At 43.4% G+C, this 57671-nt stretch carries 55 protein-coding genes (1 of these 55 cut by a window edge); 23 read left to right on the top strand and 32 right to left on the bottom strand.

The annotated features are described in order from the left end of the window. The first annotated feature begins 361 nt into the window (after positions 1-361). From ACEN82_RS20410 to ACEN82_RS20395, 4 genes are all read left to right on the top strand, one after another. Entirely contained in the window at positions 362-541 is a 180-nt protein-coding gene (locus tag ACEN82_RS20410; protein WP_413323060.1) for a hypothetical protein, read from the top strand. 146 nt (positions 542-687) lie between these two features. After that, a complete protein-coding gene (locus tag ACEN82_RS20405) occupies positions 688-915 on the top strand; it encodes a hypothetical protein (protein WP_413323059.1) in 228 nt (75 codons plus the stop codon). A gap of 77 nt (positions 916-992) precedes the next feature. Further along, positions 993-1160 carry a hypothetical protein gene (locus tag ACEN82_RS20400; RefSeq protein ID WP_413323058.1) on the top strand — a complete coding sequence of 56 codons (168 nt, stop codon included), beginning with the start codon at positions 993-995 and terminating at the stop codon, positions 1158-1160. A 54-nt stretch (positions 1161-1214) separates the two neighbouring features. Beyond that, positions 1215-2195: an acyl-ACP desaturase gene (locus tag ACEN82_RS20395; protein WP_091172035.1), complete on the top strand. Its 981-nt coding sequence runs from the start codon at positions 1215-1217 to the stop codon at positions 2193-2195. 209 nt (positions 2196-2404) lie between these two features. On the opposite strand, the gene ACEN82_RS20390 is transcribed toward ACEN82_RS20395, so the two are convergent. The 4 genes from ACEN82_RS20390 to ACEN82_RS20375 all read right to left on the bottom strand — a co-directional run bounded on the left by ACEN82_RS20390 (position 2405) and on the right by ACEN82_RS20375 (position 5924). After that, positions 2405-3310 carry an IS3 family transposase gene (locus ACEN82_RS20390; protein ID WP_495644148.1) on the bottom strand — a complete coding sequence of 302 codons (906 nt, stop codon included), beginning with the start codon at positions 3308-3310 and terminating at the stop codon, positions 2405-2407. Next, positions 3310-3690, bottom strand: a complete 381-nt coding sequence (locus tag ACEN82_RS20385) for a hypothetical protein (protein WP_413323135.1) — start codon at positions 3688-3690, stop codon at positions 3310-3312. Before ACEN82_RS20385 ends, ACEN82_RS20390 begins: the two co-directional genes overlap by 1 nt. A gap of 230 nt (positions 3691-3920) precedes the next feature. Continuing rightward, complete coding sequence (locus ACEN82_RS20380) at positions 3921-5531, bottom strand: mechanosensitive ion channel family protein (protein WP_413323134.1); 1611 nt, start codon at positions 5529-5531, stop codon at positions 3921-3923. A gap of 66 nt (positions 5532-5597) precedes the next feature. Next, a complete protein-coding gene (locus ACEN82_RS20375; protein WP_413323133.1) occupies positions 5598-5924 on the bottom strand; it encodes a hypothetical protein in 327 nt (108 codons plus the stop codon). A gap of 416 nt (positions 5925-6340) precedes the next feature. Here ACEN82_RS20375 and ACEN82_RS20370 point away from each other — a divergent pair, with 416 nt between their 5' ends. After that, a complete protein-coding gene (locus tag ACEN82_RS20370) occupies positions 6341-7360 on the top strand; it encodes an aldo/keto reductase (protein ID WP_413323132.1) in 1020 nt (339 codons plus the stop codon). Positions 7361-7615: 255 nt separating this feature from the next. Here ACEN82_RS20370 and ACEN82_RS20365 read toward each other — a convergent pair whose 3' ends face one another. Both ACEN82_RS20365 and ACEN82_RS20360 read right to left on the bottom strand, forming a co-directional pair. Then, a complete protein-coding gene (locus ACEN82_RS20365; protein ID WP_413323131.1) occupies positions 7616-8374 on the bottom strand; it encodes a DUF4846 domain-containing protein in 759 nt (252 codons plus the stop codon). After that, the gene (locus ACEN82_RS20360; protein WP_413323130.1) at positions 8371-9096 is read right to left on the bottom strand and encodes a M23 family metallopeptidase; all 726 of its coding nucleotides are present in this window, start codon (positions 9094-9096) and stop codon (positions 8371-8373) included. The genes ACEN82_RS20365 and ACEN82_RS20360 overlap by 4 nt, the downstream gene beginning before the upstream one ends. 554 nt (positions 9097-9650) lie before the next feature. On the opposite strand from ACEN82_RS20360, the gene ACEN82_RS20355 reads away from it, so the two are divergent. Next, positions 9651-10691 (top strand): IS110 family RNA-guided transposase, encoded by a 1041-nt coding sequence (locus tag ACEN82_RS20355; protein WP_413323217.1) that lies wholly within the window; start codon positions 9651-9653, stop codon positions 10689-10691. A 235-nt stretch (positions 10692-10926) separates the two neighbouring features. On the opposite strand, the gene ACEN82_RS20350 is transcribed toward ACEN82_RS20355, so the two are convergent. The 4 genes from ACEN82_RS20350 to ACEN82_RS20335 form a co-directional block, all read right to left on the bottom strand. Next, positions 10927-11493, bottom strand: a complete 567-nt coding sequence (locus tag ACEN82_RS20350; protein WP_413323154.1) for a pentapeptide repeat-containing protein — start codon at positions 11491-11493, stop codon at positions 10927-10929. A 164-nt stretch (positions 11494-11657) separates the two neighbouring features. Continuing rightward, complete coding sequence (locus ACEN82_RS20345; protein WP_413323153.1) at positions 11658-12008, bottom strand: VOC family protein; 351 nt, start codon at positions 12006-12008, stop codon at positions 11658-11660. Between the two features lie 4 nt (positions 12009-12012). Next, positions 12013-12393: a DUF1801 domain-containing protein gene (locus ACEN82_RS20340; protein ID WP_413323152.1), complete on the bottom strand. Its 381-nt coding sequence runs from the start codon at positions 12391-12393 to the stop codon at positions 12013-12015. 33 nt (positions 12394-12426) lie between these two features. Next, positions 12427-12678, bottom strand: a complete 252-nt coding sequence (locus ACEN82_RS20335) for a hypothetical protein (RefSeq protein ID WP_413323151.1) — start codon at positions 12676-12678, stop codon at positions 12427-12429. Between the two features lie 125 nt (positions 12679-12803). On the opposite strand from ACEN82_RS20335, the gene pruA reads away from it, so the two are divergent. Beyond that, positions 12804-14441, top strand: a complete 1638-nt coding sequence (gene pruA / locus ACEN82_RS20330) for an L-glutamate gamma-semialdehyde dehydrogenase (RefSeq protein ID WP_413323150.1) — start codon at positions 12804-12806, stop codon at positions 14439-14441. Between the two features lie 197 nt (positions 14442-14638). Here the strand turns inward: pruA and can (ACEN82_RS20325) are convergent, their stop codons facing one another. The 5 genes from can (ACEN82_RS20325) to ACEN82_RS20305 all read right to left on the bottom strand — a co-directional run bounded on the left by can (ACEN82_RS20325) (position 14639) and on the right by ACEN82_RS20305 (position 19088). Beyond that, positions 14639-15295, bottom strand: a complete 657-nt coding sequence (gene can / locus ACEN82_RS20325) for a carbonate dehydratase (protein ID WP_373615039.1) — start codon at positions 15293-15295, stop codon at positions 14639-14641. 20 nt (positions 15296-15315) lie between these two features. After that, positions 15316-16068: a YoaK family protein gene (locus ACEN82_RS20320; protein WP_413323149.1), complete on the bottom strand. Its 753-nt coding sequence runs from the start codon at positions 16066-16068 to the stop codon at positions 15316-15318. Between the two features lie 271 nt (positions 16069-16339). Further along, positions 16340-17056: a carbonate dehydratase gene (can, locus tag ACEN82_RS20315; protein ID WP_090534255.1), complete on the bottom strand. Its 717-nt coding sequence runs from the start codon at positions 17054-17056 to the stop codon at positions 16340-16342. A gap of 14 nt (positions 17057-17070) precedes the next feature. After that, entirely contained in the window at positions 17071-18675 is a 1605-nt protein-coding gene (locus ACEN82_RS20310) for a SulP family inorganic anion transporter (RefSeq protein WP_223266110.1), read from the bottom strand. Between the two features lie 80 nt (positions 18676-18755). Continuing rightward, positions 18756-19088 (bottom strand): hypothetical protein, encoded by a 333-nt coding sequence (locus ACEN82_RS20305; RefSeq protein ID WP_176622231.1) that lies wholly within the window; start codon positions 19086-19088, stop codon positions 18756-18758. Positions 19089-19194: 106 nt separating this feature from the next. Here ACEN82_RS20305 and ACEN82_RS20300 point away from each other — a divergent pair, with 106 nt between their 5' ends. Both ACEN82_RS20300 and ACEN82_RS20295 read left to right on the top strand, forming a co-directional pair. Continuing rightward, entirely contained in the window at positions 19195-20736 is a 1542-nt protein-coding gene (locus tag ACEN82_RS20300) for an acyl-CoA carboxylase subunit beta (RefSeq protein WP_217633227.1), read from the top strand. Between the two features lie 195 nt (positions 20737-20931). Further along, a complete protein-coding gene (locus ACEN82_RS20295; RefSeq protein ID WP_090534315.1) occupies positions 20932-21366 on the top strand; it encodes a GNAT family N-acetyltransferase in 435 nt (144 codons plus the stop codon). A 67-nt stretch (positions 21367-21433) separates the two neighbouring features. Here the strand turns inward: ACEN82_RS20295 and ACEN82_RS20290 are convergent, their stop codons facing one another. After that, the gene (locus ACEN82_RS20290; protein ID WP_413320799.1) at positions 21434-22330 is read right to left on the bottom strand and encodes a DUF6340 family protein; all 897 of its coding nucleotides are present in this window, start codon (positions 22328-22330) and stop codon (positions 21434-21436) included. Between the two features lie 243 nt (positions 22331-22573). Here ACEN82_RS20290 and ACEN82_RS20285 point away from each other — a divergent pair, with 243 nt between their 5' ends. Together ACEN82_RS20285 and ACEN82_RS20280 are read left to right on the top strand one after the other, a co-directional pair. Beyond that, positions 22574-23689 carry a M42 family metallopeptidase gene (locus ACEN82_RS20285; RefSeq protein ID WP_090534250.1) on the top strand — a complete coding sequence of 372 codons (1116 nt, stop codon included), beginning with the start codon at positions 22574-22576 and terminating at the stop codon, positions 23687-23689. 96 nt (positions 23690-23785) lie between these two features. Beyond that, a complete protein-coding gene (locus ACEN82_RS20280; protein WP_090534248.1) occupies positions 23786-24688 on the top strand; it encodes a nucleotidyltransferase family protein in 903 nt (300 codons plus the stop codon). A gap of 76 nt (positions 24689-24764) precedes the next feature. Here ACEN82_RS20280 and ACEN82_RS20275 read toward each other — a convergent pair whose 3' ends face one another. Continuing rightward, the gene (locus tag ACEN82_RS20275; RefSeq protein WP_413320797.1) at positions 24765-25151 is read right to left on the bottom strand and encodes a hypothetical protein; all 387 of its coding nucleotides are present in this window, start codon (positions 25149-25151) and stop codon (positions 24765-24767) included. A 344-nt stretch (positions 25152-25495) separates the two neighbouring features. Between ACEN82_RS20275 and ACEN82_RS20270 the strand changes: the two genes are divergently transcribed. From ACEN82_RS20270 to ACEN82_RS20240, 7 genes are all read left to right on the top strand, one after another. Further along, positions 25496-27760: a glycoside hydrolase family 31 protein gene (locus ACEN82_RS20270; RefSeq protein WP_413320795.1), complete on the top strand. Its 2265-nt coding sequence runs from the start codon at positions 25496-25498 to the stop codon at positions 27758-27760. A 317-nt stretch (positions 27761-28077) separates the two neighbouring features. Continuing rightward, a complete protein-coding gene (locus ACEN82_RS20265; RefSeq protein ID WP_176622239.1) occupies positions 28078-28878 on the top strand; it encodes a hypothetical protein in 801 nt (266 codons plus the stop codon). 336 nt (positions 28879-29214) lie between these two features. After that, positions 29215-29991, top strand: a complete 777-nt coding sequence (locus ACEN82_RS20260) for a hypothetical protein (RefSeq protein WP_188834762.1) — start codon at positions 29215-29217, stop codon at positions 29989-29991. 132 nt (positions 29992-30123) lie between these two features. Beyond that, complete coding sequence (dctA, locus tag ACEN82_RS20255; protein ID WP_413320793.1) at positions 30124-31371, top strand: C4-dicarboxylate transporter DctA; 1248 nt, start codon at positions 30124-30126, stop codon at positions 31369-31371. Beyond that, complete coding sequence (locus ACEN82_RS20250) at positions 31364-31567, top strand: hypothetical protein (protein WP_413320791.1); 204 nt, start codon at positions 31364-31366, stop codon at positions 31565-31567. The genes dctA and ACEN82_RS20250 overlap by 8 nt, the downstream gene beginning before the upstream one ends. A 358-nt stretch (positions 31568-31925) precedes the next feature. Beyond that, positions 31926-32804, top strand: coding sequence for a succinate--CoA ligase subunit alpha (sucD, locus tag ACEN82_RS20245; RefSeq protein WP_090534235.1), 879 nt, complete (start codon positions 31926-31928; stop codon positions 32802-32804). A gap of 119 nt (positions 32805-32923) precedes the next feature. Further along, positions 32924-34462 (top strand): serine hydrolase domain-containing protein, encoded by a 1539-nt coding sequence (locus tag ACEN82_RS20240; RefSeq protein WP_413320789.1) that lies wholly within the window; start codon positions 32924-32926, stop codon positions 34460-34462. A gap of 14 nt (positions 34463-34476) precedes the next feature. Here the strand turns inward: ACEN82_RS20240 and ACEN82_RS20235 are convergent, their stop codons facing one another. Both ACEN82_RS20235 and ACEN82_RS20230 read right to left on the bottom strand, forming a co-directional pair. After that, positions 34477-35607 (bottom strand): redoxin domain-containing protein, encoded by a 1131-nt coding sequence (locus ACEN82_RS20235; protein ID WP_413320787.1) that lies wholly within the window; start codon positions 35605-35607, stop codon positions 34477-34479. A 109-nt stretch (positions 35608-35716) separates the two neighbouring features. After that, positions 35717-36898, bottom strand: a complete 1182-nt coding sequence (locus ACEN82_RS20230) for an asparagine synthetase B (RefSeq protein ID WP_413320785.1) — start codon at positions 36896-36898, stop codon at positions 35717-35719. A 275-nt stretch (positions 36899-37173) separates the two neighbouring features. Here ACEN82_RS20230 and ACEN82_RS20225 point away from each other — a divergent pair, with 275 nt between their 5' ends. The 3 genes from ACEN82_RS20225 to ACEN82_RS20215 all read left to right on the top strand — a co-directional run bounded on the left by ACEN82_RS20225 (position 37174) and on the right by ACEN82_RS20215 (position 38805). Next, entirely contained in the window at positions 37174-37677 is a 504-nt protein-coding gene (locus tag ACEN82_RS20225; protein ID WP_413320783.1) for a hypothetical protein, read from the top strand. Positions 37678-37782: 105 nt separating this feature from the next. Further along, complete coding sequence (locus ACEN82_RS20220; protein WP_413320781.1) at positions 37783-38220, top strand: peptidylprolyl isomerase; 438 nt, start codon at positions 37783-37785, stop codon at positions 38218-38220. 78 nt (positions 38221-38298) lie between these two features. Beyond that, complete coding sequence (locus ACEN82_RS20215) at positions 38299-38805, top strand: DUF5606 family protein (protein ID WP_176622247.1); 507 nt, start codon at positions 38299-38301, stop codon at positions 38803-38805. Positions 38806-39042: 237 nt separating this feature from the next. Here the strand turns inward: ACEN82_RS20215 and ACEN82_RS20210 are convergent, their stop codons facing one another. The 5 genes from ACEN82_RS20210 to rlmH all read right to left on the bottom strand — a co-directional run bounded on the left by ACEN82_RS20210 (position 39043) and on the right by rlmH (position 42471). Continuing rightward, positions 39043-39762 carry a hypothetical protein gene (locus ACEN82_RS20210; RefSeq protein ID WP_413320779.1) on the bottom strand — a complete coding sequence of 240 codons (720 nt, stop codon included), beginning with the start codon at positions 39760-39762 and terminating at the stop codon, positions 39043-39045. Between the two features lie 320 nt (positions 39763-40082). Next, positions 40083-40490 carry a Dabb family protein gene (locus ACEN82_RS20205; RefSeq protein WP_091172094.1) on the bottom strand — a complete coding sequence of 136 codons (408 nt, stop codon included), beginning with the start codon at positions 40488-40490 and terminating at the stop codon, positions 40083-40085. A gap of 64 nt (positions 40491-40554) precedes the next feature. Further along, the gene (locus tag ACEN82_RS20200) at positions 40555-40836 is read right to left on the bottom strand and encodes a hypothetical protein (protein WP_413320777.1); all 282 of its coding nucleotides are present in this window, start codon (positions 40834-40836) and stop codon (positions 40555-40557) included. 66 nt (positions 40837-40902) lie between these two features. Continuing rightward, a complete protein-coding gene (locus tag ACEN82_RS20195; protein WP_413320775.1) occupies positions 40903-41841 on the bottom strand; it encodes a cation diffusion facilitator family transporter in 939 nt (312 codons plus the stop codon). 156 nt (positions 41842-41997) lie between these two features. Further along, on the bottom strand, positions 41998-42471 hold the full coding sequence (rlmH, locus tag ACEN82_RS20190; RefSeq protein WP_129568404.1) for a 23S rRNA (pseudouridine(1915)-N(3))-methyltransferase RlmH: 474 nt from the start codon (positions 42469-42471) through the stop codon (positions 41998-42000). Positions 42472-42534: 63 nt separating this feature from the next. On the opposite strand from rlmH, the gene ACEN82_RS20185 reads away from it, so the two are divergent. Continuing rightward, complete coding sequence (locus ACEN82_RS20185) at positions 42535-44343, top strand: MutS-related protein (protein WP_413320773.1); 1809 nt, start codon at positions 42535-42537, stop codon at positions 44341-44343. Between the two features lie 194 nt (positions 44344-44537). On the opposite strand, the gene ACEN82_RS20180 is transcribed toward ACEN82_RS20185, so the two are convergent. From ACEN82_RS20180 to ACEN82_RS20160, 5 genes are all read right to left on the bottom strand, one after another. Continuing rightward, positions 44538-47048 carry a TonB-dependent receptor gene (locus ACEN82_RS20180; protein WP_413320771.1) on the bottom strand — a complete coding sequence of 837 codons (2511 nt, stop codon included), beginning with the start codon at positions 47046-47048 and terminating at the stop codon, positions 44538-44540. A 352-nt stretch (positions 47049-47400) separates the two neighbouring features. Continuing rightward, complete coding sequence (locus ACEN82_RS20175) at positions 47401-48213, bottom strand: DUF4249 domain-containing protein (RefSeq protein ID WP_413320769.1); 813 nt, start codon at positions 48211-48213, stop codon at positions 47401-47403. Next, positions 48204-51005, bottom strand: coding sequence for a TonB-dependent receptor (locus tag ACEN82_RS20170; RefSeq protein ID WP_413320767.1), 2802 nt, complete (start codon positions 51003-51005; stop codon positions 48204-48206). The genes ACEN82_RS20175 and ACEN82_RS20170 overlap by 10 nt, the downstream gene beginning before the upstream one ends. Positions 51006-51539: 534 nt before the next feature. Beyond that, the gene (locus ACEN82_RS20165; RefSeq protein ID WP_413320765.1) at positions 51540-52241 is read right to left on the bottom strand and encodes a LytR/AlgR family response regulator transcription factor; all 702 of its coding nucleotides are present in this window, start codon (positions 52239-52241) and stop codon (positions 51540-51542) included. Next, entirely contained in the window at positions 52241-53275 is a 1035-nt protein-coding gene (locus ACEN82_RS20160; RefSeq protein WP_413320763.1) for a sensor histidine kinase, read from the bottom strand. The genes ACEN82_RS20165 and ACEN82_RS20160 overlap by 1 nt, the downstream gene beginning before the upstream one ends. Before the next feature lie 228 nt (positions 53276-53503). On the opposite strand from ACEN82_RS20160, the gene ACEN82_RS20155 reads away from it, so the two are divergent. Continuing rightward, positions 53504-53872 carry a glyoxalase superfamily protein gene (locus tag ACEN82_RS20155; RefSeq protein ID WP_176622268.1) on the top strand — a complete coding sequence of 123 codons (369 nt, stop codon included), beginning with the start codon at positions 53504-53506 and terminating at the stop codon, positions 53870-53872. Between the two features lie 267 nt (positions 53873-54139). On the opposite strand, the gene ACEN82_RS20150 is transcribed toward ACEN82_RS20155, so the two are convergent. The 3 genes in view from ACEN82_RS20150 to lpxK are tightly spaced (each overlapping or abutting the next) and all read right to left on the bottom strand, a layout consistent with a single transcriptional unit that may run on beyond the window. Beyond that, on the bottom strand, positions 54140-56239 hold the full coding sequence (locus ACEN82_RS20150) for a putative porin (RefSeq protein WP_413320761.1): 2100 nt from the start codon (positions 56237-56239) through the stop codon (positions 54140-54142). Further along, positions 56239-57054 carry a purine-nucleoside phosphorylase gene (locus ACEN82_RS20145; RefSeq protein WP_090534201.1) on the bottom strand — a complete coding sequence of 272 codons (816 nt, stop codon included), beginning with the start codon at positions 57052-57054 and terminating at the stop codon, positions 56239-56241. Before ACEN82_RS20145 ends, ACEN82_RS20150 begins: the two co-directional genes overlap by 1 nt. After that, on the bottom strand, positions 57038-57671 hold the 3' portion of the coding sequence (lpxK, locus tag ACEN82_RS20140) for a tetraacyldisaccharide 4'-kinase (RefSeq protein WP_413320758.1). 410 nt of this gene lie beyond the right edge of the window; the window shows 634 of its 1044 coding nt (coding positions 411-1044); its start codon lies beyond the right edge, outside the window; its stop codon occupies positions 57038-57040. Before lpxK ends, ACEN82_RS20145 begins: the two co-directional genes overlap by 17 nt.

Genomic DNA, 57671 nt, shown 5'->3' with positions numbered 1-57671 from the left:
ATTAAAAATTAAGGCCGCTGTTTAAATTAACTCCGTTTAATATTGATAGACAAAAATATTCGTTATACGATAATTTAAACAGGTTTGTTGTTACTGTTGCCAACAGTAATAAACGCCGTTGCAAAAAGCCGTCCAATTCCCCGGTAAGTTCGGAAGGTCGCTTTTAAACCGGGCCAAAGTTTAAGCAAGGGCATCAGTATTTTATGGCTTGCGCAAATCCGGAACGAAAGCTCAGCGGCCCAAACGCCATTAAAAAAATCCGATTTTCTGCTGTTCAAAAAGCTGGGCTTTAAAAGTATTAGGCTGCCCGTGGCTTTCACTTCTTTTGGCCTTATAACAACAGCGCGACTATTTACCTAATATGGATAAAGTTGCTAAGCGATGCAATGCTTATGGATTGAAGCAGGTGACAGATTATCATTATGGCAGGTTAGGCGACAATAATTATCTCACAGAAACACCGCAAACAATTGATTTGTGGCTAAAATTAACTAAAAGGTATAAAAACGCAGATTATAATAACCTGTTTTTTGAGATCTAATAATGAGCCGCCCCATATTAGCCCCAAACTGTGGAAAGTTGCCGTGTATAACATTGTTATGCTTGTCCGTAGGTTTGATAAACAGCGCACCCTGATTGTAAGTGTATCAAACTATAACAGCATCTATGAGCTAAGCAGGTTGTAAGGTGGCCGATAACCATATCATCTGCAATTTTCACTTATACGAGCCTTTCTTTTTTATTCACCAGGGCGCAAGCCGGTTAGGTGACCAGGTTTCAGCCACCGGGGTATCATTTCCATACAATGCGGAAAATTTTCCTGCACTTAATCCAAAAGCAAAAAATACCCGCGGCCAAAGCAATTACCGGACGTACCTGCGAGATGGTAACGAACAATCTATAAATGATAAATAGCAAATTATAAAAAACGGGCCCTGAAATATAATGTGCCCATTATTGTGGTGTGTAAAGCGTCTATAACAAATATGCCGATGCACATAGCCCTCGCCGTTATTAAATCTGTACGCAAGGCTTTAAAAGAGCTTGATATTTTTGGCATGCTTTGGGATTATAACAGTAGTTTTTCACTGGTTAACGGCAGGCCGGTTATAAGAAATTTGCCCTTGTGTATGAAAGACGCAATTAGCGCCGTACAGTGAAATTTTAAACATTAATGTTACAATTTTATTACCTTTGCTCACTAATATACAGTTATGAGATTTTTTGAAGAAAAGCGCAGAGAAGTAATGGTGCATATCGAAAAGTTCATGTTAGAAAAGATACATGAATACCTGAAACCGATTGATACCATCTGGCAGCCGTCTGATTTTTTGCCCGATTCTTCAAGGGACTCATTCTTTACTGAAATTAAGGAATTGCAGGAAAGCGCCGCGGGCCTTTCATATGATCTGATCGCCGTTTTAATTGGCGATACTATTACCGAAGAGGCCCTGCCTACTTACGAATCATGGCTTACCATGGTTGAAGGGGTATCTGACAATGAAGAGGGCGGCTGGATGAAATGGACCCGCCACTGGACCGGTGAAGAAAACCGCCATGGCGACCTGCTTAACAAATACCTGTACCTGTCTGGTCGTGTGGATATGCGCATGATGGAGATCTCCACCCAATACCTCATCTCCGATGGTTTTGACATCGGTACCGGTCATGATCCTTACCGTAACTTTATCTATACCTCTTTCCAGGAGCTGGCAACCAATGTTTCGCACCGTCGTGTAGCATCACAGGCTAAAAAGTACGGCGATCCGCTGCTTTCAAAAATGTGTGGTGTTATCGCATCCGACGAAGCCCGCCATGCTAAAGCTTACAAATACTTTATCGAAAAAATATTTGAGGTAGATCCAAGTGAGGCTATGGTAGCTTTTGAGGATATGATGCGTAAAAAGATTGTAATGCCTGCCCACTTCTTGCGCGAGGTTGGTTTAAAGGTTGGTCAAACTTTTGGTCACTTCACCGATGCCGCACAGCGTTTGGGGATCTATACAGCTATCGACTATGTGGATATCCTGAAAGAGCTTTTGACCGACTGGCATATCGAAAGTATCACAGGTTTGGACGAAGCCGGCGAAAAGGCCCGCGATTATGTGGTAAACCTTCCGGCCCGCTTACTGCGTGTAGCCGAGCGCATGAAAAACCCAATGCTGGAGTATAAGTTTACCTGGATTAACGGTTGATTTTAGCTTAAAGCGGAAAGCCGAAGGCTTAAAGCTTTGCTTTGCAATCGGTTTGATAAGCTTCTTTTTCACTTTTCTGGCGCAAGTCTTGTGTGGCTGGCATGAGGGTGGATGACTTGTGCCCTATCTGTCTCGTCCTAAAAAAAGTTTACAGTTTAACTGCTAAATCCTGTTATACGTTTACAATATTAATTAATCCTAAAATAGCTTTACAAAATCACATTTTGAGGTTTATAATAACTTTTCCATGTTCGCTCCACTTCTATGTTATTTTGATGCACAAACTCAGGGGTGAGCATATTACAGCTCATGTGTGGCCTTTGGTTATTATAGCTTTTTACAGACATGGTTAATAGTTCCATTACCTCTTCTTTGGTACTCGGGCTCTGATGTTCCAGGTATTCCTGTTTCATAATTCCGTTAATCCTTTCGGCAATAGCATTTTCTAAAGGATCACCATTCTCGGTCATGCTAATGATTATGTTGTTGTCCTGTAATAGCTTTACATAATCATAACTGCAATATTGAACACCTCTGTCTGAATGATGTATTAAGCCGGTTATTGGTTGCCTATTTTCTTTGAGGGCCATTTGTAAAGCGCTTAATGTATGAACACCTTCTAATGTATCTGCAGCATGATAACCAACAATTTTCCTGCTATATGCATCTGTGATAAAGCTTATATATACAAAGCCCTGAGTTGTTCTGTAATAGGTTATATCTGATACCCATATCTCATTTACTTTATTAGGGATTATTTCTTTTATACAGTTGGGATACTTTTTTAACCAGTGAAAAGATTGGGTGGTATAAACCCTTCGCCTTTTCTTCCGTACCAATAACTGATGTGCAGCAAGAAGATCAAAAAGAGCATCCCTGCCCATCTTTATTTGATGCTCAAGCAAAAACGCCTGTAATAAGACATAGAGCTTCCTGCCTCCCATAGCGGGATGTATAGCCCTTAAATACCTTACCTCATTTAATATAATCTCCTGTTCGAAACTAATTGCTTCTGCCTGCCAAAAGTGTTGATAATAAGCTTGTCGGGTAATACCAAGTAAACAACAGCACTTTCCAAGGCTTACCCTGGGATAGCTGTTTTTAGTCTCACGGATTACTTGGTAACGGACTTTTTTCGGATATTGATCTTCAGGTCTCTTTCAGCAACCTCTATCATTTTACGATAAAGCTCCTTTTCCAGAAGTGCATCTTCCAGTTGCTTTTTTAGCAACTTAACTGATGCACTATCTTCAGGCTGGATGTCCGGATCTCTCTTTGCTGGCATGATACACGAAGATACATAAACCGGCCTTTTTTTCTCCAGGCCAAACGATTTTAACCAGGCTGAAATCCGGCTATTCCCTAAATTATATTTCCGCTCAAGAAAGCTCAGGCCTTCATCTCCCGTTAAATATTCCTGGCAAATTTTTCGCTTAAACTCCTCACTGTACTGGCTCTGCCACTTACTCCCATAGGTCTTTGAATATCTTTCCATTTTTGTTTACTGTTGTGTAAACCTATTTCAGGACAAGACAATCCGATAAAGCACAAGTCTCCCATTACACATTTCTCCGCTCAAGACTTGCGCTAAAGGAGATTTTTAAGCTTAAAGCCTTCCTTGCAACCGGGTTTTAGTTAGTGCTTCTTTTTCAGGGCTTTTTGCTTTTAGCTTCTGTCCCATAGCTTTCTGCTTTAAGCCTTCGGCTTTCAGCTAATTAATGGCTTTTAGCTATCCCGCTCTATTTTATACCCCGGCTTTTTATACCCATCGGCAACATAGTTTTCGGGGATCTGGATATGGCTTCCATCGCGCACAGCGGTAAAGTGCGGCGACATGATCTCCATGCCTGCTTCGTTAAACTTATCCTGTATATTCTGATATAGCGCTGAGTAGATCACGGCCATTTTGCCGGGCTGATCCGTATACGCATTTATCTGGTAACTTACATTAAAATCATTCAAAGCAGTTTGCAGTACAAACGGTTTTGGATTGGCAAGAATGCCTTCTGTTGCTTCGGCCGCGCTGATGAGCAGATTGTGAATGGTTTCCCAGGAGGCGTCGTAGCCAATGGTAACACTGGTATTCAGTATCAAACCCAATGTTTTTGACGATGAAGTATAGTTAACCGTAGCACCGCTTAAAATGGTAGCGTTGGGCACGGTTACGTCTTCGTTTTTAATGGTGCGTACGCGGGTAACCAGCAGGTTTTTCTCAATTACATCGCCCATAATTTCGCCAACTTTGATGCGGTCGCCGATTTTAAAGGGGCGCATATAGGTAAGTACAATGCCCGATACCATATTGGCAATAGCCGACGAGGAACCTAAAGAAAACAGTACGCCTATAAACACCGTAACCCCCTGGAACACTTTAGACTGCGATCCCGGCAAATATGGAAATATCACCACAAACATAAACGCGTACATCAGTACCCGGATGATATTGTAAGTTGGGATAGCCCATTCCGGGTAAAAACCCTGTAAAGCGATGGCCCCGTTTGCTATTTCGGTGGCTATAAATTTTACCAGTTTTACAATGTAGCGGGTAACCAGGTAAATAACTGTTATGGTAAGCAGGTTGGGTATAAAACGGACAATGGCCAGCAGGATACTTTTCAACGGGTTAACCACAAAGCCAATTAACTGTGTGGCTATAGGCTGCGAGGAAGGGAAAATATAAAACAACACGGGTAAAGCCAGGTAAACCAGCAACAGGATAATGAACAGGCGCGCAATATTTACCAGTCCACTGATAAACGGAAGTAGCCGCGAGGCATAGGCTATTGGAGCTCCTTTTTCTGCCAGCTTTTTAACACGGTTTTCCCATCCCCGTATAATTTTAAGTTTTATCCACCTAAAACCTTTATTAACAATCCAGATCAGCACAATAAGCAGTATAACAACCGCCACGGCTTCGAGCACGTTGGTGATTAATTGTTTGGGGCTGTTGCTTTCAAAAACATTGCCCAGCTTGTTTTTTAGTATGGATAAGTAGCTTGCTGCCAGCTGCGGCCGGTTCAGTTCGGAGTAAGAGGCATCGGTATTATTAACCCCCATGATCATCTGGCCGTTGTAGGTTATTATCGATATGGACGTATCGTTTTTAAGTGTTAACGAATCCGGGTTAAAATCTATCCGGCTCATCAGGGCCTTAATGCGTTGGGTAACAATCCCGGCGCGCTCTTTAGGATCAAACAATCCCTGCGGGGCATAAAATTTAAACAGGGTGTCCCGGTTAATGATCACCGGTTCGCCGTTTTTTTCAGGGAGTTTTTGTGCTCGTATGGTAAATGCAGCAAACAGAAAAAGGATGAGCAGGCTATAAATTTTAGGCATAGGGATGTTTTTCTGTTAAAGCTAAAAATTATTTGGCTCATTTCAATTTGCTTAGCGTTATGCCCACTATCCCTCCTGTACCAGATCCGTACCCAAATTACCGGCAATTTTGCTGAACAGATCGTTCAGGATCGATTCGACGGTGAGCGAATTTACATCGTCAACATAATGTTCATTCCGGGTAATCCAAAGTTCGTTACCGTTAATCGCGATGCTGAACAGTGCTCCTTCATAAACAGCAGGCAACGAAATTTCAACCGCCCCGCCTTTGCGCTCAACGGTGAAATTTAATTCGCTTTTTCGTTGCTCATGAAACAGCGGGTTAAGTTTTTCGTGCAGTAACTGGTATAACTGATTGATGTCGGTATTGGTATGGAGGGTGATGATTTTCATAATTTGGTATATTAGCGATGTATTAAATAGTACAAAGTTGAAGGAGGGATTGTTTGGAAAGTATTTTTTCCGGATGGTTTTATAAATTCTTAAAACCAACCATGTTATTGCCAACCGGGTTGTGCGGGGGAGCGTTAGGGATTGCAGTGTAAAGCCCGCAGCGCGTATAGGGATTATGGGCCGGAAAAGCGAGGACTTGCAACGGAAAGCCCGGGCCGCAGGCAACGCACATGTTATAAAAAAGATTAAAAGTACACACTTGATATCAATGACTACAATCACGTCATTATAAGCGATAGCGCGGGAACCGCGTAGCTATGCTCAGCCACCTTGCAAATTGTACATGCATTGGCTACAAGATTGCCACGCTTCGCCAATAACATATTTTAAAAACGTTGCACAAAACATCACCATATATGAACTACAAATTATTAGGCCGCTCGGGCCTTAAAGTTTCTGAATTATGCCTGGGCACTATGGGCTTCGGTACCGAAGGCGGCTGGGGCGCCGAAAAAGATGCCAGCTTTGCCATTATGGATGCCTTTGCCAATGCAGGCGGCAATTTTATTGATACCGCCAATGTATACAAACTGGGTACCAGCGAGAAGATCATTGGCGAATACCTGGATAATCATGACCGCGATTATTTTGTGCTGGCTACCAAGTACACGCTAAAGGATAATACCACCAATCCTAATGCATCGGGCAATAACCGCAAAAACATGATGCGTAGCGTGGAAGAAAGCCTTAAACGCCTCAAAACTGATTTTATTGATGTGCTGTACCTGCACATCTGGGATAATATTACTCCTATTGATGAGGTGCTGCGCGGATTGGACGACCTGATAAAACAGGGCAAAGTAAACTACGCCGCTATCAGTGATACGCCCGCGTGGGTGGTATCAAAAGGGAACACCCTTGCCGGGCTGATGGGCTGGAGCCAGTTCATTGCCTTACAGGTGGAGTACAGCCTGCTGGCCCGGACTGCCGAGCGGGAGCTGATACCGATGGCAAAGCACTATGGCATGACGGTTACCCCATGGGCCCCGCTAGCAGGTGGTGCATTAACCGGCAAATACCTGCGCGGCGAACCGGGACGTGTAAAACCGGAAAGTAACCGCCGTAACGACAGGGCTAAAACTATTACTGAAGTGGTTGTTGGCATCGCTGCTGAATTAGGGGTATCCGAAAGCCATGTTGCCCTGCAATGGATGATGGACAGGGATTTTAGGTGTATCCCCATTGTGGGTGCTACCAAAATTGACCAGTTAAATGATAACCTCAAGGCCATCGATACCAAATTAACTCCCGAACATTTCAAAAAGCTGAATGAAGTTAGCGCTATTGAATTAGGTTTCCCCGGCGATTTTTTTAATGAGGATGCTGTAAAAATGAACAGCTTCGGCGGGTTTTATGACAGGGTGCAGAAGAGGTAGCCTGCCTCTAACTATCCACTGCTTCGTTCCTACCCATGACATAATTAAAAATGGGTGTCATGCTGAGCCTGTCGAAGCATGGCGCGGTGGGCCTCTGCGCGCGTCCTTCGACAAGCTACCCGTCGAAGCATGGTGGGTAGGCCTCTGCGCGCGAGTCTTCGACAGGCTCAGACTGACAGGCCCTCTTTTGTCATTTCACCTTCAGAGGCCTCCGGATTTTACCTACTCGCAATGACGCTCTTTTATACACTTCATCTAAAACCGCTTCAAATAATTTTTACTGATCAGCTCGCCATACATGATCCCGCTGTGCTGGTCCATAGCAAACCAAGGTGAATCATATTTTAATACCTGGATATTTTGGGCCGGCATAAAACTCTGCGCTAACAAAAATTGCTTTTGATGAGCGGCATTTTCTACAACATCGAGCACAATAAAACAATGCCCGGGCGAGCCCCCACGGATGAACACATCACCTGGCTTAACGTCATTGGGGTTAGTTACGGTTTTTAATTCTTTTTGCAGAGATAAGGTACCTGCATAGCTAAACACCAGGTTCATGTAATTTAAGAATGTTTTGTATGAATAATCAGGTTTGGCTTTTAATACCCAACGATCATTTTTATAGCGATACCCCTTGGCATAATGTTCATAATCGCATTTAAAACCACTGGTAAAGTTGAAAGAAATTTCGTTGTATTTCTTTTGCTGATAAAGGTATTCGCCGCGTAAGCGCATCACCGCGTCGGCACATTGCTGCAGGTCCTGGTTGCCTATGCTCATGTCAATAACTGCTGCGGTGTAAACATCGGTACGGGCAATATCTCCCTTATAAGTTTTGGTTGGTGTACCCGCCGGTTTTAATGGTAATGCCTGAAGCCATGCCCCGAAACTACCGGGTGACGCTGCTATACGCTGATAGCCTGCCGGTACCGCGAATCTTTTAATCACGTTATCCGGAGGCGCAATGTTAATATTCAGAAATAGGAGCAGGCAGGTGATCAGGATTTTCATAACGTTTTGGCTTTTTTTAGCTGTTCATAAGGGTTATAAGGAACGGGGATACCATCTACCAGTTTAAATGCCGAAAAATGGAGGTGGGTAGGCGAACGTTTTTTGTAGGCGTTATAGCCGCTGCGGCCTACTTCGGCTATTTTTTGGCCTTGCTTAACGTAGTCGCCAGGTTTTACAAAAATCTGCTTATTGTGCGCATAGTACGTGAAAATATGAGTTGCCGGATGATAGACCCAGATAAATTTGCCTCCCCGCATATTGCTGTTCGGTTCCCATTGATTGGTACAGGCTATTACCCAGCCATCATCTACACTAACTACCTCAACAGGCTTACTGATACGGTCATCGATACAATCCTGGTTTTTATCATTAATAAATATATCGTGTGCAGGATGGGCGCCATGTTTGTTGCCGTCAAGGTAACGGTAACCCTTATCAAAGTAACCATTACCATGGGTACCGCCTATGGCGCTGCTTTTATAGCCTTTTAAGGGGAATACCCATTGCGTTTTTGGAATGATCCGCTCAGCACGGATCATTTCCAGGATGTTAATTCGTTTTAACAGGGTTTCAAATTGCTTTTGAGCTTCCGGTTTTTTGACACCACCGTTTAAAACCAGGTTATTAAAATCATTGAATTTGGTAAACGCAGAAGTGTCGGCCTGAGATAAAGCCCCGGTGCTTATCAACAGAAAAGAAAAAAACAGGACAAGTTTTTGCATAAGGTTTGTGATCAGTAAGTAGTTTCAAGATTTCAAACGCGTCATTGCGAGGAACGAAGCAATCCCCGATTAGCAGATCCGATCTGTATAGTTCGCGATTATTAATATCTATAATTTGTTTTTTATAGGTATTAATGAGTTTCCTTCGCTCGGTTGTCTTCGTTCCTTATAATGATGTGATTGTAAGTTGTTGATTATTAAGTATATTTTTTTTGATCAGTTGTATAACATGGGCGTTGCCTGCGGCCCGGGCTTTCCGTTGCAAGTCCTCGCTTTTCCTGCCCGCAACTTCTCTACACGCTGCGGGCTTTACACTGCAATCCCTCCTATGTTTACATCTAATATTATTGTAATGATTTTATGAGTGAAAAGAGTGAGAGCACAGCAATCCCAAACAGCCTTGAGCATGTTGAGCGTTAGATATAGCCTCACTCCTTTACTTTTTTGAGTTTGAACAGAATGTAAGGAATACGACCAGGCAGTATATCCAGGATAACCAACAGGAGGAAAAACGAAGAAAGGTTTTCACTTATAACAGTTAAAAACTTTGATCAATGGCAAGCAGATTATTAAAACAAGTAGTAGGTATTGATGTGGCTCAAAAAGAGCTGGTGGTTTCTATCGGCAAGATGGATGAGCAGGCAGTTATAACAGTTTATGCGAACAAGATTTTTCCAAACAATGAAAAAGGATTTGCAAACCTGGAAGTATGGATAAACAAGCAAAGCATCCCCCAATATCCATTAAGATATGTAATGGAGGCCACAGGTGTATACCACGAGCGCCTTGCTTATTATCTGGCCGGCAAAGGGTATGCTGTAAGTATTGTCATGCCCAACAAGATCTCGAACTTCTTCAAGACACTGGAGATCAAAACAATTACCGATAAATCAATGTCTTTTGCCATAGCCATGTTCGGACTTGAAAAGAAACTGGATAACTGGGTACAACCCAAAAGGGTGTTCAGGACCCTGCGGCAGATAACCCGTGAAAGAGAACAACTTATTGCAGAAAGAACCATGATCAAGAACCAGCTACATGCTGAACAGTCCGAAGCTTTTCCGGGGGAAGATACTATCCGCAGAATGATGGACAGGATAAAGATGATTGGTGAACAACTTAAAGAAATACTTACTGAGATTAGAACAGCTGTAGCACAGGACAAACATTTAAAACAAACACTGGCTACCATTACCACTATTCCTGGAGTCGGCTTATTAACGGCCACTGTGATCATAGCCGAAACAAACGGCTTTGAGCTGATCAGGAGTAAAAAGCAGCTGACCAGTTACGCCGGGCTGGATGTCAGGGAAAAAGAATCCGGCTCATCCGTTAAGGGCAAACCCAAGATATCTAAAAGGGGGAACAAGCATTTACGAAAAGCCATGCACTTACCTGCATTAGCGGCCATAAGACATTCAGAAAGATATAAAGCTATATTTGTCCGGATCGTATCCCGAAATAGCGTGAAAATGAAAGCTACTGTAGCAGTACAAAGAAAATTATTGGAGATGGTATACACTATATACAAAACCAACAAACCATTCGAAAAACACTACCTTCAACAGAATGCACACATATCCGAAAATAGTTAGAGCAGTCGCTTCAATTGAAGGACTGCCCTAAACAGGCTAACATAAAGCTGCCTAAGACTCAAAAATAAAAAATAACTTTTGCATATCAACACAGAATCTAACGCGGCCCACGCGCAACACCGCTAAAATATATTTTACATGTCATTACGTTTTTTTCAGGGCTTCCCTGATGGTTACTCGCAATGACGATTCTTAATTTTATGCTTTTGGTATTAACTAATAAGTCGCCAAAATATTATCCAATCCGGATATCATATTTGTTAAGCAATCCTGGTAAACCATGAAGCGAGAACTTTGCTTTTTTGATGACGTTATCATCCGGGTCGATGATGAAGTTATAGGATGTGCTCAGGTCGGCGTTTTTAAGGATGGTACGACTGAAGAAAGCGTTTTTGAGGTTACAGTTAATGAATTTACAATCGCTCAGGTCGGCCTCGGTCAAGTCGGTTTCCATCATGGAACAATCGGTGTAGGTTGCCTTCTTGTTCTTCTTTTTATAAAACACAGCGTTGTCTAAAATACAATCCTCAAAATGCACTTCGAACAAAAAGTCATTAGCCTTGCCAAAGTTTACGCCGCTTATTTTGCAGTGCTTAAAACGAATGTTCTGCAAACCGGTATTGCCTAATTCGGCAAGGAGCAGGTTGCAGGTATCAAACAGGCAATCAACAAAAGTGATCCCCGCAAACCGGGCGTGGGAAAAATCGCAGTTGATGAATTTGCAGTTTTCGTAAGCGGTGCCGGTGAGTTGACCGGCGGTTATTTTGGTAAAAGTTTGATCTTCGTGGAGTAGGGATTGCATGGGGGCAAATGTAAAAGGTTAAAGGGAATAGGATGGTTTCCGGTCTCTTTAAATTAAAGAAAGATGATCAACCACCATGCCTACCGGATTTGCATGGCGTACAAGATTTCTCTTTCAATCCCACGCGCAACCTTGCTCCGCTCAGTCGATGACAACGGTTTATATCAAGGTTTCTTATACAACTCCACCTTTCTGTCGTCCGGATCAACAACTACTGCCATAAAACCAAAATCAGTTTGTGCAGGTTCAGATGCGAACCGCACCTGGCTTTCTTTTAATAATTTAATTACCTTATCAAAATCTTCTAATTCAAAACCTAAGCGCAGGTTTCCATCCGCTTCAGTTTGATTTTTTGTAAGCGGATATATTTCCATCACCGTTCCATCAACAGTAGCTGAATAATGATATGGGGAATTACCATGCTTATGATAATCAAAGCTAACTCCAAGTAGCTGATAAAAATCAACCAGCTTCTGCGTATTGGCAGTTCTTATAACCAGTAATTTTAGTTTCATTGCTTCAATTCTTCCTCTTCGGCAATTTAATCAATCCTGATCTGTACAGATCAATCGCCTCATTTAAAATCAACCGGATATTATCAACAGGTAAATCCTCTTCCGGATTAAAAATCATGATCTTGATCCGGGCGCGGTCGTCAAATATTAAATCGGGATGATGCAGGTGTTTGCCCTCAACCATGCCTAAAAACGGTTGTTGTGTTTTTTTATGGATCCACAGGTAGCAAAACATTTTGCCTTTATAGCAAAAGAAAGGCATGTTGTATTTCCATTCAGCGGTGATATTTGAATCAAATGACAAGATTATATCGCGCATAGATAACAGGCAGCTTCGGTTGGGTTCATCTTTGGTGAGGTAGAAGTCGTCGATTGGGGCTAGCATCTATGTAAATATATTTAGTATAGAAGACCAGTATTACTTCTTTGCCTTTGAAGCCAAAGAAAAGATTATTGTGCCCAACACCAAAACACCGGCCATTTCAAAAAAACCGTAAGCGCCATAAGCCACTCTTCCTGACCCACCAAATCGTCCATAAATGACGCCACCTGTTGAACTTCCTGTGTAAAGGGAATAAGTTCCCATCGCAATTAGCAGAACGATAGTGAAAATGAAAATAACTTTAAATTGCCGGACCAGTTTACTCTTGTATTTTTCTTCGGGCTTCATTGTCTACTAATGTAATAAAAATTCAGGCTCAGAAATGTTAATTGAACCCACCATTATTTTGACATTCGCCTACCCAACCTTCCCCTGCAAAATCCCTATCTTTGCGGCAACATAAATTATCATCTATGCTTAAAGGATTTTTTAATGTTCCGGCACCGGTAAATGAGCCCGTTTTAAATTACGGTCCGCGGAGTTTGGAGCGTGTGGCGCTTAAGGCAGCTTTAGAAGCCGGTCGTGCCCAACAATTAGATATACCTATGTACATTGGCGGCAAAGAAGTACGTACCAACACTAAGTTGGAAATCCGTCCGCCGCATGATCATAAACATTTGCTGGCTACCTTCAGCGAAGGTGATGCAAGCCACGTTACCGCAGCGATTGATGCAGCCCTTGCAGCCAAAGCCGACTGGGAAAACCTGGCCTGGGAACAACGTGCTGCCATATTCCTGAAAGCTGCCGAACTGATTGCCGGCCCATACCGTGCCGAAATCAACGCAGCCACCATGCTTGGTCAGTCAAAGAACGCTTACCAGGCCGAGATCGATTCGGCTTGTGAGTTGATCGACTTCCTGCGTTTCAACGTAGAGTACATGACCGAGATCTACAAACAACAACCTCCTGTATCTGGTAAAGGTGTTTGGAACCGTGTGGAACAACGTCCCTTAGAAGGGTTCGTGTTTGCATTAACACCGTTTAACTTTACTGCTATTGCCGGTAACCTGCCTGCATCTGCAGCCATGATGGGCAACGTAGTGGTTTGGAAACCTGCTTATACGCAGATCTACGCTGCTAACGTGATTATGAAGATTTTTAAAGAAGCCGGCGTACCCGATGGCGTTATCAACCTGATTTATGTTGATGGCCCTGTTGCAGGCGAAGTGATCTTTAACCACCCTGATTTCGCAGGGATCCACTTCACCGGTTCAACCAAAGTATTCCAGAACATCTGGCAAACTATTGGCACCAACATCCACAAATACAAAACATATCCGCGCATTGTAGGCGAAACCGGTGGTAAAGATTTTGTACTTGCCCACCCGAGTGCCAATGCCGATGTAGTAAGTACTGCCCTTGTTCGCGGCGCTTTTGAATACCAGGGACAAAAATGTTCGGCTGCTTCAAGGGCTTATATCCCGGCTTCATTGTGGCCTGCGGTAAAAGCAAACATGCAGCGCGACATTACTTCATTTAAAATTGGCCCGGTAGAAGATTTTGAAAACTTCATCAATGCCGTGATCACCGAAGTGTCGTTTGATAAACTGGCCAAATACATTGACGCTGCTAAAGCCGACGAAGGTGTTGAAATTGTTGCCGGTGGCAGCTATGACAAAAGCAAAGGATGGTTCATAGAGCCAACTGTGCTAAAAGTTGAAGACCCATATTACGTAACCATGTGCGAGGAGCTTTTCGGCCCGGTATTAACTGTTTACGTTTATGAGGATGATAAATTTGATGAGATCCTTGACATTGTCGATAAAACATCGATCTACGCGCTTACAGGCTCAATCATCTCGCAGGACAGGTATGCTATTGAAAAAGCTACCACCCGTTTACGCAACGCGGCGGGTAACTTTTACATTAATGACAAACCTACAGGCGCGGTAGTTGGTCAGCAGCCATTTGGCGGCGCCAGGGGATCGGGCACTAATGATAAAGCCGGTTCAATGATTAACCTGCTTCGCTGGGTATCGCCACGCACCATCAAAGAAACCTTTGATCCGCCAAAAGATTACAGGTACCCATTTTTGGCTAAGGAAGTGTAGTTGAGAAGAGAGTCAAGAAACCAAGATTCAAGAGACAAGAAGAAGCTGGTTTAAGAATCTTTAGGTCATAGCTTAGAAATAAAAAGAGTCGAAGATCGGAAATGTTAAAACCCGATTTTTCGACTCTTTCTTGTTTTTTTATAAGCTATTGAACCTTCCAGTCTTGATTCCTGACTCTTGGTTTCTTGCTTCTATTCTCACTTGAACTTAAACACAGCATCCATATTTTCATTGCTGGATGTGCTTACTTTCATATCGTTGATAAGGCCGGTGCTGAGGCTGTAAACCCAGCCGTGTACCGAAAGTTCCTGGCCGTTTTTCCACGCGTTTTGTACTATCGATGTTTTGCAAAGGTTGTTCACGTTTTCAATCACGTTTAGTTCAACCAGGCGGTTACTGCGCTCGGTTTCATCCGTAATAGCGTCAAGCTCATCGGCATGTAAACGGTAAACGTCTTTAATGTGGCGCAGCCAGTTATCAATCAGGCCGAATTGGTTGTTACTCATAGCGGCATTAACTCCACCACAACCGTAATGACCGGTCACTATTACGTGTTTTACTTTCAATACGTTCACGGCATAGTCAAGTACGCTCAGCATATTCATATCCGAGTGGATAACCATGTTGGCGATGTTACGGTGCACAAAGATCTCGCCCGGGGCGGTATTGGTGATCTGGTTGGCAGGTACGCGGCTGTCCGCGCAGCCTATCCAAAGGATAGGGGGCTTTTGCCCGTTGGCCAGTTTATCAAAGTATTGAGGATCTTCGGCTAAAGCACCTTCAATAAATTTTTTGTTCCCTTCCAGTAAGCCTTCATAGGTGATATGACTGGTATCATGAATTTGAGCGCACATATATTTTTGAGATTGATGTTTTAAGATGCGGTTTGACGTTTTCTGCCCGATGCAAACATACGGCTAAGTTTATGCAAAGCAAGCGGCGAAACATCATAATACATAATGGTGAGCAAAATAACAGGGATAAAATAAAAAATGGCAAACTCATACAGGTTAAAAAAGTATCCGCCTGCCAGTGCACCAAACAGGTAAAACCCAAGCACCGTAAACCTGATCAATATTTTATTACCTGCCGTTTCGGTATTTTCTGTGCGGGGATGAAACCATTCGGCCACCTCACTGCCCAGGTCGGTAAATAAACCGGTTAAATGACTCGATTTGATCAGGCCGCCCGAGATATTGGAAACGAGGCTGTTCTGCAATCCCATCGAAAACAAAATAGCGCTGATCACAATTTCGCGTTCCGTCTGTGTTTCCCGGTAAAAATTATGCCCGTAAATGGCAACTCCCAGTAAAATAACAGCTTCAATTACCATTGGAGTGGAGTTTGCCCGCCACCTGCTTTTATCATCAAATGAACGTACAATGAAACTGGATACAAAAGCCCCGGCAAAAAACATCAGCAGCCAAACTAAAAAGATGATCATCTGGCGGTAGTTTTGTTCAATAATGTGTTTGGCGAGGTTAGCCACATGCCCGGTAATGTTAGATGTAAAAGCCAAAAAAGCCAGCATGCCCGCCACGTTGGTAACGCCCGCTACAAATGCCGTTGACGAGGCCAGCATCAGGTTTTCTTTAAGGGTACGTTGTTCTTTTACAGCTTTAAGCATATATATTTCACTGCAGGGGTTCAGTTACAATTTACAAAACCTTAACCAAGTTTATATAAGCTTGTTTGATGCAAAGGATAATATTTTAACAAGCCCCCTCTAAATCTCCCCCGGAAGGGGAGACTTTTAATTTTAAGCCCTCCCTTCCGGGGAGGGTTTGGGTGGGGCGGGCTAAAAAAAATCCCGGCCACTTCCTAAGAGCCGGGATCAACTTAACAATCAAACCTCCCTACGCCCCTTACAGCGTCGGAAGCACTGATCAAATTATATTTTAGTGTGCAGCTACAGCTTCAACGTCAAGCTCGTATACGTAGCCTAAATTATGCGGGCTGCTGCTGCTAACTTTCAAATCTTTAACCAGGCCGCTGCCCAGGTCTATAACCCAACCGTGTACTTCAAGGTCATGACGTTCTTTCCACGCGTTTTGGATAATGGTGGTTTTACACAGGTTATATACCTGTTCGGTAACGTTAAGCTCAACCAGGCGGTTAACTTTGGTGGTCTCGTCGGTTATACGGTCAAGTTCATGACTATGCAAACGGTAAACGTCTTTAATGTGGCGCAGCCAGTTATCAATTAAGCCAAATTGTTTGCTGCTCATAGCAGCGGCAACACCGCCGCAACCATAGTGTCCGGCAACAATAACGTGTTTTACTTTTAGTACGTTAACGGCATAGTCAAGTACGCTCAGCATGTTCATGTCCGAGTGTACGCATACGTTGGCAATATTGCGGTGCACAAACACTTCGCCGGGTTTGGTTCCGGTTACCTCGTTAGCCGGTACACGACTGTCTGAGCAGCCTATCCACAGCACTTCAGGACTCTGACCTTTGGCCAGGTTCTTAAAGTACTCACCATCCTCGGCAAGTTTACGCTCAACCCAGGCGGCGTTGTTTTTAATTAAAGTACTGTAACTGCTTGATTGGGCCAGTTTAATATTGTTTGTATCTATTACGGCTTTGCCGTTTGTTTTTTCTTGTGTTGACATTGTTTTTCGATTTTTTAGTTAGGGTTATAAACCAGTTCTTTTAAAGGAGGTACATCGTACTTGTCCTTTACTTCGTTCAGTTGCACTATAATGCCCTTGGTATAGGCATTGTGCTTGTAATTGTGGATGATCTCCAGCACATCCGGATCGATGTACCTTGAGTTTGATCCGTCGATCACCACTTCGGCGCCTTGCGGTAAGCTGGTAAGCGTTACCTGTATGGCAGCCTTGTTCAGGAAGGATACTTCCTCGGCCAGCTTAATCCTGATAACTTTTTTGCTGCCGTTCTTTTCCAGATGATAGAAATAAGGGTTACGCAGGTTGGTACGCAGAATATAAAAGATCCCCACCAGCATGCCTATGCCCACACCAATAAGCAAATCGGTCATAACAACGGCCACAATGGTAACTACGAAAGGGATAAACTGGCTCAAGCCCTGGTGCCACATGTGCTTGAAAAGGCTTATACGAGCCAGTTTATACCCAGTCATCAGCAGGATCGCTGCCAAACACGACAGCGGGATATGGTTAATTAAAGACGGTATCGCCAGTAAAGCAACCAATAACAATATGCCATGCAGTATGGCGCTCACTTTAGTGCGGGCACCGGCATTTACGTTTGCCGACGAACGCACAATAACCGCAGTCATGGGTAAGCCGCCAAGCATACCGCTAACGATATTGGCCGTTCCCTGTGCAAGCAGTTCGCGGTTGGTGGGCGAGATACGTTTGATAGGATCTATTTTATCTACAGCCTCCAGGCTCAGCAGCGTTTCTAAACTGGCAACCACCGCAATGGTGAAGGCCGTTATCCAAACCTGCTTGTTGCCTATCTGGCTAAAATCTGCCGATTTAAACAGCGCGAAAAATTCGGCACTGCTGTTCACCAGCGGTATTCGTACAAACTGCTTATCAAGCAAGGCAAGGCCTGTTCCGGAAAACGCGAGGCTTAGCCCGATACCGGCCAGTACCACCAATAAAGGAGCCGGAACTATAGCCAGCTTTTTGAACTTAGGCCAGTAGATCATAAAAGCCAGGGATACCACGCTGATGATCACCGCGCCATAGTTTATCCGGGCGAAAGCCCGTGTTATGCCTGAAAAAGTATTGTGTTCATCAATTTGGCGAAAGCCCTCATCGCCCTCAAAATCGGCATCATAGCCAACAGCGTGCGGAAACTGCTTCATGATCAAAATAATACCTATCGCTGCCAGCATCCCCTCAATAACCGATGACGGGAAGTAATTGGCAATGGTACCGGCTTTAACAATTCCAAGTATGATCTGGAAAACACCCGCCAGTACCAGGGCCATTAAAAAGGTTTCGTAAGCGCCAAGTGTAGTAATGGCATTAAGTACAATTACCGTTAAACCGGCCGCAGGACCGGCCACACTTAATTGCGAGCCGCTAAGCGTACCTACCACTATACCGCCAATAATGCCTGTTAATACGCCTGCGAAGAGCGGCGCTCCCGATGCCAGCGCTATACCTAAACACAGCGGCAAAGCCACCAGGAATACAACGACACTTGAAGGAATATCCCTTTTTAAATTTTTGGGCAGAAAATATTTTTTTAGGTTGAGATTGCCCATAGCAGCCTCACCTTGCTTGATTTGCATAAGAATGAAAAATTGAGTAAAACTTTAAAATGAATTAAATAGCATTGCTATCCGGATAGGGAAGTATCCGGTTAATCATTTTAAACGTTGGGCGGCGGCGTGGGGACCACAGGGTGATATACCTGCTTATATAAGGCGTTTTCCTGGTTATGGAGAACTTTGGTTTCGGCAATAAATGTGATGAAGTTTATAGTATGAAGGTCATACTCATCGAAGATTTTTTTCTCCTTCACAAGGTCTTTTTCGGGGCTGTCTTTTTCAGTTTTGCTTTCCTGCTCCAGCTGAAGGATCACCGCACTTACCGTTTTATTATCAAGATATAAAAAAACAGGTGCAAGCGAAATGCCCATCTTTATTACAAAGACGGTCATGAACAGCGCCACTACCCATATTTTATTGTTCCTGATCTTCATCAACACAAATATATAAAAATCCGTTATTAAACCACCAGAATAAGTAAGCAAAAGCTATTCTTACAATATAATTACTATTTTTAGACAATTACTAACAACCTGAATTGTGGATAAAAAGCTTGATCTGTTAAGGCTAAAACGTCATGAAGCCATGCAGGGCGGAGGCCCGGTACGTATTGAAAGTCAGCATAAAAAAGGAAAATTAACGGCACGTGAGCGTTTGCATTTTTTATTGGATGAAGGCTCGTTCCAGGAGATAGGCATGCTGGTTACCCATCGCTCCATTGATTTTGGCATGGAAAAAGAAAAGTATCCCGGCGATGGTGTTGTTACAGGTTACGGTACCATAAACGGGAGGCTCACCTACGTATTTTCCCAGGATTTTACAGTGTTTGGCGGCTCGCTTTCCGAAACCCATGCCGAAAAGATCTGCAAGATCATGGATCTCGCCCTAAAGAATGGCGCTCCCCTTATCGGTCTTAATGACTCGGGCGGTGCGCGCATCCAGGAAGGTGTGGTATCCCTTGGCGGTTATGCCGATATTTTTTACCGCAATACCATGGCATCGGGCGTTATCCCGCAAATCTCGGCTATTATGGGGCCATGCGCAGGCGGTGCTGTTTACTCGCCCGCCATTACCGATTTTATTTTGATGGTTGAGCATACCTCATACATGTTTGTTACCGGGCCTAACGTAGTAAAAACGGTTACGCATGAAGTGGTAACCTCCGAAGAACTGGGCGGCGCTAACACCCATGCCAGCAAATCGGGTGTTACTCATTTTGCCTGTGCCAATGAAATAGCCGCCATTCAGCATATCAAAAGCCTGCTGAGTTATATGCCTCAAAATTGTGAGGATAAAGCTCCTGCCGCTCCCTACGAAAACGGCGACGAGCTTAGGCCCGAGCTTAATACCATCCTGCCGTCCATCGCCTCACAACCCTATGATATCCGCGAGGTTATTGATCATATCATCGATAAAGCTTCGTTTTTGGAAGTGCATAAAGATTTTGCTGAAAACATTGTGGTGGGCTTCGCGCGCCTCGCAGGCCGCAGTATTGGCATAGTGGCCAATCAGCCCGCTTTTTTGGCCGGGGTATTGGATATCCATTCATCAACCAAGGCCGCCCGTTTTGTACGCTTTTGCGATTCCTTCAACATTCCGCTGCTGGTGTTTGAAGATGTTCCCGGCTTTTTGCCCGGTACCGACCAGGAATGGAATGCTATTATCACCAATGGCGCTAAACTGTTATATGCTTTTTGTGAAGCCACCGTTCCGCGTGTTACTGTAATTACGCGCAAGGCTTATGGAGGCGCTTATGATGTGATGAACTCCAAACATATTGGTGCCGATATGAACTTTGCCTGGCCATCGGCCGAGATTGCGGTAATGGGAGCCAAAGGTGCCGCCGAAATCATTTTTAAACGGGAGATCACGAAGGCCGAAGACCATGAAGCCAAGTGGCTGGAGATGGAACAATTATATTCAGATACCTTTGCCAATCCCTACCGCGCTGCCGAACGTGGATTTATCGACGAAGTTATTGAACCCGCCGAAACGCGCATTAAACTGATCCAGGCTTTTAAAATGCTGGAAAATAAAGTAGTAAACAACCCAAGGAAGAAACACGGGAATATTCCACTGTAGATTTGGGAATTCGGATGTTCGATTTCGGATTTATTTTCTTTTTTATTGTAGATGCCGTAATTGCCTTTCTGGCTGTTTATGGCGCAAGTATTGTGCGGCTGCCGGTGCCGTGATTACTTGTGCCTTCGGCAATAGAAAGTCGGATTTGTTTACCTTTGCGTTTCTAATTCCGAAATCGAACATCCGAAATCCGCAATGAAAAATATCTCTATCGAACAAATCCGTCCCGAGCTTACCTGGCGGTTAAGGCAACGCATATTATACCCCGAAAGCAAGCTTTATGAAATGGAGATGGAAGAGGATAATCACGGCTATCACTTTGCTGCTTTTAAAGATAATCATATCATAGCGGTAGTATCCCTTTTTAATAAAGGCACCGAATGGCAGTTTCGCAAATTTGCTGTTGATGAAACAGTTCAAAAAATGGGCATCGGTAAAGCAATGCTGGAGCATATAACCGATTTTGCCCTTACCAATGGAGGCGCGTTATTATGGTGCAATGCCAGGGTATCGGCCATTGGTTTTTATTTAAAACATGGCTTCACACATACCGGCAAGCTATTTTCAAAAAACGGCTTCGACTACGAGATCCTCGAAAAACAACTTATTCCTTCTCCAGGCCAGCAATAACAAGAGTGGTAAGCTATCGAGCGCACAACTGTTTTAAGCTTTGTGCATTTTGCTTTCCGCTTTATAATTACTCTTTCATCAAATCAACAATAATAGCTTTGGCAAAATCATTCGGTTGCTTTTGGTTTGAGATCTTAGCCACCTCAAGTGCGGCGTCAATATCTCCCTGCGCCTCATAAACCACCGCAAGGTTGTAAGCTGCACGGCTGGCAAGCTTCAGGTCGGGCCCGTCAATAAGCGGGTTTAGTACCTTGAAAGCCTGATCAAATTTTCCGGCTTTGATCAGTTCTACCGAGTTGCTTAGCTGGTCGCCATTAGTATACAGGGGCCTGTCATGATAATCGGTGTACGGCAGGTAATCCTTTAGGGCATCCAATGCCGAATTACGGATAGCATCAAATAAAGGTCCGCCATGGGCAAGTAAGCTGGATGCATTACCATAAGGATTATTATCATTTATTTCAGCCTCGCCGTTTAGCCTTTTAAAGTAGATGCCATTGGCTTCATAAAGGGTAAAGCTGGTTTTAACCACCGATACCCGGTAAACCGAAGGTACGCCGTTATAATAATCCTGCTGCAATTTGGTTTCGCCTTTAAAATCCTCAAACGCGAGCACATAAGAAGCGTTGTATTTTTTTGCCAGAAATTTCACCGAATCGGTATTGGCGGTAAAATTAACCGAATCAACCAGTTGTACAACTTTTACACCGGGCAGCGCATGCAGCTGTACCGCCGCGTTGTTTATAGCGGTATAAGCGGCGGCTTTAAATGTAGTTAATACGCGTTTATTGCGGTTACGGGTCGAATCGGGCATGTAGTGGTTAATGACCACGATGGTTGTTTTTGCCCTGTTAAAATTCAGCTTAGGCGCGTAATCAACCGGAACATTTACATATTGAGGTACGCTGCATGCCGCTAAAAAACATGCCGCAAATAGGATACAAGTTAGCCTGAATAGTTTCACCTTATAAAAAATTAAATATCGCGGAAAGGTATAACATAAGCATGAAAGCTTTATGAAATAACCGGTCATTTTTGTATCAAAACAAACCAGCGCCTTCATTGTGACTAAATATTTTCAAAAACGTTTAATATTGATTTTATATAATTGATATACCGCTTATATCCGGTTTAATTTTAGTGCAATGTCATGAGCTTTATTATATTTGCTGTATTACTACATTTAGATTGAAAACATTAATTCAATATGGCTAAAAAGAAATCTGACGCGCCCCAGCATACTTCCGTTGTAAACGAAACTTCACTCGCGTTTTTTGAAAAATATATTAACAACCCCTCACCTACAGGTTTTGAATGGAAAGGCCAGGAGCTTTGGCTCGAATACCTGAAGCCCTATATTGACACCCATTATGTTGATAATTATGGCACCGCGGTTGGCATCATAAATCCTAAAGCCGATTACAAAGTAGTTATTGAAGCTCATGCAGATGAGATTTCATGGTTTGTGAATTACATCACTAACGATGGCTTAATATATGTTATCCGCAATGGCGGCTCCGATCATCAGATAGCGCCTTCAAAACGTGTAAATATCCATACCGATAATGGCGTGGTTAAAGCTGTTTTCGGCTGGCCTGCTATCCACACCCGCCTGGGCGGTGATAAAGAAGAAGCGCCTACCCTTAAAAATATCTTTTTAGATTGTGGTTGCACCTCAAAAGAAGAAGTTGAAAAACTGGGGATCCACGTAGGTTGTGTTATCACTTACGAAGATGAATTTATGGTGCTTAACGATCGCTATTATGTTGGCCGTGCGCTTGATAACCGTGCAGGCGGCTTTATGATTGCCGAGGTAGCCCGTTTACTTAAAGAAAACAATGTAAAACTTCCTTTCGGTTTATATATAGTTAACGCGGTACAGGAGGAGATAGGTTTACGCGGTGCCGAAATGATAGCGCATAAAATTAAACCCAATGTGGCTATTGTTACCGATGTTACGCATGACACCCAAACGCCAATGATCAACAAAATTACCCAGGGCGACTTAGCCTGCGGTAAAGGCCCTGTTGTATCATATGCTCCGGCAGTACAAAACAACCTGAATAAGCTGCTTATTGAAAGTGCTCAAAAAGCGGGCATACCGTTCCAGCGTCAGGCATCATCACGGTCAACAGGGACCGATACCGATGCTTTTGCTTACTCAAATGACGGCGTGCCATCGGCATTAATCTCATTACCTTTACGGTATATGCATACCACCGTCGAGATGATCCATAAAGAGGATGTTGATAACGTGATCCGTTTGATATACGAGTCTCTGCTGAATATCCAGGCCGGTCAGGACTTTAGGTACATCAAATAACAAAAAGTACAATTTGTAAAACAATAAGGGCAAAAATCCATTCCTTATTAACATTAATTATAAAATAGCTTTTAACAAATACCCCCGATACTATCTATGAAACCAACCTTACTGATATTGGCCGCAGGGATGGCCAGCCGTTATGGCAGTATGAAACAAGTTGACGGCTTTGGCCCCAACGGCGAAACAATTATTGATTACTCAATATATGATGCTATAAAAGCGGGCTTTGGCAAGGTGAGTTTTATTATACGCGAAGAGTTTGCCGAAAACTTCAAGGCGATTTTTGAGCCTAAGCTTGCCGGCCGCATTGAAACAGACTATGTATATCAAAGCTTTGATCTTAAGCCATTTGGTATTGATAAAGAGATTGAACGTGCCAAACCATGGGGAACAGCCCATGCCGTGTTAGCGGCGCGCAACCAGATCAACGAGCCTTTTTGTGTGATCAATGCTGATGACTTTTACGGCTATGATTCATTTGAAAAAATGGCTAAATTTTTAACCACCGACGTTAAAGACGACCAGTATTCAATAATCGGATACCAGATTGACCGTACATTATCTGACTATGGCTCGGTATCGCGTGGTGTTTGCAGCGTTGATGATAATGGTAACATGGTTGAAATTAACGAACGCACTGAAGTTTATTTTAAAGAGGACGGCAGCGTAGCTTATAAAGATGCAACCGGCGAACATCCGCTTGATAATGAAACACGTGTATCGATGAATTTCTGGGGATTTACACCGGCTATTTTCAAGCAAAGTGAGGATATGTTCAGGGAGTTTGTTGCTGCTAACGAAAACAACCCGAAATCGGAGTTCTTTATTCCCCTGGTTGCCGATAAGCTGATCAAAAATGGTACAGCCTCTTTTAAGGTGATCCCAACCGGTGCAAAATGGTTTGGAGTTACTTACAAGGAAGATAAGCCAATAGTGCAAAAATGTATCTCCGACCTGGTAACAGGCGGCGTTTACCCCGAAAAACTTTGGGACTAATTAATATTTGCTCCTTCAAACAAAAAGCTCCCGTTCCAACCGAACGGGAGCTTTTTGTTTGATATGGCTTCCTAAATTAGTCCTGGTAAATAAAGAATGTTTTTTGATCGCCGTCTTCATAAACGTGCAGGGTTTTCTTAACCACCTGGTTATTGGTTTTAACTTCCATAATGTAATCACCATCTTCAAGGTTGGTTAAAACATAACCCCTTTCAACATCGGTTTTGGTTGATACAACGTCTTTCAGCAAAAGTTCATTTTGTTTGCTGTAAACGCGTACAAATGAACGGCCGTTTTCTGATTTTGCGAGCGTTAACTTAACACCGCGGTCGTGGTCAAGGGCTTTAAAGGTAACAACCTCTTTAGCTTTAGGAGTTACATCGGCGGCTTTAGCTGCTGTAGTAGCAAATATGCCTGCGCTTAATAAGAAGAGTAATGCTGATAATTTTATTGAAGTTTTCATGATTTTGAGCTTTTAAGTATGTTAAATATTTTGTGTTTGTTATTTTCAATGATCAAATGAACAACATTAATTTAAAGTGCTAAAAAGTGTTATACCAGCACCGAAAAGATATAGACCAATACCCAAAAGCATTCGGCAAACACCAAAAAAACACTAATTATCAGTATTTTACAAGTTGGTCGAAAATTAAAGAGTGTTGATCGGGCAGGAAAGCGGGTTGGTCGTTTTCGGGGATGAAATAGAAAAATCCATGCAACGTTTTCAAAATCTACATTTAACAAAACCAACCTAACCAAACAACGTTGCCTTTAAGTACCTTTATCTATTCCGGGTACCCCACAGGCATGAATTTAGAAATTGCAGGTAACGTACAGGGCTTTAAACAACAGGATGGTATTTTAACAATTAAAACCGCCGAAGCCGAAGCAAGGGTTTATATCTATAGCCCTACAATTGTCAGGGTAAGCATCAGTAAAAATTTCAACCCGGATGATCCTTCCTTTGCGGTAATCAGGCAGCCACTGGCCGATTTCGATTTTGATGAGTCATCGGCCAATATTGATATTACTACACCAGCCTTGAAGCTCAGTATTCAGAAATCGCCTTTAAGGTTTAACTTTTTCACGGCTGCAGGTAGCTCGCTGAGTGAAGATGACGCCCGCTTTGGTACAAACTGGCAGGGCGAACGGGTGACCTGTTATCGCCGGTTGTTTGAGGGTGAACGGTTTATTGGCCTGGGCGAAAAAACCGGTAACCTCGACAGGCGTAGCGCGGCCTACGTAAACTGGAATACCGATGCGCCAAACCACACGCCCGAACCCGATCCGCTGTATAAAACCTTTCCGTTTTTTATAGGATTACACAGCGGGTTAACTTACGGTTTGTTTCTTGACAATACCCATAAAAGCTACTTCGACTTTGGTGCATCCACAGATGAGGAAACAAGCTGGTTCGGGGCAGATGGCGGCGATTTGAATTACTACTTTTTCGGGGCACAAGGTGTTGCGAAAATAATTGAAGATTATACCTGGCTTACCGGCAGGATGGAAATGCCGCCGCTCTGGAGCCTGGGCTATCAGCAATGCCGATGGAGTTATATGAGCGCCGATGAAGTATTGAACATCGCCCAAACCTTCCGCAAAAAACAGATCCCTGCCGATGTAATGTACTGCGATATCGACTATATGGACGATTTCAAGATCTTCACCTGGAACAAAAAAACTTTCCCTAAACCCAAGCAAATGCTCGATAAACTAAAGGCGATGGACTTTAGGCTGGTTACCATTGTTGATCCGGGAATTAAGGTAGAAGAAGGTTATAAGGAATACGATGAGGGTATTGAGCAGGATTATTTTGCCAAATATCCCGACGGCGAAAATTATACCGGCTATGTGTGGCCGGGCCGCTGTCACTTTCCGGATTTTTTCAGGGGAGAGGTACGCGAATGGTGGGGAGCAGCCTTCACCGCTCTTACTCAACCCGGCGTTGAAGGTTTCTGGAATGATATGAACGAGCCTGCCGCCTGGGGGCAAAATATCCCCTGGATAGTAAAATTTGGAGATAAGTTTATGCCGGAAGTGCGTAATGCCTATGGCATGCAAATGGCCCGCGCCACTTATGATGGCACAAGAAAGATCATGGGAAACAAACGACCGTTTGTACTTACCCGGGCCGCCTATTCGGGCACGCAGCGCTATTCGGCCGTGTGGACGGGCGACAACACCGGCACCGATGCCCATATGCTTTTAGGACAACGACTGGTAAATAGTTTGGGCATTACAGGTATGAGTTTTATCGGGGTGGATATCGGCGGCTTCAGCGGCAATCCTACGCCTGAGCTCATGGTACGTTGGAACTCCCTGGGTGCATATACCCCAATGTTCCGCAATCATGCCATACAAGGTAGTAAAATGCGCGAACCATGGGAATGGGGTAAAAATAATGAACAGATCATTAAGAAGGACATTGAACAACGGTACAAAATCCTGCCCTATCTGTACAGCAGCTTTTATCAATCAACCCAAACCGGCCTGCCGGTAAGCCGCACATTAGCTATTGAGCACAGTTTTGACGGGAATGTTTTTGATGAGCGTTTTCAAAATGAATTTATGTTTGGCGACGCGATGCTGGTTGCTCCTGTTGAAAGCACTAAACTAACCGAAGATGTTTACCTGCCCCGAGGCTCGTGGTATAGGTTAAGCAGCGATAGGTTTTATGAGGGAGAACAGATTGTTAATGTTCAGGCGCCATTAACCGATCTGCCGGTATTTATAAAAGCAGGCGGCATTATCCCTATGCAAAGTGTTGTACAAAGCACCAATGAAAAAGGCGACGGTATATTGCAGGTACACGTATGGAACGGCAGGGAAGCAAATAGTTTTATTTATTATGAAGACGATGGCGTATCATATGATTATGAGCAGGGTGTTTATTATAAACGTGTTATCAGTTTCAATCCCATAGAAAAAAGCCTCAGTTTATCATCAGTTGAAGGCTCATCTAAATCGAGGTTTATGCAGCTGAAATTTGTTTTGCATGGTTTTGATGGGGTTAAGCTTCAGGAAGAAATAATAGAGAATAAAAGCGGAGAGATTGAAGTGAAATTATAATTGTTGTTTCATTTCTTGGGTAGTGATCGAACCAGTCTCATGGTATGTAATACGCGGCGGGAGAGGGGCTCAGGCGCTCTAAACAGGCCGGCCTGCCATTAGGCCTCAGAGAGCTTTGATAAGTTATAGAAACTTTAAAGAATGGCAGCCTCCAACTGAGTCTCCTAACGTGGGCGACACATTGGCTAACCTTTTGCCCTTACTCATCGTTCAAAATGGGTATGAACAATATTATAGCATTCTGCTCCTAAATATTTTCAAAATTTCTTTAATTAATTGATAATAAGTTAACTTTGCGCGGAATTAAAATCCTAAACATGAAACACAAGTACAAAATTATAGTATTGCTGCTTGCCGGTATTACTGCCATTTACACTTCGTGCCATAAGCTTAACATGGCGCCTAACAATCAAAGTACAGTAAGTAAGAAAGAAGCGAGTGTGCAAATTGCGCAAAGCCTTGTTGGTATTTTTAACCCCGAAAACGGCGGGTTTGATTTTAAGAGCGGTTTAAGTATGCCAACCGATCTATCCCTGAACAAAAAAGGTAAGATCAAAGTACAATCTGTTGACCCTCAGCCACAGTGCGGCGCCAAAATGGATACTACGATAGCATTTAATTTAGATCAAAGCGATACCTCAAAAATAGATATCTGGGCTAAGGTTAAATATGAGCTTACCTGTACCAATGGAGTACCTTCAGGGGTTACCGCTAATGATAGTTTAAATATGACTATGGCAGGCAGCGGTTTTACAATGGTTTTAAAAATGGGTGAAAACCTGATACTCAGAAGCCTTAATCCGGGTGTTGAACACGCGCAATACTCTTTTGATGGCCCTGTGAATTATTATGCCAGGGTTAACTACACCAAACCTACAACAGACCAGCCAAATGTTGAAGGCACGTTTAACTACAATTTTAAATCAATTGTTGTTGATCCAACAAAAGACCCCGATTTTATTTTAAGCGGAAGTGCTGCCTTTTCGAGTAAAGGAAGTATCGGAAAAAATGTCTGGAACTATAAAGGGACGATAACGTTTTTGGGTGGTCACAAAGCAAAGATCACTATCGACGGTACTGTTTATACTGCCGATCTGATGACAGGCGAAGTTAATTAAATTCGTTTTTAAATATATGTAGAGCCCTGCTCCCTAACCGGAGGCAGGGCTTTTTGTATGCTATGGTTTTTCAAAACGGCATGCTTTTTATCACCTGTGTATTTGATAAAAAAACGGGGAATATTTTCCACGTATTTTTCCCCGAAGCGGGGAAAGCAGGTAGTGGGTGTGTTTTGTGTTCCGTTGCTATCAGCAGTATAAATCTTTAACTGTTTTATAAAAAAGGAAAATGAGCCTAAAAACACATATCCCGGCCGTTTTTTTGCGAATTTTTTACCTGGTGGTATGCTTATTGCCAATTGAGGCAAAGAGATCTAAACTTTATCTTATACGTTTATGAAACTAAATCTACGCAGTGTATTACCTTTATTAACAGGTGTGGCTATTCTTTATTCGGCCTGTACAAAAACAGGAATTAATGTAAAATCCGATCCATCAACTGTAAAAGCAAGCGATAATGTAGCCAGTTCGGCAATTGCAGATAACCTGGCAAAATCATTGGCCGGTTCATTTGGAGGGGCCAGCCTTAACGACGGTGTTACCCCCTCAACCAATGCCTCATCAAAGCTTAAAGTACAGAGTACATATAGTTGCGGTTTTTATATTGATACCAGCCTGAACCGAGTATTTAATCAAGGTGATACCTTAAAAGCAACCAAAACAGGCGGTACCAAATATTATTTTATTTGTGACGGCAACAAAACTGTTGGTTACGATTCGGTTGATTCATTAAACACGGTAGGCAGTGGCCCGGGTTATTCATTCGTTTACAATATTGTGCAGAAATATAAGGTTAGGGGCCTTAACACCAATAACTCAAACTTCTCGCTTGATGGTCCGATGAAAGCCTATGTTGATAACGAATACACTAAATACAAAACGTTTAGCAGGGTGCATAATACCTATGTGTTTACTAACCTGTATGTACATGGCAACGATAAGTTTGATATCACCAGCGGCACAGCTACTTTCCGTTCGGAAGGCAAAACAAACGGCGGGGGCTGGGATTACAGCGGCACTATCGTTTTCCTGGGCAACCACAAGGCAAAGCTGACTTTCCTTAATAAAATTTTCTTAATTGATTTACTAACCGGTAAATCAACGCCTGCATAATCACGATCTTTCAATCAATCAATTATGCCCTGTGCCGGTTTCCGGTACGGGGCTTTTTTGTGCCTGAAACAATAACTTATTATATTGCCGTCCCATCCTGTTGCTCCCCCTTTAGGGCGCCAGGGATCAATCATGAAACGCCTCTTATCAAACCTAACTTTTCAGGTACTTATTGCCATTGCCCTTGGGGTAGTGGCCGGCTTATACGTTAAAGGCTTTGCCCCAACTGCCGAACTGATTAGCAAGAAGTTCATCAGTCTCATCACCATGCTGATTGCGCCTATCATCTTTTTAACCATTGTGCTGGGCATTGCCGGCATGAGCGATATGAAAAAAGTGGGCAGGGTAGGCGGTAAAGCTTTGTTATATTTCGAGATCGTAACCACGTTCGCGCTTGTCATCGGCGTTACCGTAGCCAATATTATTAAACCCGGTGCCGGTTTTGAAAACCATGCTGCAAAAATGGATACCGGCAAATTAGCCGTATACGAAAAAGCCGCCGCCGAAATGCACTGGGGCGACTTCCTGGCCCACATAGTACCTTCAAACATCTTCAAAGCTTTTGTTGAAGGCGATATTTTGCAGATCCTGTTTTTTGCGATACTGTTTGGTTTTGGGTTAAGCAGGATGGGTAAAAGTGGCGAAGCGGTTATTCAGCTATTTGATAAGCTTTCGAAAGTGTTTTTTAATATCATGAAAATAGTGATGAAGGTGGCGCCGATAGGGGCTTTTGCGGGTATGGCTTTTACGGTGAGCAAATATGGTATTCAAACCCTTAAACCGCTGGCTTTGTTGATGGGCTCGGTTTATCTGACCATGTTCCTGTTCATATTTGTGGTATTGAATATCATTTGCAGGTTGTTTAAATTCAGTCTTTGGGAATATCTGAAATACATCAGGCAGGAGATCCTGATCGTGCTTGGTACATCCTCATCCGAATCGGCATTACCGGCCATGATGGAAAAGATGGAAAAGTTTGGCTGTTCCAAATCGGTGGTGGGTCTGGTGATCCCCACGGGGTATTCTTTTAATTTGGATGGCACTACGATTTACCTTTCCATGTGCGTGATATTTTTGGCGCAGGTGTTTAATATCCCGCTTTCGCTGGGGCAGGAGCTAACCATAATCGGCATCCTGATGATCACCTCCAAAGGTGCGGCGGGCGTAACCGGCAGTGGTTTTATTGTGCTCACCAGTACGCTTACAGCCATTAAAATAATCCCGGTAGAAGGTCTGGCGATTTTGATAGGGGTTGACAGGTTTATGTCGGAAGCGCGGGCTATTACCAATGTGATAGGGAATGGGGTGGCTACTATTGTGATTGCGAAAAGTGAGGGGGAGTTTGCCCCCCGGCTCCCTAAAGGGGGAGTTGATGAATAAATCAGAAATGTATATATTTTTAACAATTTTCAAAGCACTGGTATTGTTAACGGGTTTAACTTTTACCGTGATCAATTTCATTCCGGGTATTTCGGGAGATAAAGCGAAACTTAAAAAAGCCGGGATTATATTTCTTGCTACGTTTTTGGTGTTCGTTTTAATTACAGCGGTTGAATTTGCAATTGCATTCAATTAGTAATTGGTCACGTTATGGATGGCAGTGTAATGATTTCCGGGATTTTTTGTCTGAACCCGAATCTACCAGAATGAAAAGCAAATTCAATAAATTGCTAAAATTCGTTTAATTCGAGTTCAGACAAATAGCCTGGGCCGCAGGCAACGCCCTAATTTAGTTGGCAGTAGATAGTTTTCAGTTGACAGTTTTATTCAACGGGAACTTTATAATCATAAAAAATTTAAAACACATAAACACCCTATAACCACATCCAATCCCCTTAAAAGTCACTTTTATGTTAACATATAAATTTAGATTACAATAGGGTTTGACATTCGGGCAAAAACTTTAGCTTTGCCGTACTAAAACGAAAAAACCAATGAGTGTACTCGTAAATAAAGATTCAAAAGTTATTGTACAAGGTTTCACCGGTAAAGAAGGTTCATACCATGCCGAGCAAATGATTGCTTATGGCACTCAGTTAGTTGGTGGTGTTACTCCAGGTAAAGGTGGTCAAACCCATTTAGACAGGCCGGTTTTTAACACGGTAAAAGATGCTGTAGTTGCAACCGGTGCCGATGTATCCATCATTTTTGTGCCTCCTGCTTTTGGTGCAGATGCCATTATGGAAGCTGCTGAAGCCGGCATTAAGGTTATTGTTTGTATCACTGAAGGTATCCCTACAAAGGATATGATCGCGGTAAAAGAATATCTTACCGATAAGGACGCGCGCCTGATTGGTCCTAACTGTCCGGGCATCATTACTGCTGATGAGAGCAAAATTGGTATCATGCCTGGCTTTATTTTCAAAAAAGGTAACGTTGGCGTGGTTTCAAAATCAGGTACTTTAACTTATGAAGCGGTTGACCAGGTGGTTAAAGCCGGTTTGGGTATCACTACAGCTATCGGTATTGGTGGCGACCCGATCATTGGTACACCAACCAAAGAAGCTGTTGAATTATTAATGAACGATCCGGAAACTCATGGTATCATCATGATTGGTGAAATTGGCGGAAATATGGAAGCCGATGCTGCCCGCTGGATCAAAGCGAACGGTACTAAACCGGTTGTTGGTTTCATTGCTGGCCAAACAGCGCCTCCGGGCCGCCGTATGGGCCACGCAGGTGCTATTGTTGGCGGTGCTGACGATACTGCTGCTGCTAAAATGAAGATCATGGCCGAGTGCGGGATCCGCGTGGTTGAATCGCCTGCTGAAATTGGCGCTGCCATGGCTGAAGAACTGGCTAAGTTAGCGTAAAGCTTAAGGCGTAAAGCCGAAAGCGAAAAGCTTTTTAATATTGAAGATCCCGGTCATGATTTGGCCGGGATTTTTTAGTTTTAAAAATAATTTGGAGTACTTTTTCCGTATCTATGTATATGGTCAAAAATCTGCTTAAATCCGCTTTTGCCCTCTTGTTGGCTACGGTAAGTTACACCTCCACTGCCCAACCCTACAAGCCCGCAACGTTTACTGATCCCGACAGGTTAAAAAAAATCCGGGCTACTTTCCCGGTAATCGATCAGCTTTATAAAAAATATGCTGAAGATAATCACTGGCCGGGATTGGTGTATGGCATTGTGGTTGATGGTAAATTGGTGCACAGCGGTGGTTTAGGGTATACCGATATTGATGCTAAGATCAAGGCCGATTCATCGTCGGATTTTCGGATCGCCTCCATGACCAAAAGCCTTACCGCTATGGCTATCCTAAAACTCAGGGATGAGGGCAGGCTTAAACTGGATGATCCGGCTTACCTGTACATCCCGGAGATGAAAGGGCTGAAATATTTAACCAAAGACGCCATCCCTGTAACCGTAAGGCACCTGCTTACGCATACAGCCGGTTACCCGGAAGATAACCCATGGGGCGACAGGCAACTTGCAGTTAGCGATGAAGAACTCCTGGCGCTATACAAAAAAGGCATTTCGTTTTCCAATAATCCTGGTCAGGGCTATGAGTACAGCAACCTTGGTTTTGCTACGCTGGGATATATCATCAAAAAAGTATCGGGCAAAACTTACGAGCAATACATCACAGAAAATATCCTTAAACCGTTAGGTATGATACATACCTATTGGGAATATACCAAAGTGCCCAAAGATAAACTGGCGCATGGCTATCGCTGGCTTGATGGTAAATGGATTGAACAGCCTCTGCTGCATGACGGGGCTTACGGTGCGATGGGTGGCCTGATCACCACTATTGAGGATTTTAGCAAATACATAGCTGTACACATGGATGCCTGGCCCCCGCGCGATGATGCCGAAGCCTTGCCTGTAAAACGTAGTTCTATCCGGGAAATGCAGTACCCCTGGGATGTAAATTATTTAACTGTAAATGCCAAAACAACCACGGGCAAACCATGCCCCAATGTCAGTGCCTATGCCTACGGTTTACGTTGGGCAAAGGATTGTGATAACCGCGTATACATTGGTCATACAGGGGGTTTGCCCGGTTTTGGGAACCAATGGAATATTTTGCCGGAGTATGGTATTGGCGTTGTTTCATTTGCTAACCTTACTTACGCCCGCGCCGGTTATCCTAATACCCAGGCCCTGGATACACTGTTGGCCCTTTCGGGTATAAAACCGCGGCAATTGCCGGCATCTGCCATATTGGAGGAACGCAAAAATGATCTGCTTAAAGTTATCGCTGATTGGAGCAAGGCTAAAGAAAGCGGCATTTTTGCTGATAACTTTTTTATGGATTATTTCCCCGATAAACTTCAAGCAGCCGCAACGGAAGCTTTTGCAAAAACAGGCAGAATAATAAGTGCCGGTGATATTGTTGCAGAGAACCAGTTGCGCGGTTATTTTATTATAAAATGTGAAACTGGAAATATCAAAGTGAGTTTTACACTTACACCCGAAAACCCGCCATTGGTACAGGAGTTTCATTTCGACATTGTGCAATAGCTTGTACTAAATTCTCAAGGGCGCCTGGTGTGTGCCAGAAAGCTCATAACTTCTGAGGGTTCCAGGTCGCGCGCGACAATTTTACCTGTGGGGTCAATAATCAGATTTGAAGGAAAAAAATGGATCTTGTAAACATTTAAAAACAATCCACTATAGTCAAAACGCTGAGGCCACGGGATTTTATACCGGTCTATCGCATCTTTCCAGCTCTGTACATTTGTTTCCCGAACGGATATCCCAACAAACTCGACATTCAATTCATCTCGCTTGCTATAGATCTCTTTCAACGCAGGTAGGCGTGCCAAGCAGGGGGCACAATGACTGAACCAAAATTCGATAAAGAAATACTTGTTATCACGTTTAAATATTTCTTTATTTTCTCTGCCTGTGGTGTCCTTCAGAGAAAGTTCAGGCAAATAACCTCCGGGTAAAACTGCCTGTACATCAAGAAAGGTTTTTTTAACAGCCAGGCCAAGCTTACTTTGTTTGATTTCAGGAGATAAACGATCAAATGCACGTTCCAATTTTGGGGAAAAGCGTTCCCTCAGGCAGCTATCAATTATCCACAATGACAAATATTCATTTTTATGGGCATTGATAAAGGAGTCGGTAAAATCATCACGGTTATCATTTATCGATTGTTTTAACTTTTCCTTCTTTTCTTTCAACTCCGCATCTTTATTATCGGAGGGGCCGACACTGATGCGGTCAAGACTGTCGGTTAGTGGTCGCAACTTCCTTTCGGACGCCCGAAATGCCTTAAGGTAATGCTGGTTTAGGTTATTGGTTGGCGATCCTTTAAAAATGGGAACACCGTGCTCAAATGTGGCGCTGTCTAATGTGATCTCTTGCGCGCCTGCATCAATATAAAAGAAAGGAGAATAGAGCCGGGTACCATCTTTAGCAGTAAAGATTAAAAACACCTCAATCGGATTATCAATTTTACCATCAAATTTACACCTGGAATTGATAAGCTTCGCCCCTGACGAATTTCTTTCATTCAGCAATTCCTGACGGAGTTTTCTTAGCTCCAACGAACCGCCATTTCCGCTTCGAAGGTTAACTTTCAGGGTATATTGTACCTGTCTGACTGCTGAAAGTGAGATAAATATTAAAGTAAAGAGATTTAAAACGTGTTTTAACATGTTTTAGTTATTGTAAATATAGCCAGCCTGGCGATCGTATAAACCGTTGCGTTACAAACGAGCGCGAATATTATAGCTTTCGGCTTATATGTTTTGCCTTAAGCTAAAATCAGGTCTTCTGTTTTTTCTTTTTCGCCGCCGGGAAAAGCACATTGTTTAATATCAGCCTGTAGCCGGGGGAGTTGGGATGAAGTTTCAAATCTGTCGGCGGATCATTTACAGCATGCTGGTAATCTTCAGGGTCGTGACCGCCGTAAAAGGTCCATTGTCCTTTGCCGTATTCGCCGTGAATGTAACGGGCTTCATTGGCGGTTTTCATTTCGCCCATGATGGTAACGCCCGGTTTGAGCATACTTTTGTTGTAGGCCGTGGTAAGGCCCATAAAGCCTTTTATTACTTTGTCATGATCCTGCGTAAGCATGCTCGGCACAACATCCCATTTGGCCGAAAAATCAAACAACGTAAAGAAATCCCGGGTACGATCAAGCTGGCGGGTGGTGGTAACGTCGATATTGCTGAAGGAATGCGAAATGGGGTTCATATCCAGCGTAAAATTCTGAAAGGCGAAAGTCTGACTAAAGTCGAGCTTGGACTGCGCGTCCTGGTCGGCAGCATCACCATCGAACATACGTTCGCAGATATCTGTATTAGCAGCCGATAGTGCGATATCAAAAGTGTCGGTACCTGAGCACATAGCAAACAGGAAGCCGCCGCCTGCGCAAAAATCTCGGATGTTTTGGGCTACGGCCAGCTTCATTTTTGATACCTTGCTAAAGCCCAGTTTATGGGCCATGGTCTCCTGGATTTTGATATCATCGGTATACCATTGCGCGTAACGGAAGGCGCCATAAAACTTGCTGTATTGCCCTGTAAAATCCTCGTGGTGCAGGTGCAGCCAATCATACTTAGGCAGTTCGCCGTGGATCACCTCTTCGTCGTAAACTACGTCGTACGGAATTTCGGCATATTTTAAAACCAAGGTAACTGCATCATCCCAGGGCAGCTTGTTTTTGGGGGAGTAAACCGCCATGCGGGGGGCTTTCTCCAGTTTAATCAGGTCCATATTTACCGATGGATCGCTTACTTCGGTAATAATTTCGTTTGCTTTGGCATCGGCAATAACTTCGTAGCTTACCCCGCGGATCTTGCACTCTTCCTCAACTTTTTGCCCGTACTTCATCATGAAACTGCCACCACGATAGTTGAGCAGCCAGTCGACTTCTTCGCCGTTTTTGAGCACCCAGAAAGCTATCCCGTACGATTTCAGATGGTCCTTTTGCTCATCATCCATAGGGATTAAGATAGATGCAGCCCTCGACGTAAAAGGTAAAAGGTAAAAGGCGAAAGGTAAAAGGAACTTTAGCTTTATAAGTAAAAGACGAAATGTAAGAGGTGAAAAGTTATTGCCTGATGAATTATTCACGATCCTTGTTAATTTGTTTACTGCCGGGTTATCAAATGTAACGAATAAAGGGCTAATGTATTTTAACCATTTTTAACACATAAGGGCTTCTGGCTTTATGCATGTTGTTTTAGTTTTATGGCGTTGTTAAATCTGGGCCTTAAATGAGTTTATCTGTTATTGTCAGAAATATTTTCCTTGTCGGTGTTTTATTAATATCCTGTTTGGCCGCGCACGCGCAGAACGGAAGTTCGGGTATGCGCCTCAATCGTGATGCGTTGATTAAAAAGCTTACAGAAGCCGACAGCAGTCTTGTTTTTAAGCAGGACACAGATATCAGCCTGCTGCCAAATTTTGTCGCGACAGATGCCAATGGAAGCCGGGCCCAACTAATTGGCAAGCCCGATGAGCTGGCAATAGTTAAGTGGACTTACGTTTTTACTGCCGACGAAAAAGTGAACCTTGCCGAACTGCAAAAACTGGCCTGGTTTGCTAATACTTTAGGTGATCAGGAAGGACTCGACTGGTTTTTTGCCCAATTGGCCGAATTGGGTAAAGATTATAAAAAGCCGCTTTCGGAAATTAAAATGTTTGATTCAAAAAGCAAAGGCGAGATTAGTTATTCGCCAAAAGAAAAAGTACTTACCATGACTTTTACACCCTGGTAACCAATAAATATTGCAAACCTTTCGCTTTTTACCTTTCGCCTTTAACCTTTTTCTTTAATCCTCAATTTTATTACCTTTGCCAACTGTTTTCTAAAAAACAAAAACATGAGCAAAGCAATAATCAAAACCGAAAAAGGCGACATGACCGTAGAGTTTTACGATCAGGATGCCCCTAATACCGTTGCTAACTTTAAAAAATTAGCAAAATCAAACTTTTATGATAACGTGACCTTTCACCGTGTTATCCCTAATTTTATGATTCAGGGCGGCGATCCAACCGGTACCGGTGCTGGTGGCCCAGGCTACAAAATTGATTGCGAGCTTACCGGCAACAACCAATACCATGACCGTGGTGTGCTTTCAATGGCACATGCAGGCCGCAACACTGGTGGTTCACAGTTTTTCATCTGCCACAATCGCACAAATACTGCCCACCTTGACCGTAACCATACCGTTTTTGGTAAGGTGATTGAAAATGTTGACGTTGTTGACGCTATTCGCCAGGGAGATAAAATTTTAGGAATCGAAGTTATTGAAGATTAAGTGAGTAGTTGATGAGGTGAGTAGTTTATTGGTTAAACATAATAAACTACTCATCCAATCAACCCCAACAAAAAATATATGAATTTACAGGGAATTGTATCGGTATCAGGAAAACCGGGTTTATGGAAAGCTTTGGCACAAAATAAAACCGGCTATGTGCTGGAAAGTTTAGATGCACAAAAAACAAAGCTGATAGCTAACCTTTCTACAGCTAAATTAGCGGCTTTAAGCGAGATCACCATTTTTGGCGTTGAGGATGATATCAGGTTAACTGATGTGCTTGAGCGCATGAAATCAGCATCAAACATACCTGATGTTAAAGCCGACGGCAAAGCATTACGTACCTTCTTTTATGAAGTAGCGCCTGATCATGATGAGGAAAAAGTTTACTCATCAGATATCAAAAAGGTAATAGCCTGGTTCCAGATATTAAAACCGCTTCCAATTTTTGAAGAGGCTGATCCAACCCAGGCGCCTGCCCCGGTTGCAGAAGAGCCGGTTGCCGAAGCAGTAACTGCTGAACCGGAAGCCGAACCGGCAGCTCCAAAAGCAAAAGCAAAAAAAGCCACAAAAAAAGCCGAATAATCGGCTTTTTTTAGTTATAGCGATTCCCATCGCCCTGCGTGCTTTAAATGATGTCATTTCGAAGCCTGGAAGGATGGAAATTGTGAAGGCAAGGCTGAGAAATCTTATACGCCCTGTAAAACGTTGATTTTACGTCGTAGAAGATTTCTCCTCACCCATCCCGTTTGTTCCCCGGCCGGTTCGTCGAAATGACATCTTCTTTATGATATTATAAGAACATACGGGTATTTAAGAGCATTACTCGGTATCAGTATAAGCATCGCCCCCAATAAAGATCATTGTATTTGTTGCGTGTGCAGGTGAACCCGAAGCACCTAAGGCAAATGATTTTTTGATCACCTTGCTGCCATAATTCAGTTCGATGGTGTTGCCGTAAATTTTGTAGGTGCCGCCTTTGCCTCCGGTTTTTTTCCAGGCGCTGGCAGCAGGTGTCATGATTCCGCCGTTTGATCCTTCAGTAAAATGAGTATCATCAATAAAATTGATCTTTTTGATTACCAGGGCATTTGTGCCGTTGCCATAATCGCCGCCGCTTACTTTTTCATATCCTTTTTTTAGCTTAATACTGCCTGTATAGGGATAGGCCGGGAACCAATTGCCTTCACCCAACTTATAATCATAGGTTTTTCCTTCGTTATTTGTAAGATAAAAGGTTGCACCTGTTTTTTTCCAGGTCCCCCAGGCTTTTGGGCGACTGCTTTTGGCGGCTGCTACATCCAGCGCTTCAATCGGCTCATCTCCTACTTCAAAATATTCGCCGTTTTTGAATAATACTACGGGTTCAAAGGAAATGGCAGCAGGATAGCCACTTACAGCCCTGAAATACCACCCTTCAACGGCAGGAGCGTTGGTTACTGGTTTGTAATAGGCGCCTCCGCTTTTTGCATTAGCGGTGGCGCTCAAATGTAATGTGAAGCCTGAAATAGCAAGGCAAATGGCCAGGTGTCTAAATTTCATTTTCATTTAATGTTTTGGTTAACTGTAATAATTAACTAAAACATAAATGATTGGTTTTAAGTAATTTGATTAAGGTTTTGTTAAGAATGCAAATCAACTGCCATTTAAGCGCCAACGTTTATCCTGAGTTAGAAACCCCTTGCAAAGATGCAAAGGCGAAAGCAATTAAAGACTTACGAAGTTTTAAAAACTTCGTAAGTCTGGATTCTACAACTTATCCTGAAGTAATTTATTTCAGCACTATGCTCGCTAAGGAGATGCCTGGCAAATTACGGGTCAATTATGCGAGTTACCGAAACAGGTTGGAAGGGTGGAAAGCCCTACACATCCATCGCATCATAAACAATAACCTTTTCCCAAAGATGGCTGCAGTTTTTAATAAACTCCAGGTGGATAGGGTGGGTTTGATAAGTGGCTTGTCCGGCCAGATCGCTGAAAAACATCAGTTCGGACACCGCCCAGGAGTTATCTACTACGTCGCGTTTTTCGGTACTGGCTACGATACCTACGCGAAGTTTGCGTACGGTTTCAATTTTGGCAAGGGTTTTAACTCCGGCTACCAATTTATCACGGTCTTCTGTTGATCCCGGATTTTTAAGCCAGAAAAACACATGGTGAACTATTGGCCATTCTTCTTTTTGCTCTTTCAGCGATATTGCCGATGCTGTAACTGTACCTGCAGCCAGTGCCGCTGTTGTGGTTATGAATTTTCTTCGGGTTGATTTCATGACAGGTTAAATAATCGGTTTCAAGGTAGTAAGAATTATTTAAAACGTTTATAAGTTGTTTCAATCAATACACATCCAAAACATAAAGCAGCACAATAACAGGCAGCACATTTAAAAATATCACAAGCCCGATGTTCTGATCCTGCACATTTCTTTGCGCATAATGGGACAGGAATATGATAAAAACCACATAGTAAATAAGCGGAAAAACGAATATTACGGAAAGCAGCAGTCCCGCCGAGCTCATAAGCTGGCCCCAGCCCAATATAATTGGCCATACTACCATTCCGACGATTTCAAGAAAGGTGATAACGGATAGTACTTTTAAGGTTTGGGCTTTGCTCATGTTAAGGTAATTGTTTACCTTAAAAATAAGAAAATTGAGGGGTTTTATGAAATATGAAGAAGCAGCCTACAAACACTCGGGCTGCTTACACCCTTCTTCCGAAAATTCGGGTTCAAAAGTGCTGTGGCTGATATCCAGATGTTCCAAACGGTGGCGAAGGTCATGCTTGATATTATCAAAATCGGTCATGGCTTCAGGCTTGATCACCAGGTGGGCAGTAAGCGCGTTTTCGGTGGTGCTGAGCGCCCAAACGTGCATGTGGTGAACATCAACCACACCTTTGGCTTTTTTAAGTTCGGCTTTGATCTTGTCAAGGTCCATTTCGGCAGGTACGCCGTCCATTTCCAAACGCAGGCTGGCCGTAAGCAGGCTCCAGGTGCCGCGTAATATCACAAAACCTATTATCAGGCTCACTGCGCTGTCAATCCAGTATAGTTTGGTAAAGTATATGATAATACCAGATATCACCACACCAAAGGATACTATGGCATCAACAGCCATGTGCAGGTAAGCGCCTTTAATATTGAGGTCGGTATCTTTATCTTTAACAAACAGCCACGCTGTAAAAGCGTTAATGCCAATGCCTATAAAAGCAACCCAGGCCATGGTGCCGCCCGATACTGTTTGGGGGTTCATGAAGCGCGTAATAGCCTCATAAATAATAAGACCAACGGCTGCAAATAATATTACCGCGTTAAAAAAAGATACGATGATAGTCGACCGCTTATAGCCGTAGGTATACTTACTATTGGCGCTTACTTTGGTGAGTTTAAAAGCAAGTAAGGCTAATGCGAGCGAGGCCACATCGCTCAGGTTATGACCTGCGTCGGTTAACAGGGACAAAGAGTGTGTAATAAAACCTGTAATAGCCTCAACCACCACAAACACCGAGTTAAGTACGATGCCCCAAATAAAAGCCGAATTTAAATGATCAAGCTTAGGGGCATGGTCGTGATGATGGTGCCCGTGCGAATGTGAGTGTGAATGATCGTGACCTGCTGACATTTAGCAAAGGTAGGTAAAAACCTTGATTCGCATGATTTTAGGATTTCCTGAAATAAGCATTTGCTGTAACATCGTTGTGGTCATAATCCCGCTCCGTATTTGTTTATTTGATCAATCATCAGGGCAATCCTTAAATCCTAAAAATCATGGTTCGGATTATTCGTGATGATAAGGCTCTCCCTTCATAATGGTATATGCCCTGTACAGTTGCTCCACAAAAAACAGGCGTACCATCTGGTGCGAAAATGTCATGCGCGAAAGAGAGATCTTGTCGTTAGCCCGCTGGTAAACGGAGGTATCAAAGCCATAAGGCCCGCCTATGATGAATATTAAATTGGCAGATGTGGTAACTTCTTTTTTATTGATATAAGCTGCAAACTGGGTTGAGGTAAATTCGGAGCCTTTTTCATCCATCAGGATCACAAAATCAAGCGGGGTGATTTTCTTGAGAATCAACTCGGCTTCTTTGGCCTTTTGCTGCTCTGGGCTCAGGGCTTTGGTGTTCTTAAGCTCGGGGATTTCGGCAAGCTCCAGTTTGGTATAGTGTTTTAGCCGTTTTACATATTTATCAATGCCTTCCTTTAAATAGGCATCCTCTGTTTTTCCAACGGTAAGGAACGTGATCTTCATATCTGCAACAAATAAACGTTTATTTAAAATATATGTGTTTATTTTGGTTGAATTTATCTGCAAATGGAACAAACAATTATAAACGATTATACTCAAAGAGCAAGCCTCGCCGCTGCAGAAGCGGCCAAATATAAAAAGCTTGCCAATACCTATTCACTGCTGAGGCTCGGCATTTTTGCCATGGTGGCTGTAACTATAGCCTTTGCCATTCACTTCGATAATTTTAGTATTATCGCCATAGCCTTTGTATTGCTGGTTTTTGCCTTTGCCTGGCTGGTAGCGCGACAAAGTGCGTTTGAAAAGCAGAAACAGTATTATGACGATCTGCAGCAGGTAAATGAAAACGAGATAGCCAGTATCCAAACCCATGGTAATATCTATAACGATGGCGCACGCTATGCTAACGACAAACACTTTTACACTTCCGACCTGGATATTTACGGCAATGCATCGTTATACCAGCTCATCAACCGTGCAGCTACTACCCCGGGAAATAATAAACTGGCAGGTTGGCTCAATGCCCCGGCAAGCAAGCAAACCGTATTACAGCGGCAGGACGCCGTTAAAGAAATAGCCGCTAAGAGCAACTGGAAGCTCGATCTGCAAACACGGCTCATTTTCGCCATAAAGCAGGATGTAAACCAGCTTAAAAACCTGTTTAAATATCTGCATATCCCGCTTGATATGCCCGGCGAAAAATGGCTTGCCGCTTATACCAAAATAGCGCCTTATCTATTTACGGCGTTGTTGGTTGTCGCTTATTTTTATTCGCCGGCGAAGCTTGCGGCCATCGTGGTTGGCTTGTTTAATATGGGGGTGGTGTTTTCAAAAGCAGCCTACATCAGCAAAGCCGATCTTATTGCCGGTAAAATAGGTGATACTTTATCCAACTATGCAAACGTATTTAAGTGCATTGAAGACCAGCAATGGCAGGCCGGTTATAGCAACACCCTGGCGCAACAGCTAAAAACAGACAAGACATCGGCCAAAATAAAAGAACTGGGGGAGTTGATCAATAAGCTTAATTATCATCTTAACCTGTTAATCGGCTTTGTGCTCAACCTGTTTTTCTTATGGGATATCCGCCAGATCATCGCCATTGAAAACTGGAAACGCCAAAACCAGGACAGCCTTGAAGCCGCTTTTGATGTCATTGCCGAATTTGAATCACTATTGAGCCTGGCCGGTTTGGCTGTAAATTACCCGGACTGGTGCTTTCCTGTTATTGACGACAGGCAGGGCTATACCCTTACAGCTAAAGCCATTGCCCACCCGCTTATTGATGTCACCAAACGCATCGAAAATGATTACGAACTGGATAATACCTTTAAAGTTGACATCATCACCGGATCAAACATGGCCGGTAAGAGCACCTTTTTGCGTACCGTGGGCATTAATACCGTGCTGGCCTTAAGCGGTGCCCCTGTTTGCGCCCAAAGTATGCAGGTATCGGTGATCACCATGATCAGTTATATGCGGATTAAAGATTCGCTCAATGAAAGCACCTCAACCTTTAAGGCCGAGCTCGACCGTCTGCAGATGCTGCTGGCCGCGGTCGAAAATGAGCCTAAGGTGTTTTTCCTGATAGATGAAATGCTGCGCGGTACCAATTCGGTTGATAAATACCTCGGCTCAAAAGCGGTTATCGAGCAGCTCATCCGCAAAAATGCAGTGGGTATGGTAGCCACCCACGATTTGCAGATAGCCCAGCTGGAAAATAAATATCCGGATTATGTACGTAACTTTTATTTTGATATCCAGGTTGTAAACGGCGAAATGTTGTTTGATTACAAGATCAAACATGGCGAGTGCAAAACTTTTAACGCCTCATTGCTGCTTAAGCAGATAGGGATTGAGGTGGATGCGGAGTAGAACGGTGATTTTGTCTGAACTCGAATTAAACGAATTATAAGAATTTATCGAATTTTAAAATTCTGTCAATTCATTGAATTCAACAAATTCGAGTTCAGACAATCCTGGTTCAGAAAAAGAGCCGGAAGCATTTACGCTCCCGGCTCTTTAGTTTTTTCTTATATCCTGACTCTAACAGTCTTGACTCTTAAAGATTATCGGCCTCCTGTAGGTGAACCGCCGGCACCCTGGTCGCCTTGTTTCATGTCATCATTGTTGATGCCTTTTTTCTGCTGTTGCGGGTTGCTGAAGCTTAATTTACCGAAGCTGTAGCTAAACGTTACACCAAATGAGCGGAATGGGAACGCAAATTTGCTGCTTTGTGTAAATGTTGGCGTTTTTATATCGGTATTAAAGTTTTTGTAAGTATTGAATGGCTCAATGGCATTAATACCCAATGCAAGTTTCTTTTGCATAAACTGTTTTTTAAAGCCAAAGCCCATAATGCTGAACGATGGGTTTGAGCCCTGAATGGTGCGGCGTGCCGAATTTTCAACAGCAAATGCCTCAGCTATAAAGTTGTTTGGCAGTGTAAGCTGAGCACTTAAAAATGCGTTGTACTGCACATAAGTATTGGTTTGTGTTTGCTGGTGCGTAAACTGGTCAATAGCGGTTGGCTTATAGGTGTAAGCGTTGATTTGACCGCGTATGGTCAGGATTTTGAACGGGGTTACCGAACCAAAGAAGCTTGCGCCATATGAGTTATTTACGCCAATGTTTTGATAGGTAGTTAAAGTAGCGTTCTGATCACCATTAGGTGGCAGGTTTTCAACTATACCTTCAATTAGGCCTGATGTATGCTTATAATAAGCAGACAGGTTGATCACAGACGATTTTATGAATGTGTTGTAACCCAATTCAACTGTTTGCGATATTTCGGGCGCTAAGTCGGGGTTACCAACTGTTTGCGCTGTAATATTGCTCCTGTTAACAAAGGGGTTCAAAAACTGTAAGCTTGGGCGTGTGATACGCTTGCTATAGGATAATTTGATAGTTTGAGTAGGTGTAAGTGCCTTTTGAAAAGTTAAGCTTGGAATAAACGTATTATAGTTTTGATCAAAAGGGCTAAGATTTTGAGCACTATTGATTGGCTCGCCGTGAATATCCGTATTTTCAAGCCTTGCACCTGTCATGATGGAGTAGCCTTTAGGCAAAGAGAAAGTTAATACGGTATAACCGGCCCAAACTGTTTGATTATAATTATACCTGTTTGAGTTTGGATCGCTGAATACAAAACCTCCGTTTCCGTCCGGTACAAAATAATCCGAAATACTTTTTATCCTCCTGATGATGTTTTTGCCGCCGGCTTCCAGCTTAAGCAGCTTGCTTATAGGTAAAGTATAGTCGGCTTGTATAGTATACTCGTTGTTTTTACCATTAATATTGTTTTCAAGGGAATCAAACACCGCCGAATACAAGTTAGTATAATCGGTAACAATTTTGCTATGGCTCCATTGTGCAGACAGGTCCAATTCATGACCTTCCTTTTTAAATTTATGTGTGTAATCAATGTTCCAGTCAAAGCCACCAAAACTATTGTGACCGCGACCATCAGAAGTGTAAGACTGATCTTTGGTGTGATCAAAATAATAAGTTTGATTTGTGGTTGACAGCGAATGCGGATCAAAACCACCCTGATTTAAACGGATAGAAGTACGTAAGTTGTTGTACGCGTTAAAATCATAGCCAGCCGAAACAGAACCTATTACGCCATGACGTTTAACGCGGCTGGTTCCGGTAGATGTTTGCTCATAGTGTTTGGTAGGGTCATTGTAATTAAAGTTCTGATCGCTTGAGGTAAGCGAGGTTTGAGGCCATGTTGCGTTACCACCTGCGTTTGCTGATAAGCTAAACCTGTTGTGGTTATAGTTGATATTGGCGTTGCCGTTGTTTTGGCGGGTACCAACACCACCGCTGATTGAACCGCTAATACCTGAAACATTTTTTTGCTTGGTGATAATGTTCAGGATACCGGCCGAACCTTCTGCATCATATTTTGCCGATGGCGAAGTTACCACTTCGATACTCTTGATCTGGTCGGCGGGGATGGTTTTCAAAACATCCGATAAGCTGGCAGATGTAGCACCGGATGGCTTGCCATTGATCAATACGCGTACGTTTTGGTCACCACGAATAGATACGTTACCATTAAGGTCGACAGCAACCAAAGGCACTTTCTGTAACACATCGGTAGCGTTACCGCCTACCGATGTAAGATCCTTTTCGGCATTGTAAACAATCTTGTCTATCTTGTTTTCGATTAATGCGGCCTGGCCAACCACGGAAACTTCTTTAAGCGCGTGTGAGCTTGGGGCCAACAGTACCTGACCAAGCTTGGCATCTGGTTTTGATGGGGTAGTGGTTACCTGATCAATATATTTAGTTGGGTAACCTATAAAAGAGATAGCCAGCTTGTATACGCCCGGCTTTATATTGTCCAATTTAAAGTTACCTTTTTCATCGGTTACAACACCGGTAATTGGCGATTTGCCTCCGCTGCGATATAAACCAACCGAGGCGTAGTCCATTGGTTTTTTGGTTAGCGAATCAATGATAGTGCCTGATATTCTGCCTGTTGTTGTAGGTCCGCCGCCGCCCACACCAAACTGGGCCTGGGCCGATAACGCGAAGCAGAATAATGCAATAAGTATGTAAAAACGTTTCATTTAGTATTATTTTGGTAATTGGAGGCGAAAATACTTTAAATGTTACATGCTGAATTTTTATTTTTTTACAAATAGTGCATTTGTAATGTATAAGTTACACTATTATGATGTAACCGGGGATTTTACAATGGGTGATTAAAAAGGGGGATTTGCGACGAGGTGACAATGATATAAACCATGTCGATTACGAGTGATAAAACTTAGGGGAGATAAATGACAACACCAGGGAAGATTTACAAAGTTTTGAAACTTCGTAAATCTGGATTCAACGCCGTTTTTTAAGAAAAGCGCAAGTCAGCCCGGACCGGGGAAACTTGCGCCAACAGATAATTCAATTCCCAGTTATCAGATTTTATTCCGTCGTTACCCTCAAATTCAAGGTATCGGCCTGCATTGCGGTAAAAATACCGAGGCCGTTAACAATATTGGTTGGGGTATTTACCAGGTTTTGTGAGCTGCCCCGGGTATTGCTGGTTAATATATTAATGTATTCGTCGTTTACCCTTAGCAATATTACTTTATAAACCCCGTAGTATTTGAAAGTGGTTTGCGTTATGCTGTATGTAGAGGCACGCTCGGTATTGATTTCGAAACTTGGGCTCCTGTTGTTCCTTACCGCTATGATCTCAAAAGGATTACTATCGGTGTTTTTGAAAAGCAACATATGCTGTAACGAATCGGGATTGGTCCAGGTAATGGTAGCACGCACCTTATCGTTATAAGCCTGATCAAGCGTATTGGGCTCATGGAATACACTGTCGGTTAGTTTAAATCCAACTGGTTTGCCGGGCATCACTGTTGACGCGCTCACGACCATATTGTTATAGGTAAACTGCATGGAATAAGTTTTCCCTGCAGTTATGAATGAGGCATCAGCATATGTGTAAGTGCCGTTTGTTCCTTCGGTAAGTTTTACGGTCTGTGTACCATTGCTTACATTAATTGTCAGCCCGGTAATGGCCGATCCATAAGTAGCAGTATCCGTCAGGTCTTTTTGCTGATAAACTTTTACTGAAAGCGGTTGGCCGGCAACCAGGTATGCTTCAACAACCGGTTTGTTCACCGCATCAGTATCAGAAGAATTTTTTTTGCAGGCCGATGCCATCATCAGGCAGCCGGCTATCAGTACAAAAAATGTATATCGTATGTATGTTTTTATTTCCATCTTAAGCTTAATGTAACGTTAGGGGTAAAGCCGAGGTAGTTAACATCGGTAGTGATAACCTGGTTATTTTGCATCTGGTATTCGCGGTACCAGGTATTGGTATGATTGTAAACGTTAAACAGCGACAAGCCTATAGAACCTATTTTATGCCCGTCTATCTTCAGCAGGTCATATGAAACCGACATATCCAATCGGTGATAAGCCGGCAGGCGTTCGGCGTTTTTATCGCTGATGTTGAGGTAGGTAATGCTGTTGCCGTCAACCGTTTTAATGGTGTAGCTGGATAGGGGAGCCGTATAAGGATGCCCGGTACTGAACAGGAAGGTAGCGGCGAAGTTCCAGCGCTGGTAATGGTACATATTAATGGATTTAAACTCATGGCGCACATCCTGGTCGGCGGCGTAATAATCATTGCCAAAAGCCGAGAATTTATTCTGCGCCTGGGCAAGGGTATAGCTGATCCAGCCGGTATAACGCCCCATCTTTTTCTGTACTAAAAACTCAACGCCTTTAGCACGACCGGTTCCCTCATAAAAGTTTTCGGTAACGGTTTGCGTTTGATTTTGGTTAGCCTCCATCCTGAAACCGCCCCCGGCAGGCTGCGTTTGCCTTACGGTGTACTGTGTAAGGCCGCTAAGCGTTTTGTAGTATCCCTCAACGCTGAATAAAAGCTCGTCCGTTTCGTAGCTGGTACCCAATATGAAATGCCTTGACATCCCAACGGGGATATTGCTATTGTTGGATAATACCCAGAAATTACGGTTCCCGGCTAAAATATCCTCGCGGATAACCTGGTTTTCAAACTGGTAAAACTGCCCGGTAGCGCCTTTTATGGTAAATTTATCGGTAAGGCTATAGCTTGCTGAAAGCCGGGGTTCAAAGTACGGTTTGGATGTAGGGCCGAAATAACTGGCTCGCAAGCCCGGCTGAATATGGAATTTATTGTTTGGGTCGATAGCCAGCTCGGTGTAGAAGCCCGCCAGCATGGCATTGTTATGCTGGTTGATGAGTTTGCTTGTATCGTTTTGGGTATACTCATAATCTATTTTTTTGTAGGATGCAAAGCCCCCGAAGAGCAGCTTATATTTGTTACTAACTGTCCATTCCCATTCAGATTTATAGCTTACATCCTTCAGGTTGTTGGTTTCAAGCGTGCCATTGCTCAGCGTATGTGAGATACCATTGGTATCGATTTGTGAAAAGCCTGAAGTACTGCGGTTCCTGTCGTTGAAATAGGATGAGTAGGTGATGTAGTTGTTAGAGTATAGTTTCTTATTCCATTGCCTGAACCATTTGATACTGCTGCCCAGGTTACCGTATTTGGTATAATCGGTTATGTTGATACCGCTGCTGCCCGACGACAGGAACGATGGCAGGCCCAGTTCCCTGCTGTTATCTGTTTTATCCGTACCTGTGTACAAAGTCCATGATACTTTATCTTTTTGACTGATGCTGTACGTGTACTTGGCATCAAAATCATAAAAGTAGGAGCTTGGGGTAATCTGGTTAGCAAAACCGCCGCTGCCAAAGCCTCCCCGGCCGCCGCCACCCGGACCGCCGCCCTGCGTGGTTGATGTTTGATTAAACTGGTTGAAGATCTTGTTATAAAACGGCCCCTGGTACGAGCGCCTTACCGCTAACAGCAAAGTCGATTTATCCGATAACGGCGTTTCCAGGTAACCGCTTGCGCTCAATAAACTCAAATCGGTACCGATGTTTGTTTCGTTCTTGTTACCCTCTTTTCCGTTGAGTTCGGTAACGCTCGAAAGCCTGCCGCCGTATTTGGCCGTAAAGCCGCCTTTATACAACTGCACATCTTTAATTGCACTGGCATTGAAAGCACTGAAAAAGCCATACAGGTGATCAACCTGGTAAATGGTAAAACCATCCAGTACAACCAAATTTTGGTCGGGGGTACCGCCGCGTACATATGCACCTGATGATGACTCGTTGGTACCGCTTACGCCGGGCATTAGCTGGAAAGCCCGCAGCACATCCTTATCGCCCATGGTTGGCAGCTTATCTAAATTGGCCGGCGAAAGTTGTAACACGCCAACCTGCCTGCTATCGGTATTCATAACGCCGCTTTTTTTACCGGTAATGGTAACCTCGTTTAAGCTGTTGAGCGATGAATATAACCCACAGATCAGCGGCGAATTCAGCTTTTCGCTACTCAGCCTGAAATAGTCCGTTTGGTAACCTGTATAGGAGACCTCCACTACCGATGTATCTGAAGGTACTCTGAACATGGTAAAATAACCATCAGCATTGGTCATAACGTTGAGGTCGGTCCCCCTGATCTTCACCGTAGCCGATGGCAGCGACTCGCCTGTTTGCTGATCGATCACCCGCCCGTTAATACTCACCAAAAAATGGTTGGGTTTGGCCTTGGGCGCTTCAATTTCTTTAGCCTTTACCGCATTGGCTGCCTGCAGTGAGAGTTTGTTGAGTTTTTGCAGCCGCGCCAGATCGTCGGTGTTTTGGAGGATGTAGATAGTGCCGGTTGATTCTATCCAGTAATGCAGGTTGTTTTCATTACAAACCTTGGCAATTACATTTTTAAGCGGTTCTTCAAAAAAGTGCTCCACAACGTCCATCTCATGTAAAGGCTCCCGTTCAAATACTATGCGGACTTTATAGTTCATGGCCAGTGTATCAAAGAGCTCATCAAGCGGACAAGAAAAAAAATGGTTAACTACAATCTTTTTTAGCTTTTGTTGGGTTTGCTGACTATGGGCCACCGTACCGCACAAAATCAGGGAGCTTATTAACATTAGGGAAAATTTCTTCATGTAGGGGTATATTTTCTTCGATGCCGAAAATGCACCATGTTTTGAAGCGCCTCAAATAAAATCGACCATGGGAGGTTTTCTGTAGACCAGATGCCCGGATGTGTGGCAGGGGGATTTTGCTTAGTAGCAGTTGTTAGTGGCAGTTGCAGGTTGGAAAAAGAATATTAGTTAGAAGTTGGCTGGTGCTTGTATATGTTTATTAGAAATTGTCTGAAAAAAACATGTCATTGCAAGTAACCATCAGGTAAGAACCTGAAAAAAAAACGTGATGACGTTTAAAATATATTTTAGAGAGGGTGCAGAGGGCTGCGTTAGGGATGGGAGCGGATACCGGCCTGTGGCTAATGCCCTGTGCAGTATGAGCGTACAGCCCGGGCCGCAGGCAACGCCCATATTCATAAATCAATCAAAAAAACATCCCTAATAATCAATAACTTACAATTACGTCATTATAAGCGTAGCACGGCAATGACATATTTCTAACCTTGTCTGAGCAGAGATCTCAAAACTGAGACCAAGATTAGGGAAAATATATTACACCTTCCCAATCATCCTGTTGATTACATCGCGATATCCGTCGCTTAAAGGTATCTCGGTATTGATGAGTTTGATACGGGCACGGCGCATTTGGGATACATGGTCGAGGTTAACGAGGTATGATTTATGTACCCGGAAAAACTGGTCGGGCGGTAATTGCAGCTCAATAGCTTTGAGGCTGATACGGGACAATACCGGTTTTTGCTGATTGATGAGGTGTACTTTGATATAATCTTTAAGCCCCTCAATGTATTCAACCTGGTCAAAGCTGATCTTAACGAGGTTATAATCAGCATGCAAAAAGAAATAGTTTTTAGTGGTTGGCTGCGGCACATAACTGCGGCGAAGCTCATATAGGTCGAGCGCTTTGTGGCAGGCCTTCAAAAAACGGTCTAAGGGTACGGGCTTAACCAGGTAGTCAACTACATCAAGCTCAAAGCCTTCCACCGCAAATTTTTCATAAGCGGTTACAAATATCACCATGGGCTTCTGTGTCAAGCTCCTGATGAGTTGTAAACCGTTAATGCCGGGCATGTATATATCGCTGAAGATAAGGTCTATCTGTTCTTTTTGCATGGCAATGATCGCCTCGCCCGCGTTGCGGCAACGCGCCACTACCTGCATGGTATTTACATGTTTCAGGTTATCTTCCAGCAAGTCGAGCGCAAGCGGCTCATCGTCAATTATTAAACATCGCATCATTTAAGTTCCAGTTGCAGCATAACTATATAAGCATGCTCGTTTTTGTTGATATATAGGTTGTGTTTGCCGGGGTATAACAGCTCAAGCCGGCGTTTAACATTAGCCAGACCAATACCCGAGGCATTATCTTTACTTTCTTCGGTTGGGTTGTACACGTTTTGTACGCTGAAACGCAGGTTCTTTTCGTCGGTAAAAAGAGTGATGGCTATAGCCGGCGCCTCAATATCGCCCGTGCCATGCTTAAAGGCATTTTCAACAAAAGGGATCATCAGCATGGGTTCGATGCTTTTTTCGGGAGCTTTGATATCCGAGTTGAAGCTGATCTTTACCTGGTCGCGGAAACGGAGTTGTTGCAGCTCGATATAGCTGCGGAGGTAATCTTCCTTTTGGCAAAGCGTAACTTTTTCGGCATCGGTTACATAAAGCATATACCGGAGCAATTTCGAAAGCTGGATGAGCGTAGGTTCAACTGCCGAAGGGTTTAAACGTGAAAGCGCTACCGCACTGTTAATCACATTAAAAATAAAATGCGGACTGATCTGCGAACGTAAAAATGCCAGTTCAGAGATCAGCGAAGCATTATCAATATCCTTTTTTTTATTGATGGCTTTAAACCGATCGGCCAGGTAGTGATAAGCAAAGCTGCCGGCGGTAACAGATAATAAGGGGAAAATAACCAGGAACGGCCCCGGGGGGCGACGATGATGCCCCATCCAGGGAAAATGAGGCACAGGGAAATAATGCCGTACTTCCATTAGTATTGCATTGAACACCACAAAGGAGGCAAGCAAGACAAAAAAATAAAGCCAGAAATTATTTTTTAAGATCCTGGGAATGAGGAAAAACGCATTCAGGTAGAATTCGGCCGCGAGCACCATGTTAAAACTGATAATGTGCCCCAGCGAAAAAGCAGGCTGCGGAAAGCCGCGCATATCCGGCCTGGAAATGATGGGCATAAAAATGATCAACGCCCAAAATAACAGGTGGATACAAATTTCGATAATCAGCGCCGGCTTTATCCGTTTAAACATATCATGCTAAGGTAGCCTCATTTTAAACCCGCATTCAATGTAATAGACGATGGGGCAAAATGTGCCGACGAAAGTACGGTATCTGTTGTATGGAAACCTAATTTCAGGTACTGCACAAGGCATATTTAACATCTATTAACATTTGAAGGCAGCTAATTGAAAACAAGCGGTTTCGCTGTATAAAAAAGGTGGCATTTTCCGTTAAATTTGTTTAACAACTAATTACCTATGTCAATAACAAAACCCATCCTCCGAATTTTTGATTATGATAAAGCCATTGAATTTTATATCAACTGGCTTGGCTTTAAAACCGATTGGGAACACAAACCCGAAGGGGTGCCGGTATACATCCAAATTTCCATGCGCGATGTAGTGCTTTACCTTTCCGAACATCATGGCGACGCCAGTCCGGGCAGCCACATAGCGATCGATGACTTTAGTGAGCTAAGGGATTACCACGCCCACCTCATCGCCAAAAAATATAAATATAACCGTCCTGGTTTGGAGGTGCCCGAATGGAACGACCGGGCCATAACCATGACGGTTCATGACCCTTTTGGCAACAGGTTAACCTTTAGTGAGGAGTTGAAGAGGTAAGCCTGTTGATCCTTCACATCTTAAAAAAATGTCATTTCGATAGAGCAGGGGCGGGCTGAGTGGTGGAGCGAAAGAGAAATCTTCTGCATGAGACTCTACAACTATGGCTGTAAATGCAGGGTGTAGAAGATTTCTCCTCACCCCTTGTGCGCAACCCCACCAGGTTCGTCGAAATGACATTTTTTGAACTACTTTAGCAGGTAGAAAATAAAAGCCCGAAACTAACACTTAATTGGTTTCGGACTTTTTAGTATCGGATGATCTTTATTAATTATAAAACGTCCACGAAACGCCAAACTTCAGGATAGCATCCTGTTGTGGGTAACGGTTAACCGTGTAATAGCCTTTACTCCAGGCACGCTGGTTGATGTAATCATAAGCAACAAACAGGTTGGTACGCTGCAAGGTTGCTTTGAAAAATACGCCAAATATAGGGTATGATGAAAACGTTACGTTCGCGCCGTTATAAAACTGGCCCAATCCCGTGGCATATGAAGGGGCAACATATTCTGTATTATACCTTCCATTTATACCCATACTGGCATGCAGTACATTAAGCAAAACCCTGTTAACATATAAGCTGCTGTAAGCATATACTTCCGGGGTACGAAGCGTATTCTGATAGTCGGTTTTTTGATATACTACATAGTTATCAAAATGCAGGCTCCGGTAAGTGAAGTTTTTACCCAAACTTACTTTTAACAGGTTGATAGAGTTGTTAAGCTGAGCCGGGCGCGCATCGGTACCGCCATCCTGCGCTGTAAAATACAGGTAATTGCTGATCAAAAAGTATTCGGCTTTTAAATCAATTTGCAGGGCATTGTTAATGTAATTAAACGATGCGCTGGTAGTTTTTTGATTACTGAAATCATTATGAAAAATATAATGATTAGAGATCCAGTTATTATAAACCAGCGGAGGCGAGCTGTTTTGTGAATAGGCTTCTAAAATGATCTTGCCGGTTTTTTTGCCGCCTGCCAGGGTAAGTTTGGCATCATACAAATAATTGCCAAAGTCGCGGCCCTGGGCAATTTGCCTGAAATCGGCATCAAGGGCTATACGATCGCTGAAACGGTAGCCCAATTTAGCTTTCAGCGTAATGTCCTGGAAAGTATTGTGCTGTACCTTATCCTGGTGTATGTATTTTGCACCATACTGGTTAAGGGTGGTATCGCTAACATACTGGTTGTACGAATAAAAATCATGCACAAGGCCGAGGTCAAGCTTAAGCTCGTTCTTTACAAATTTTACCGATTTACTTCGCAGATAAAAGCTATACGAAAACTCATTTTGAATATGCGTGACGACTGTTGAATCCCTTGACCGGTTATTGCTGTAATAATAGTCAGGGAATACATTATAGGTATCAACACCGCTTTGCTTATACAGGTACCTGCTGTTTGATACATGAAGGGTATGTGACACGCGTTGGGTAGGCAGGATCTTTGAATTGTCCTTCCCCTTATTCAAACTATCTATCCGGCCTAAATAATAAAACTGCTTAATGTAAAGGCCCTTATCGTTCCAGTTTTCATAACTATACGGTAAACGTACCGCTGCCCTGTCTTTTGAAAAGGCGTTATTTACATTGGTACTGGTAAATACCGAATCGTTGAGAATGCTGCCGGTTTCGGGGGCTTTAAGGTTGTTGAACAAAAGGTTGGCCAGCAGGTTATACCGTTTGCTTTTTGATTCGTACCACGTAAAAATAGAAGCATTCAAATCGCTCACGTTTTGGCCAAGCACATTGTTAAAATTGTAGAAACCCCTTGATCCGTTGAAATTAAGGTTAAAACCGATGTTCCAGTTGGGCTTTATGTTTTGGGTATGAACGATATTAAACAGTTGGATGGCCGAACCACCAAAGGCATTATACAATGTTAGTTTGGTATAAGGTACACGCGTGTTATAGTAATTAATATCCTGGGGCTTTAAAGCGTAAATATCAAGCGCATGCAAGCCCAGGTCAAAGCCTATGGTCCTGCTGGGCTCAAAAAGCAGAGGCCGTTGTGACAAACCAATATTGCCTAAATGAATTCGGGGACTGCGCGGATCAATAAGCGGGCTATAGATCTCGAAATTCGTAATGCCCGTATCAATCGGAAACAGTTGTGTACTATCATTCAGCAAACGCTCGTTGGTAACGCGGATAAATTTGGAGCTAAAAACTACCGAATCTTTTTTGTTTTCTTCCTTTCGCCTTAAACTGTCCAGCAGCTGATCGTCGGTCATTTGTTTTTCCTGCCGGCGCGCGGTATCACGGGTAGGCAGGTTACGCGGGTTAGTGCGGTTGCCATACTGCGCAAAAGCAGCCTGTACCGACAGGCACATCAGCAATAAAAAAATATATTTGAGCTTTTGGCGCATTAATTACCGGCTATCAGTTCTTTAAGTATCAGGGTCATTTTGGGTTCGGCTTCCTGCGCAATAGCAATAATCTCCTCCAATGTTATGGGCTTAAGCACTTCCGGGAAGCCTTCATCTGTTAATACCGAAATAGCAAACGTCGGGATCCCCATGTGGTTAGCAACAATAACTTCGGGTACGGTGCTCATACCAACGGCATCGCCGCCAATGATACGTAGGTATTTGTATTCGGCACGGGTTTCCAGGTTAGGGCCGGTTACGGCTACATATACCCCTTTATGGCAGGTGATGTTATTTTTCTGAGCGATGGCTAAACCCTTTTCGATCATATCATGACGGTAAGGTTCGCTCATATCCGGGAACCGTGGGCCAAGCTCTTCATAATTGCGGCCAACCAGCGGGTTTTGAGGCTGCAGGTTAATATGATCTTCAATGATCATCAGGTCGCCCTTTTTAAAATCGGGGTTAAGCGAGCCGCTGGCGTTTGATACATACAGCGTTTTGATGCCCAGGTATTTCATCACCCTAACCGGGAAGGTGATCTGCTGCATATTGTAGCCTTCGTAATAATGCAAACGGCCCTGCATGGCCACAACTTTAACACCTGCAAGGGTACCAAAAATCAGCTTGCCCGAGTGAAACTCCAATGTTGAGATAGGGAAATCAGGAATGTTGGAATACATGAGTTGTTTTTCAACCTCAATTTCTTTTACCAGGCCACCAAGGCCGGTACCTAAAATTATACCCACTTCGGGTTCAAAATCGCCTATCCGGTTTTTGATGTACCGGGCGGTGCCTTCAATATTGTCTAACATATGTTTGTACTAATTCGTCAAATTGTTGTTGCCCGTTATTTAAAAAACTAATGCCTATGGGCAGCACCAAAATGGGCAGTTTTTTAACCATCGCAAGCAGCTCCTGTTCCCCTAAACGCTGTGCATCCTTTTCTGTTGTGATGATCACTTTTTTTTGTGATGCACAGGCCGAAAATTCATCGGCAAGTTTACTGATATTTTTTAAGCTAAAACGGTGATGGTCGGGATAATTATGATGAACAACCAGGGGTGTTTGCTTTTTCAGATGCGACAATAACGGTTTTGGATTAGCTATTCCCGTAAGCAGGAAAACCGTGGTTTGATCGTCGATGGCATTTGTAACCGGGGCCCCATAGATAGTTTGGGCCGGCAGATAGTTTATGGTGGTAAAAAATAGCGACTGGTGCGGATATGGTTTGACCCGTTTAATCACACGGCCTTGTTCCAAGTCGCTAAGTGAAGCCGGACATTTACTGATGATGATGACATCCGCCCTTTTACGCCCGCCGAATGGTTCGCGCAGGTTACCCGCCGGGAGCAGGAAATGAGGTTCGTTAACACGGCTGTAATCAAAAAGCAAAATGCTCATGCCCGGTTCAAGCGCGCGGTGCTGGTAC

The sequence above is a fragment of the Mucilaginibacter sp. Mucisp73 genome (genome assembly GCF_059491465.1).
This window is presented reverse-complemented; position numbering and strand designations above follow the sequence as displayed.

Excerpts from the sequence above, each read along its gene's own strand:
- ACEN82_RS20400 (WP_413323058.1), top strand. The coding sequence starts at position 993 with ATGCACATAGCCCTCGCCGTTATTAAATCTGTACGCAAGGCTTTAAAA.
- ACEN82_RS20250 (WP_413320791.1), top strand. The coding sequence starts at position 31,364 with ATGAATAAATCAGAAATGTATATATTTTTAACAATTTTCAAAGCACTG.
- ACEN82_RS20260 (WP_188834762.1), top strand. The coding sequence starts at position 29,215 with ATGAAACTAAATCTACGCAGTGTATTACCTTTATTAACAGGTGTGGCT.
- rlmH (WP_129568404.1), bottom strand. The coding sequence starts at position 42,471 with ATGAAGATCACGTTCCTTACCGTTGGAAAAACAGAGGATGCCTATTTA.
- ACEN82_RS20155 (WP_176622268.1), top strand. The coding sequence starts at position 53,504 with ATGTCAATAACAAAACCCATCCTCCGAATTTTTGATTATGATAAAGCC.
- ACEN82_RS20360 (WP_413323130.1), bottom strand. The coding sequence starts at position 9,096 with ATGCAAAAACTTGTCCTGTTTTTTTCTTTTCTGTTGATAAGCACCGGG.
- ACEN82_RS20270 (WP_413320795.1), top strand. The coding sequence starts at position 25,496 with ATGAATTTAGAAATTGCAGGTAACGTACAGGGCTTTAAACAACAGGAT.
- sucD (WP_090534235.1), top strand. The coding sequence starts at position 31,926 with ATGAGTGTACTCGTAAATAAAGATTCAAAAGTTATTGTACAAGGTTTC.
- ACEN82_RS20210 (WP_413320779.1), bottom strand. The coding sequence starts at position 39,762 with ATGAAATTTAGACACCTGGCCATTTGCCTTGCTATTTCAGGCTTCACA.
- can (WP_090534255.1), bottom strand. The coding sequence starts at position 17,056 with ATGTCAACACAAGAAAAAACAAACGGCAAAGCCGTAATAGATACAAAC.
- ACEN82_RS20160 (WP_413320763.1), bottom strand. The coding sequence starts at position 53,275 with ATGTTTAAACGGATAAAGCCGGCGCTGATTATCGAAATTTGTATCCAC.
- ACEN82_RS20225 (WP_413320783.1), top strand. The coding sequence starts at position 37,174 with ATGAGTTTATCTGTTATTGTCAGAAATATTTTCCTTGTCGGTGTTTTA.
- ACEN82_RS20275 (WP_413320797.1), bottom strand. The coding sequence starts at position 25,151 with ATGAAAACTTCAATAAAATTATCAGCATTACTCTTCTTATTAAGCGCA.
- ACEN82_RS20295 (WP_090534315.1), top strand. The coding sequence starts at position 20,932 with ATGAAAAATATCTCTATCGAACAAATCCGTCCCGAGCTTACCTGGCGG.
- ACEN82_RS20305 (WP_176622231.1), bottom strand. The coding sequence starts at position 19,088 with ATGAAGATCAGGAACAATAAAATATGGGTAGTGGCGCTGTTCATGACC.
- dctA (WP_413320793.1), top strand. The coding sequence starts at position 30,124 with ATGAAACGCCTCTTATCAAACCTAACTTTTCAGGTACTTATTGCCATT.
- ACEN82_RS20410 (WP_413323060.1), top strand. The coding sequence starts at position 362 with ATGGATAAAGTTGCTAAGCGATGCAATGCTTATGGATTGAAGCAGGTG.
- ACEN82_RS20180 (WP_413320771.1), bottom strand. The coding sequence starts at position 47,048 with ATGAAACGTTTTTACATACTTATTGCATTATTCTGCTTCGCGTTATCG.
- ACEN82_RS20205 (WP_091172094.1), bottom strand. The coding sequence starts at position 40,490 with ATGAAATCAACCCGAAGAAAATTCATAACCACAACAGCGGCACTGGCT.
- ACEN82_RS20195 (WP_413320775.1), bottom strand. The coding sequence starts at position 41,841 with ATGTCAGCAGGTCACGATCATTCACACTCACATTCGCACGGGCACCAT.
- ACEN82_RS20345 (WP_413323153.1), bottom strand. The coding sequence starts at position 12,008 with ATGAAACTAAAATTACTGGTTATAAGAACTGCCAATACGCAGAAGCTG.
- ACEN82_RS20395 (WP_091172035.1), top strand. The coding sequence starts at position 1,215 with ATGAGATTTTTTGAAGAAAAGCGCAGAGAAGTAATGGTGCATATCGAA.
- ACEN82_RS20200 (WP_413320777.1), bottom strand. The coding sequence starts at position 40,836 with ATGAGCAAAGCCCAAACCTTAAAAGTACTATCCGTTATCACCTTTCTT.
- ACEN82_RS20145 (WP_090534201.1), bottom strand. The coding sequence starts at position 57,054 with ATGTTAGACAATATTGAAGGCACCGCCCGGTACATCAAAAACCGGATA.
- ACEN82_RS20170 (WP_413320767.1), bottom strand. The coding sequence starts at position 51,005 with ATGAAGAAATTTTCCCTAATGTTAATAAGCTCCCTGATTTTGTGCGGT.
- ACEN82_RS20375 (WP_413323133.1), bottom strand. The coding sequence starts at position 5,924 with ATGAAAATCATCACCCTCCATACCAATACCGACATCAATCAGTTATAC.
- ACEN82_RS20185 (WP_413320773.1), top strand. The coding sequence starts at position 42,535 with ATGGAACAAACAATTATAAACGATTATACTCAAAGAGCAAGCCTCGCC.
- ACEN82_RS20280 (WP_090534248.1), top strand. The coding sequence starts at position 23,786 with ATGAAACCAACCTTACTGATATTGGCCGCAGGGATGGCCAGCCGTTAT.
- ACEN82_RS20350 (WP_413323154.1), bottom strand. The coding sequence starts at position 11,493 with ATGCAATCCCTACTCCACGAAGATCAAACTTTTACCAAAATAACCGCC.
- ACEN82_RS20310 (WP_223266110.1), bottom strand. The coding sequence starts at position 18,675 with ATGCAAATCAAGCAAGGTGAGGCTGCTATGGGCAATCTCAACCTAAAA.
- ACEN82_RS20320 (WP_413323149.1), bottom strand. The coding sequence starts at position 16,068 with ATGCTTAAAGCTGTAAAAGAACAACGTACCCTTAAAGAAAACCTGATG.
- ACEN82_RS20365 (WP_413323131.1), bottom strand. The coding sequence starts at position 8,374 with ATGAAAATCCTGATCACCTGCCTGCTCCTATTTCTGAATATTAACATT.
- ACEN82_RS20265 (WP_176622239.1), top strand. The coding sequence starts at position 28,078 with ATGAAACACAAGTACAAAATTATAGTATTGCTGCTTGCCGGTATTACT.
- pruA (WP_413323150.1), top strand. The coding sequence starts at position 12,804 with ATGCTTAAAGGATTTTTTAATGTTCCGGCACCGGTAAATGAGCCCGTT.
- ACEN82_RS20150 (WP_413320761.1), bottom strand. The coding sequence starts at position 56,239 with ATGCGCCAAAAGCTCAAATATATTTTTTTATTGCTGATGTGCCTGTCG.
- ACEN82_RS20340 (WP_413323152.1), bottom strand. The coding sequence starts at position 12,393 with ATGCTAGCCCCAATCGACGACTTCTACCTCACCAAAGATGAACCCAAC.
- ACEN82_RS20220 (WP_413320781.1), top strand. The coding sequence starts at position 37,783 with ATGAGCAAAGCAATAATCAAAACCGAAAAAGGCGACATGACCGTAGAG.
- ACEN82_RS20380 (WP_413323134.1), bottom strand. The coding sequence starts at position 5,531 with ATGCCTAAAATTTATAGCCTGCTCATCCTTTTTCTGTTTGCTGCATTT.
- ACEN82_RS20335 (WP_413323151.1), bottom strand. The coding sequence starts at position 12,678 with ATGAAGCCCGAAGAAAAATACAAGAGTAAACTGGTCCGGCAATTTAAA.
- can (WP_373615039.1), bottom strand. The coding sequence starts at position 15,295 with ATGTGCGCTCAAATTCATGATACCAGTCATATCACCTATGAAGGCTTA.
- ACEN82_RS20355 (WP_413323217.1), top strand. The coding sequence starts at position 9,651 with ATGGCAAGCAGATTATTAAAACAAGTAGTAGGTATTGATGTGGCTCAA.
- ACEN82_RS20385 (WP_413323135.1), bottom strand. The coding sequence starts at position 3,690 with ATGGAAAGATATTCAAAGACCTATGGGAGTAAGTGGCAGAGCCAGTAC.
- ACEN82_RS20215 (WP_176622247.1), top strand. The coding sequence starts at position 38,299 with ATGAATTTACAGGGAATTGTATCGGTATCAGGAAAACCGGGTTTATGG.
- ACEN82_RS20230 (WP_413320785.1), bottom strand. The coding sequence starts at position 36,898 with ATGGATGATGAGCAAAAGGACCATCTGAAATCGTACGGGATAGCTTTC.
- ACEN82_RS20175 (WP_413320769.1), bottom strand. The coding sequence starts at position 48,213 with ATGGAAATAAAAACATACATACGATATACATTTTTTGTACTGATAGCC.
- ACEN82_RS20235 (WP_413320787.1), bottom strand. The coding sequence starts at position 35,607 with ATGTTAAAACACGTTTTAAATCTCTTTACTTTAATATTTATCTCACTT.
- ACEN82_RS20370 (WP_413323132.1), top strand. The coding sequence starts at position 6,341 with ATGAACTACAAATTATTAGGCCGCTCGGGCCTTAAAGTTTCTGAATTA.
- ACEN82_RS20240 (WP_413320789.1), top strand. The coding sequence starts at position 32,924 with ATGGTCAAAAATCTGCTTAAATCCGCTTTTGCCCTCTTGTTGGCTACG.
- ACEN82_RS20285 (WP_090534250.1), top strand. The coding sequence starts at position 22,574 with ATGGCTAAAAAGAAATCTGACGCGCCCCAGCATACTTCCGTTGTAAAC.
- ACEN82_RS20165 (WP_413320765.1), bottom strand. The coding sequence starts at position 52,241 with ATGCGATGTTTAATAATTGACGATGAGCCGCTTGCGCTCGACTTGCTG.